The sequence below is a fragment of the Hyphomicrobium sp. genome (genome assembly GCF_036833075.1).
Taxonomy (GTDB): domain Bacteria; phylum Pseudomonadota; class Alphaproteobacteria; order Rhizobiales; family Hyphomicrobiaceae; genus Hyphomicrobium_C.
On record NZ_DAITQL010000018.1, the window covers coordinates 1 to 57,387 of the forward strand.

Consider the following 57,387-nt stretch of genomic DNA (forward strand, 5'->3'; position numbering starts at 1 on the left):
GTCGGCACGGGCGGCAAGCAGGTGCTCTACAATGCGCTGCTCGCGACGCTCAATCCCGGCGACGAGGTCGTCATCCCGGCGCCGTGCTGGGTGTCGTACGCCGACATCGTGCTGCTCGGCGCCGGCAAGCCGGTGTTCGCCGCGACGCGGATCGAGGACGGCTTCCGCCTCAAGCCCGACGTGCTCGACCGGGCGATCACGCCTGCCACCAAGTGGCTGATCCTCAACTCGCCCTCCAACCCGACGGGGGCGGCCTATTCGCACGCCGATCTCAAGGCGCTGACCGACGTTCTGATGCAGCACAAGAACAGGCATGTCTGGGTGCTGACGGACGATATGTACGAGCACCTGATCTACGACGGGCTGACGTTCTACACGCCGGCGCAAGTGGAGCCGGGCCTCTACGACCGCACGCTGACCATGAACGGGCTCTCCAAGGCCTACTGCATGACGGGCTGGCGGCTCGGCTACGCGGCGGGGCCGGAGCCGCTGATCAAGGCGATGGGCAAGCTGCAGTCGCAGTCGACCTCCAACCCGAACTCAATCACGCAGTGGGCGGGCGTGGAGGCGCTCAACGGGCCGCAGGACTTCATCCAGCGCAATAATGACGTGTTCGTGCAGCGCCGCGATCTGGTGGTCGGTATGCTGAACCAGGCCAAGGGGCTCATGTGTCCGAAGCCGGAAGGCGCGTTCTATGTCTATCCGAGCTGCGCGGGGGCGATCGGCAAGACGACGCCCAAGGGCGTCACGATCAATACGGATGAGGATTTCGTGACGGCGCTGCTCGAGGACGAGGGCGTGGCGGTGGTACACGGCGCGGCCTTCGAGGGCTCGCCGGCGTTCCGCATCTCCTATGCCACCTCGACGGAAGCTCTGACGGAAGCCTGCACGCGCATCCAGCGCTTCTGCGGGAACCTGAAGTAAGGGCAGCCGCCCCTTCGCAACCGTCGTTCCGGGTGCCGCGTGCGCGCTCGCTCAGGCGAGGGTGAGGCGGCCGCCCAGGGCGAGGATGCCGCCGAGCACGATGGCGGCCGCCGCGGCGAGGCAGGCCAGCGCGCGGACAAGGCTGCCGGTGCGGGTGCGTGAGGGGGATGCGGCGTCAGCGGCGTCCGCATAGGGGGCGGCTGGTTTGCGGCCGGTCACCATGGCCTGGATCAGGGGCTCCTTCTTCCCGAACGCGTAGAGCACATTGGCCGCGACGTGCAGGACCACGAGCGGCAGCAGGACGAAATTGAACACGAACCCGTGCAGGCGGGCGGCGCGCACGTTCTGCGCCTCCTCGACCAGACGATAGAGCGGGCCGCCCACGAGATCGTTGTCGTCGGTTGCGAAAAGGCCGAACCCGGCCTGGACCGCAACCGTCGCCAGCAGCGCCAGCACCATGAGGGCGCCGAGGGGATTATGCCCGAGATAGCGCGCGGCCCGGCCCCCGACGAGCGCGCGGGCATAGGCGAGGGCCGTCGCCGGCGAGCGAACGAAGCTTGCAAAGCGCGCCGTCGGCGGACCCCAGATCCCCCACAGCAGACGCCAGACGATCAGGATGAGGACGGCGAGGCCGTTGGCGCGGTGCCAGACGAGCGTCGAGTCGCGGAGGTTCTCCGCGAACTCGTAGCTCACCCATGCGGACAGCACGAGCGCCGCGAGCGCCCAGTGGAAGAGCCGCGTCGGCAGATCCCAGACCTGGACGCTCGCTTGGCCGTGCGATCGCTCCGCCATGAGGCGCGCCTCAGGACTTCGGCTTCCGGAATTTCTTATGGCAGCCGCTGCAATTGCCCATCACCTCTTTCCAGGTGTCGGGGAAGGTCTCCTCGTCGGTGATGGAGGCCTCGGCGGCTTTGGCCGCCTCGCCGAGCTTCTTGAAGCGGGCCTCGAAGTCGGCCTTCTCCTGCCAGATGACGGGAAGAGCCTCGGTGTCTCCGCCCGTTTTCGTATCGTCCGGGAACAGCGTCGGCAGAATGGGGGCCTTCTCCTGCATCACTTTCAGAGCGGCCTGGACTTTGGTGAGATCGAAATCTGCCTCGCCCTTGAACATCGCACCGACGGGCTTTGCGGCGTCGCCCATCTTCTTGAAGTGATCCTGGCGCTCCTTGATGACAGGGACGTTCTGCGCGAACACCGCAGTGGCGCCAAGTGCAAGGGTGGCGACGACGGACGTTATGCGACGCATCAAGCTTTTCCTCCGATGGATTGATCGAGGGACAAGGCTTGCATCCGACCGGGGTCGAGTCAATCGGCGGGGTCTCGGCCCAAAACAAAACGGGCCGCGCGAGCAGCCCGTCATGGTGTTGTCAGAGGGAACTCTCAGCGGCTCGGAAGCAGCGGTCGGGGGGTGACGCGGATGTCCGAGAGCGAGAGCATATGAGAGATCCATTGCTCGAAACGAGCAAAGGGCAGTGACATTCTCCGGGCCGTCGTGGCAGCGGTGGCATGACCGTTGCGGAGCGCGACTTCTGGCTGAAGCAGCGTCCACTCGGTCAGATCCTCCTCACGCGAGGCCATGGCATAGCCTGCCGCGTCCGCCGCCTTGACGAGGAACTTGTTGAGCTTGTCTCTATGCATAACGCAACGTCCTTCTCTGAGCTTAAGCGCTCGATCCGGTAATTTCGTTCCGCCAATCCGGTCCGGTCGTTTCGCCTAGCCTCAGCCTCTCCAGGGATCGTTTCTTCTTATTGTCGGGGTCGCCGATACGTGTCGTCGAATCGTGTCCCATGACCATGTTTAACCCGTCATGCTGACACTTTAATGATGCGGCCGGTCCGGTCGTTCTTCAAGTAATTTTTGGAAACATTCTTCACGAACGTTACTTCCGCATCTGCGAATATTTGTTGCATCGCAGCGGGTTGGTGCACGTCCGTGTTCCGCCCCGCAGGATCTCGCTCCCGATGTTTGAGCGACAAAGATTAGGAGCCGATTAAGACGGAAGGCTCTTGCGTCTTTCATGCTGCGGGGCGACGATCATCTCGTCGCGCTCCTTGAGGAGGCGCGGGGGTGCGCGACGCGCACCCGACTGCGCCTCGTCAACGCTCAACCCGGAACCACAATCCGGGACGCGGGAAGGAGGACACCATGGGGCAATCCGACCGCCCGAGAGGCACACCCGATGCCGGCTCCGGGCACGCTTCGGGCCGCAGCACCCGCTGCATCGCACTGATCGGCCCGTTTCTCTCCGGCAAGACATCACTCCTGGAGGCAATTCTCGCCCGTGCGGGCGGGATCGTGCGGGCCGGCTCCGTCGCCGATCGATCGAGCGTGGGCGATGCGTCCCCTGAAGCCCGCGCCCATGGCATGAGCGTGCAGCTCAACGTCGCGGACGTGGAGTTCCTGGACGACGCCTTCACCTTCATCGACTGCCCCGGCTCCATCGAGTTCCAGCATGAGGGCGCGGAGGCCCTGACGGTGTGCGATGCAGCCGTCGTCGTGTCGGAACCCGACGCGAAACGCGTGCCGGCGCTGCAGGTGATCCTGAAGCAGCTCGAGGATCGCGGCATTCCCCACCTTCTCTTCCTCAACAAGATCGACGCCTGCGAGACGCCGATCCGCGAGATCGTGCCGGCCTTGCAGCCGGCGTCGACGAAGCCGCTCGTGCTGAGGCAGATCCCGATCTGGGAGAACGGCCAAGCCACGGGCTTCATCGACCTCGCGCTCGAGCGGGGCTTCCTATTCCGCAAGAACGCGCCGTCCGAGATGGTCGAGATCAAGGCGTCCGATCTCGAGCGCGAGAAGCAGGCGCGGTTCCACATGCTGGAACAGCTCGCCGATTACGACGACGCCCTGATGGAGCAGCTCCTCTCCGACCTCGCGCCCGAAAACGGGACGGTGTTCGCCGATCTCTCGCGGGAGTTCGAGGACGGGCTCATCTGTCCGGTGCTGCTCGGCTCGGCGCAGAACGGCAACGGCATCCTCAGGCTGTTGAAGGCGCTCCGGCACGAGGTGCCGTGTGTCGACGCCACCGCCCGGCGGCTCAAGATCGAGAACGCGAAAAGCTCGGCCTACGTGTTCAAGACGCTCTACACCGGCCATGGCGGCAAGCTTTCGATCGCGCGCGTGCTGACGGGCGACCTCGCGGACGGCGCCACCGTGTCCGGCGGGGAGGCGGTCGAGGAGCGCGTGGCCGGGCTCTTCTCGCTCAAAGGCGAGGAGACGCACAAGCGCGCTGGCGCGCGCGCGGGCGATACGGTGGCGCTGGGACGCCTCGATTCGGTGCGGACCGGCGATACGATCACGACCGAAAAGTCGGTGGTGCAGATCGCGGGCCCCAGGCCGCCCACGCCGGTCCTCGCGTCGGGGATCGGGCTCAAGGACCGCAAGGACGAAGTGAAGCTCTCCTCGGCGATGTCGAAGCTGATCGAGGAGGACCCCTCGCTCGTCATCGAGCACAACAAGGACACGCACCAGGTCCTGATCAAGGGCCAGGGCGAGATGCATCTCAGGGTCGCCTTCGAGCGGCTGCAGCGCAAATACGGCGTCGTGGTCGAGCGGCAGAAGCGGCAGGTGCCCTACAAGGAAACGATCCGCAAATCGACCGAGATCCGCGGCCGGCATAAGAAGCAGTCCGGCGGCCACGGTCAGTTCGGCGACGTGGTGCTGTCGATCTCTCCGCGGCCGCGGGGGGCGGGCTTCGCGTTCAGCGATACGATCACGGGCGGCGTGGTGCCGAAGCAGTTCATCCCGTCGGTGGAGATCGGCGTGGTCGACTACATGAAGCATGGCCCACTCGGGTTTCCGGTGGTCGATATCGCGGTCACGCTGACGGACGGCTCGTTCCACACCGTCGACAGCTCCGACATGGCGTTCCGGCAGGCGGGCCGGCTGGCGATGAGCGAAGGGCTGCCGAAGTGCCAGCCCGTGCTGCTCGAACCCGTGATGGCGGTCGAGATCTCGGTTCCATCCGAGGCGACGGCGCGCGTCAACGGCATGATCCCGCAGCGGCGCGGGCAGATCCTCGGCTTCGACGCGCGCGAGGGGTGGCCCGGGTGGGACGTGGTCTCGGCGCATATCCCGGAAGCCGAGATCGAGGATCTCATCGTGGAGTTGCGCTCGGCGACGTCCGGCGTCGGAACGTACACGGCGACGTTCGATCACCTCGCGGAGCTGACCGGCCGGCTCGCCGACCAGGTGCTCGTCAGCCATGGCGAGGCGGCTGAGTGACGCTAACGCGTGAGGCCGAGGAGGCAAGGCGTGCGCCCCGTGCGGACGCCTGCTTCCCGGCCTTGCGGCGCGCGCCCGTGACTGAGGTCGTGACGCTTCAGGTCAAGACGGGCACGGGACGCGCGATCGTAATCTCCGTCGGCGACAGGTCGCAGGCGTAGGCGATGGCCTCGACGCCGGCGGCGCGGGCCGCCTCGAACGCCGCCGCGTAGCGGGGGTCGATGTCGGCCGCGAGCGAGAACGCCTCGGCGTCGGCGCGCTGGATCAGGTACAGCATGACGGCGCGGTGTCCGGCCGCGACCATGGCGCTGAGCTCGGCGAGGTGCTTGGCGCCGCGCTCGGTTACCGAGTCCGGGAACTCGGCAAGGCCCGCCCGGCGCGAGAGATGGACGTTCTTGATCTCGACGTAGCAAAGCCCCTTGCCCGGGTCCTCGAGCAGGATGTCGATGCGGCTCGAGAGGCCGTATTTCACCTCGCGCCGCAACGTCGCGTAGCCCGAGACCTCGGGAATGGCGCCGCATGCGACGGCGTCCGACACGAGCCGGTTGGGGTGGCTCGTGTTGATGCCGACGAGCGTCGGGCCGTTGCCTGCGTCGGCCTCGACCAGCTCCCACGTGTGGGGGTATTTGCGGGTCGGGCTCGCGCTGACGGAGAGCCAGACCACCGCGCCCGGCACGGCAAGGCCCATCATGGAGCCCGTGTTCGGACAGGTGGCCGTCACCAGCTCGCCGGTGTCCAGGCTGACGTCGGCGAGGAAGCGCTTGTAGCGCTTGATCAGGCGCCCGCGCACGAGGGGGGTGGGGAATTTCATGGCGGCCGAGCATTAAAGTGCTTCCGGAAAAGTGGGAACCGGTTTTTCCGACAAGGAGCGCGTTTATCCAGAGTGCGCTGGCGCCCTCCGCAATGCTATTTGCGAGGCGGCCCGCTCCCGTTGCGGAGCCCGCAACAGGGTGGATGCTCACATGATTGAGGAAACGCACGTGTCCGAGGGCGACATCGTCACGGCGGCGGTGCTCGTCATCGGCGACGAGATCCTCTCGGGGCGGACGCATGACCGCAACATCGGCGCCATCGCCGAGCACCTGACCGCGATCGGCATTGTGTTGCGCGAGGTGCGCGTGGTCGGCGACGTGCGGGACGACATCGTCGCGGCGGTGAACGCGCTGCGTGTCCGCTACACCTATGTGTTCACGACCGGCGGCATCGGTCCGACGCACGACGACATCACCGCCGACAGCATCGGTGCTGCGTTCGGCGTTCCGGTCGACATCGATCCCAGGGCCGTGGCGGTGATGGCGCCCCAGTATGCGGCGCGCGGAATCTCGCTCACGCCGGCCCGACTGCGCATGGCGCGCATGCCGGAGGGCGCCGAGCTGGTCGCCAACGACGTATCGGCGGCCCCGGGCTTCCGAATTGGCAACGTGATCGTGATGGCGGGGGTGCCCGACATCATGAAATCGATGCTCGCCGCTGCGACACAGCGGCTCAGGACCGGGCCGAAAGTGAACGCTGTCTCGATTGTCGTCCACAGGGCCGAAGGGGACCTCGCGGATCTCTTTGCGCGCCATCAGACGGCTTATCCGGACGTCGCCATGGGCAGCTATCCCTCTTTTGCCGACGGGGTTTATAGGACCGAGCTTGTGCTCCGCAGTGCGGATCCGGAGAGGCTCGAGGAGGCCCGCGCGGCGCTCGTTCGCCTGCTCTCGGAGCGGGAGCTTATCTAGGAACGCAACTTAATCGAGATGGCGGTGTTGTCCGCATGCGGCGACGTTGCCGCTCCCCTGCCATTGTTGCAGGTGCTCTGTTGCGCCCGCTAACCATTAACGGCCCAAGGGGGAGCCGCGGGCCGTCTCAAAGTCAAAACAGAAATGGAGCTGATCGATGAGAACCCCTTCGAGCAGTGCTGAAGGTTTGGGCGTTCATAAGATCGCACGGGCGGGCTTCAAGTCTCTCGCGCCGGCCCTCGGCGCGGCGTTGCTGGCAACGGGACTGGGAGGAGGGGCGGCAGAGGCCAAGACCCCCGGCAAGACCTATTGCTTCTACGGCAAGTGCCACCGCGTGAAGACCATTGCCGAGACGGCGGCGCTGGTCGGCACGGAGGAGACCGTGCGGGCTTCCCACTACGATTCCTGCAAGCGCGACCGCCATAATCCGTGCGGCCTTACCTCCTCAGGCGAGGCGTTCAACTCCGAGGCTCCGGACAACGCCGCGAGCCCCGTCTACCCGGATGGGACGACGTTGCTCGTCTGGTCGCCGGCGACGCGCGTCTCGATCGTGCTGCGCATCAACAACGCGGGGCCCTTTTGGGGCAACCGCACGCTCGACGTGTCGCGCCGGGCGGCTGAAATCCTGGGGTTTGCCGGCCAGGGCGTGGCGACACTCAAGGTGCGCGTGATCGGTGCGCCGAGCCGCGAGGAGGCCACCTACAAGAGGAACCGCAAGTACGATCCGGTGCCTGGCTACATCGGGACGTACGCGAGCCTCGACGAGGCCGAGGCCGGTGCGGATCGCGCTTACCGGGTGGCGGGCCTCGCCTCGCCATTCCCGCAATCCGTTGCGCAGGCCGGCGCGCCTGTGCAGCTCGCGGGCGCGATGGGAACGCAGAGCGGCGCGGCACTCGCACCGCCGACCGTTCTCGCCGCCGCGGATCCCATGCCGCTTGAGCTTGCTCCGTCCCGCGGCGTACAGGCGCCGGCTCGGCCCGTGACGCCTCTCCGCGTCGTCGCCATGGTGGAAGCGGACGAGGCGGCCCTCGGCGCGACGCCGGTCGCGTTGCGTGACGATGACGCTGCGCCGGTCCGCAAGCGTAGCTCTGCCGAGCGGAGCGCCAAGCAGAACTCCCGGTCGTACCGCGTCGCGGCGGCCCGTCAGAAGCCGAAGCGTGAGGCGGAGGCGCCGGTTGCCGTGGCGGCTCTGCGGCGGCAGCCGGAGCGCGCGCGGCCGCTCACGCGGGACGGGACCAACGATATGTCGGTGTTCTCACGGCACGTCTATGCGGGGCAGGAGCGGTTCGCTACGCAGGAGCGGCAACTGCGCCGGCCGGCCTATACGAGCGCCGGGCGGTACGCGGCCGACGACGACGGCAACGGCTGACACGAGAGCGGCTGACCGCCGCTCCGGAGCGTTGGCATGGCAGCTTGAGCGCGGTCCTTCCCCCGAAGGGCCGCGCTTTTGCGTGCTGGAGCTTGTTCAGATCATACGGGCGCGGTCGGCGCGCTTGATCGTCCTTGTCCCTCCCCCCTTGTGGGGGAGGCTAGGAGGGGGGGATTGCAGACCATCAGCCGTGGGGCTCCCCCCACCCCTGACCCCTCCCCACAAGGGGGAGGGGAATGACCTTTCAGTCCATAAGATCTGAACACGCTCTAGGTCATGACCTAGACTGTCACGCCACTGGTTGGCGTGCGCGAGGCGAGCACCGCATTGCCGCCGCGCTGGGGCTGGTCGTAGAGCTCGTAATGGGTCTCGAGCGTATCGAGGAACATGGCGATCAGGTCGAGCAGGGGGCCAAGCTGCATCTTGCCGGCGACCAGGAACTGCTCGGTGACGGTCAGCCGCGCGGCTTCGAGCGGCGCGGGGGCGTCCTCGGCAATGAGGCCGCGCGTGCGCAGATACGATGTGACGCCGTCGCCGGCGTCGAACGCGTAGGTCGTCTCGTCGGTCAGTCCGCGCGCGGCGTCGGCCACGATCTCCGTTCCGCTCGTGTAGAGGCGGGTGATCAGCTTGAACTGGCTGTCCAGCTTCGCCAGCTCCTGTGCGGTTGCGCGCGACTTCAGCACGCGTGCGAGCAGCACCATCTCGAGCGTGCGCGCCGCGTCGATGGCGGCCCGCTCCTGGTGGCGCTGCGCGGCCAGGCCCTCGAGCGCGCGCGGATCGCCCGCGTTCCAGCGCAGCGTGCTCTTCAAGAGGTCCTCGCCCGCGGCGAGGGCGGAATCGAGATGGTCAGCCAGGAGATAGACGACGGCTGGGGCCGCGAGGCCGGCAGATGACATGGATTGCTCCGGTGTGCTTCGTGAAACGCAAGCGAAGGCCTCTCCTCTCGACGCGGGAGGCCCGTGACGGACACTGAACGCAACACGGGGAACGCAACATGACAGACTGGCGGCGATACTGAACTGATTCCAGTCAAGGCCGTGGCAGCAGAGACAGGAGCGTCACCAACGTGCGGTGCATATCCTGGCCCGTGGTCGCAAGGTACTGACCGAGCGTCGAGGCTTCCGCCGCGTGCCATCGCTCCCCGTGGGAGGGATGGCTCGCGATGGCCGTGAGGCTCGCCAGCAAGGCCGCGTCCGTGAACGCACGATCGATGGCCAAGCGCTTCCGGACCTGCGGCATGAGCCGGGCGAGACGCTCCACGTTGACTGGCGCCTCGCGCGTGCGCGGGGCGGTTGGCGTGGCGTCCTTCGGGCCCTTCTGCTTGCCCGCGCTGATGCGCGAAAGTCTCGGAATGAATTGAGGCATGCCACCTCGCTTTCGAAGGGCGACGCTGCAGGATCGACGCGCGAGCGCCTGGGATCGGGACGCGGTAGGCAAAAACGCAACATTGCCGTTATTGCGCTTTCGGTGCCGCGAGTCTGCGGCGGCGGCACCGAATCCACAAGTGTGAATCAACGGGGAATGCGGACTATTTGGGCGCAGATGCAACTTTAGCGCGGACGCAGCCAAGACGCGAAGGCCGCCAGCGGGGCGGAGGGATCCGGCGCAGGGGAGGCGCGCAGGATGGCGATCTCGGCGTCGTCGCGCGAGGCGTAGACGCCTACGGGGCAGGCGCCGGGGCCGTCCGGGAGAAGATCGCCCGCTTTGGGATCGAGCCTCGCGAAGGAGCCAGCGACCAGCGTCGCCTCCGTCGCGGCGGTACGGGCCACGCAGCAGCGTCCGTCGGGAAGCTCCAGGAGCTCGAAGGGGCTCGCGGGCGTCGGCGGGGAGGCGGGCATGGGAGGCTCCAGTCTGTCAGCGCGAGGTCGGGGCACAGGGCACGAACCGTTACGCAGGAGCACATTTCGTCGACGCGGCGGAAAAGGGCGGGATCTCGCAACCCCGCCCTCCGCTCTGTCAGCTGCAGCCGCTCGTCGAGCCGCAGGTGTCGCATTTGAGGCAGGTGCCGTTGCGCACCATGGTGAAGTTCTGGCACTCGGGGCACGAGACGCCCTCGTAGCCCCTGAGCCGCGCCTCCGCGATGCGATCGCTCGCCGAGCGCGATTTCACCAATTGCGTTTCCACCACCTGCGTCTCCGAGACCGTCGTGCGCTGGTACATGACCTCGGTGTCGGCCTTGAGGGCGGTGGCGCCGTCGCTGTAAAGGGCGGTCGCGCCTTCGGTCATGGGATAGGCCGCAAGATCGGAGCGCAGGGACGAGAGGCTCAGCGCCGAATCGGCTTCGATCTGATGGCTGCGTCCGCCGGCGTGGATGCGCAGATTTCCGCGCATGAAGCCCTTCGACACCACCTTCGTCACGCTCTCGGGAAGGTCGAGGGCGAGCTGCTCGTCGGTCTCCTCGTCGGAGGAGCCGAGCCCGGTCTCGCCGACGATCTCGCGCGGATCGACGTGCGCGAGGTCGTTGCGGCCGAGATAAGAGACGGCGAGCTCGCGGAAGATGTAGTCAAGGATCGAGGTGGCGTTCTTGATGGTCTCGTTGCCCTGCACGAGGCCCGCGGGCTCGAAGCGCGTGAAGGTGAAGGCTTCCACGTACTCCTCGAGCGGCACGCCGTACTGCAGGCCGAGCGAGATGGCGATGGCGAAGTTGTTCATCAGCGAGCGGAAGGCGGCGCCTTCCTTGTGCATGTCGATGAAGATCTCCCCGAGCGCGCCGTCGTCGTACTCGCCCGTGCGCAGGTACACCTTGTGGCCGCCGACGGACGCCTTCTGCGTGTAGCCCTTGCGCCGGCCCGGCATCTTGGCGCGCTGGCGGGTGGCTGAGCGCTCTGAGGCGTTCTTGAGCTGGGCCTCGAGCTCGGTGACGCGGCGGGCGAGCTTCTCGGCTGCGGCCAGGATGCGCTGGACCTGCGGCTTGTCCGCCGTCATCTGCTCGGCCGCCTCGTCCTGCTCGTCGACGTCGTCGCCGAGCACCTGCGCGTTCAGGGGCTGCGAGAGCTTGGAGCCGTCGCGGTAGAGCGCGTTGGCCTTGAGGGCGAGGCGCCAGGAGAGCCTGTAGCTCTGCTTGCAGTCGTCGACGGTCGCCTCGTTCGGCATGTTGATGGTCTTCGAGATGGCCCCCGAGATGAACGGCTGCGACGCCGCCATCATGTGGATGTGGCTCTCGACCGAGAGGTAGCGCTTGCCCTTGCGACCGCAGGGCGAGGCGCAGTCGAACACGGGCAGGTGCTCAGGCTTCATGTGCGGGGCGCCTTCGAGGGTCATGGCGCCGCAGACGTGCTCGTTGGCGGCCTCGATGTCCCTCTTCGAGAAGCCCAGGTGCGCGAGCAGGTCGAAGCCCGGCTCGTCGAACTTTGCGGCCGGGATGCCAAGCGTGCCGGTCAGGAACGCATCGCCCAGCGTCCAGCGGTTGAACACGAACTTGATGTCGAAAGCGGTGCCGAGGCCGGCCTCGACCTTCTGGATCATCTCGGGCGTGAAGCCGCGCGCGATCAGGGTGGCGTGGTTGATGGCCGGAGCCTGAGCGAGCGAGCCGTGGCCTACGGCGTAGGCTTCGATCTCGGCGATCTCGCTCTCGCGGTAGCCGAGGACGCGCAGCGCCTCCGGCACCGAGCGGTTGATGATCTTGAAGTAGCCGCCGCCCGCGAGCTTCTTGAATTTCACGAGCGCGAAGTCCGGCTCGATGCCCGTCGTGTCGCAGTCCATGACGAGGCCAATGGTGCCGGTGGGCGCGATGACGGTCGACTGCGCGTTGCGGTAGCCATGCCTCTCGCCGAGGTCGATGGCGAGATCCCAGGCCGCCTGGGCCGCGGTGACGAGGTCCCGGTCCGGGCAGCTCGCGATGTCGAGCGGAACGGGCGCGATGGAGAGGCGCTCGTAGCCGCGGGTCTCGCCGTAGGCCGCGCGGCGATGGTTGCGCATCACGCGCAGCATGTCGGCGCGGTTCGGATCGTAGCCGGGGAACGGCCCGAGCTCGCTCGCCATCTCCGCCGACGTCGCATACGAGATGCCCGTCATCTGCGCGGAGATGGCGCCGCAGATGGCGCGGCCCTCGGCGGAGTCGTAGGGGATGCCCGATGCCATCAGCAGACCGCCGATGTTGGCGAAGCCGAGGCCGAGCGTGCGGTAGCGGTAGGAGAGCTCGGCGATCTGGCGCGAGGGGAACTGCGCCATCAGGACCGAGATCTCGAGCACGACCGTCCAGAGCCGGCAGGCATGCGCGAAGCTCTCGGTGTCGAAGCTCTTAGCCTCGCTCGCTCCTTGCGCGGCTCCGCCGCTTGTTCTTTGCGCGGCTTCGCCGCGACGGAAGGTGAGTAGGTTGAGAGAGGCGAGATTGCACGCCGTGTCGTCGAGGAACATGTACTCCGAGCACGGGTTCGAGGCGCGGATCGGCCCCGATTGCGGGCAGGTGTGCCAGTCGTTGATGGTGGTGTGGAACTGGATTCCCGGGTCGGCCGAGGCCCAGGCGGCGTGGCCGATCTGCTCCCACAGATCCTGGGCGCGCACGGTCTTCACCGTCTTCCCCGTGGTGCGCGAGGTCAGCGCCCAGACGCCGTCGGTCTCGACCGCGTTCAGGAACGCGTCGGTGACGCGCACCGAGTTGTTCGAGTTCTGGCCCGAGACGGTGAGGTAGGCCTCGCTGTCCCAATCGGTGTCGTAGGTCGCGAACTCGATGTCCTTGTAGCCCTGGCGCGCGAACTGGATGACGCGGTGCACGTAGTTCATCGGCACGTCGTCGTGGCGGGCGTCCTTGATGGCGCGCTTGAGCGCGGGGTTCTTGACCGGATCGAAGCACGAGTCCCCGTCGGCATCGCAGTTGATGCAGGCCTTCATCACCGCCTTGAGCCGCTTCTGGCAGATGCGCGAGCCGGTGACGAGGGCCGCCACCTTCTGCTCCTCGCGCACCTTCCAGCCGATGTACTCCTCGATGTCCGGATGATCGACGTCGACGACGACCATCTTGGCGGCGCGGCGTGTGGTGCCGCCCGACTTGATGGCGCCCGCCGCGCGGTCGCCGATCTTGAGGAAGCTCATGAGGCCCGACGAGCGGCCGCCGCCCGAAAGCTTTTCGTTCGCGCCACGCAAACTCGAGAAGTTGGAGCCCGTGCCCGAGCCGTACTTGAAGAGGCGGGCTTCCCGCACCCAGAGGTCCATGATGCCGTTCTCGTTGACGAGATCATCGTTCACGGACTGGATGAAGCAGGCGTGCGGCTGCGGGTGCTCGTAGGAGGAGGCCGAGACGGTGAGCTTGCCGGTCTCGTGGTCGACATAGAAGTGGCCTTGGCCGGGGCCGTCGATGCCGTAGGCCCAGAAGAGGCCGGTGTTGAACCACTGCGGCGAGTTGGGGGCCGCCATCTGCTTCGCGAGCATGTAGCGGTGCTCGTCGTAGAAGGCGCGGGCGTCGTCCTCGGTCGTGAAGTAGCCGCCTTTCCAGCCCCAGTAGGTCCAGGTGCCGGCCAGGCGGTCGAAGACCTGGCGCGCATCGGTCTCGCCGCCCAAGCGCTCGGCCTCGGGCAGGGCTGCAAGCGCGCGCTCATCGGCGACCGAGCGCCAAAGCCAGGAGGGGACCTGCGTCTCCTCGATCTTCTTCAGGTGGCGCGGCACGCCCGCTTTGCGGAAATACTTCTGAGCCAGGATGTCGGCTGCGACCTGGCTCCACTCCTCCGGTACCTCGAACCCCTCGAGACGGAACACGACGGAGCCGTCCGGATTCTTGATCTCCGAGGTGGCGCGGCGGAACGAGATGCTTTCGTAAGGAGACTTGCCAGCAGACGTGAAGCGCCGCGTGATCTTCATTAGGTCCCTCGTGCAGATTGAAATTCGGACGTGCGTGCGCAACGAGACACGAAATGGCGCCGCGGTTGTTTTCTGGACACACCCCACCCGTGGCCCGCCGCGACACGGCGTTCCGATCAGCGCTCAAAATGTCGGCTGACTCGGGTGGTTACTGCTGGCGTTCTGGATACTCAGGAGCGGATCGCGGCCACAGTCCCCCGACGCGGGCCGGCGATGAGTGGAACGTTATGCCGATTCGAGGCTGGAAGAAACGGGCCGAGCTAGATTTTGTGCGTCGTAACAGCAACCGCAGCTAAATCTAGTGGGTGTTGGTGAGCTGGGGATTGCCCGGCTGGAAGGCCCGCAGATCGGGGCTTTGCGGCCGATGCCCTTTGAGCCGGGGATGTGCAAAAGCCCGAAAAGCGGGCGGCACCCGCGGCCGACAGACGATAATGCGATTCCGGGACGGCGGGTATTGAGGCTGGTGTTGTAATTTGGCAGCAGGGAGGTCGGGTAGCGGGCAACAGGCAGGGGAGAGCAGCAGGCAACGGGCAGTAGGCAGTAGGCAGTAGGCAGTAGGCAGTAGGCAATGCGTAGTGGCGGCAGGCAGCGGGCAACAGGCAACAGGCAGGGTGAGGCAGAGGCTGTGGGTAGGGGTGGAGGAGGCAGTAGGCGGGGGTAAGCCGGGGCAGGGGTGAGGGGTGTGGGGCAGAGCCGGGTGTGGGAGAATGCGCACTGGCGCTTCGGCGGGGGACGCGTTAATCGGAAAAAAGAAAAGCGGTGCGGAGGCGAGCGGGTATGGGGATTTTCAGCGAGATCTTCAGTTGGTGGGGTGGCAATACCTGGGGCACGCGGCTCACCATCGCGCGGCAGGGCCGCTTCGTCGGCAAGGACTCGTTCGGCAACAGCTACTATGAGCAGATCAAAGGCGTCGGCCGCGAGGGGCCGCTCGGCCGGCCTCGCCGCTGGGTGACCTACACGGATCTCGCCGATCCCTCGAAAGTGCCGCCCGAGTGGCACGGATGGCTGCATTACACCGTCGATACGCCCCCGACCGAAGAAAAATACACGGCGAAGCCGTGGCAGAAGCCGCACCGGCCCAACATGACGGGAACGCCGGCAGCCTACCGTCCGGCGGGGTCGATCCTCGGCGCCGGCCAGCGTCCCAGGGCGACGGGTGACTATAAGCCCTGGCAGCCGGAATAGACGCCGGCCCGCACGCGTCCGTCTTGGCCGTGCCATCGTTGAGGCGCAGATGGGCGCTCGCAAGGGGCCTCCACGGCCCATCCCGACAGGAACGCGCGCGCGCATGAGCGGCCAAAGGTCAGATCCGGTGACGATTGCGACGAGGACCTTGGCGCTGGCGGCGCCTCTGCTTCTTCTCGCGCCCGTTGCCGAAGCGGATGCGCGTTACGACAACCGCGTCGCCGTGTTCTCGGCGCTCGACAAGGTGACAGCGACCATCAAGACGCTCGAGGTGCCGATCAACGAGACGGTGCAGTTCGGCGCGCTCAAGGTGACGCCGCGCGCCTGCTATTCGCGCCCGCCGACGGAGCAGCCGAAGACCACGTCGTTCGTCGAGGTAGACGAGGTCGGACTCGACGGGAGCCAGAAGCGCATCTTCACAGGGTGGATGTTCGCGGAGAGCCCGGGGCTCAACGCGGTCGAGCATCCGGTGTTCGACGTCTGGCTGACCGATTGCCAGAAACCGCGCAACGCGGTCGCCCAGCAGCAGCCGTCCGTGAGGCCCGACGACGGCGAGGCCGGGTCCGACGGGCAGGATTTCGAGCCGCCGGCGGACGCGCCGCTCGACATGCAGCGCCGGCGCGTGCGGCGCTGAGGCCGAGGCGGTAGCCTCGGGCCGTCACACGCCGTCATCTGTGTCGGCATGGACTCACACCGCCGGCGAAGTGCCCCAGCCGGGAGCGGATCCGGCGATTTTCCGCTATCGCGAATCCCGCTTCTCCCGCATTCTTTCATCAGTACATCGCAAGGCGCGCGCGTCCTGGCCGTTTGTTCCTCGTGGAACCGACGGCGACGCAAGGGTTTCTCAGGATGCGCCATTCGCCTTCGTCAGCCGAGATGATCGGAGACTCCGATGAACGATCCACGCTCCATCGCCTACGATGCGACATTCATGATCCTCTATATCGGCCTCAGCGCCGCCATGGCGGTGCTGTCGGTCATGCTGCTTGCTCTGTTCGTGCTCGAGATCGAGTTCGGTCCGCTGCAGGTCGGCGCCGCTCTGGCCAATCTCGTGGGCTGGACCGTGCTGCCGCTTGCGCCGCGTCTCTATCGCCGGCTCGTAGGGCAGCCGTTCTCCTGGCGCACCAACAACGCCCTCGGCGGCGAGCTCTGACGCTGGTCTGAGGCCCGCGTCCCGTCGCGGCCGCTTCGCAGTGGTAATGGAGCGAGGAGTGCCGGCAGCTTCGACCGGCGCCAGTCAGGTGATGAGCTTGGCCGCGTGCGGGGCGAAATAGGTGAAGACGCCCGCAGCCCCGGCCCGCTTGAACGCCAGCAGGCTCTCGACGATGGCCTTGTCCGCATCGAGCCAGCCTCTCTCGGCGGCAGCCATGATCATCGCGTACTCGCCCGACACCTGATAGGCGAACGTCGGCACCTTGTAGGCGTCCGACACGCGGCGCACGATATCGAGATAGGGCAGGCCGGGCTTCACCATCACCATGTCGGCACCCTCGGCGAGATCGAGCGCCACCTCGCGCAACGCTTCGTCGCCGTTGGCCGGGTCCATCTGGTAGGAGCGCTTGTCGCCCTTGAGGAGGCCGCCCGAGCCCACCGCATCGCGGAACGGCCCATAGAAGGCGCTGGCGTATTTCGCAGCGTAGGACATGATCTGCGTGCCGGCGTGCCCGTTCTCCTCGAGCGCGCGGCGGATGGCGCCGATGCGCCCGTCCATCATGTCGGACGGCGCCAGGATGTCGGCCCCGGCCTCCGCCTGAACCAGCGACTGGCGCACGAGCGCGTCGACCGTGGCGTCGTTGGCGATCTCGCCGTCGATCAGGAGGCCGTCGTGGCCGTGGCTCGTGTAGGGATCGAGTGCCACATCGAGGATGACGCCGATGTCGATCCCGGCCTCCTTGACGGCGCGCGTGGCGCGGCAGACCAGGTTGTCGGGGTTCAATGCTTCGCCGCCGTCGTCGCTGCGTAGCTTGGGGTCGGTGTTCGGAAAGAGGGCGATCGCCGGGATGCCGAGCTGCTCGGCCGCCCGCGCCGCCTCGACGACGAGATCGATGCTGCGGCGCTCGACGCCGGGCATGGAGGCGACGGCCTCGTGCTCTCCCTTCCCCTCGATGACGAACAGCGGCCAGATGAGGTCGTCGACCGCGAGCCCGGTTTCGGCGACCAGCCGGCGCGACCAGGGCGCGCGGCGGTTGCGCCGCAGACGGACGGCCGGATAGCTGCCGGCGGATGGCGAAGGTGCGGTCGGAAGGGAGGTGGAGGAAGGCGTGCGCAGGATCACGGGGGGTCTCAGCCTTGGCAAATAAGGGTCGCGGACGGTCGCCCGGCGTGATGGAACCATCCCGCCACCGGGCGCCCGATGCAACTCCTTCAGCCGGGCAGGGTCAATCGCAGATCTTCTTGTATTTCCGCTCGGCCATATCGACGTGCAGGTGGTTGCGATGGGCCTCGTTCGCCTCCGGGCCGAGGGTGGTGCCGAAAATCTGGCAGCCCGACCCGTGGATCTCCCGCAGGAAGCGCGCTTTGGGCGTTTTTGGGGGCGGCGGCGTGATCCCGTCCGTTGCGGCTCCGGGGAGAGCGGCGACGGTCTCGTCGTGGCGGGTCTTTTTCAGACCGGCGTCCTTGTTCAGGCTCGCGTCCTTGCGCTTCTTGGCCTCGTTCCCCGTCTTGCCGGCGTCTGCCGCGCCGGGGCGCAGGCGCGCCCTGGATTCGTCCTCCGTCACCGAGGCGGGGAGGGTGAGATTGTCTTTTTTCGGAGGGAGACCCTCGGTGAGCGTCTTGCGCGGCAGCTTGCTGCCGGTCGGCTCCGACTTCTCCGTGGCGTCGGCCGCCTCTCGGCGTGCGGCACTTTCCGTCCCCGCCGCGGCGCGGGCGTCGGCCGCCTTGGTCGCTGCCGCTTTTGCGGCCGCGATCTCTTTGGCGATATCGCGCCTGTTGCGACCCCAATCGGTCAGCACGACGGCCTGCTGGCCCTTGCGGGTGGTGAAGCCGCGAATGTCGAGCGCGTTGGCCTTGCCGTGCTCGGAGAGCTTGTTGCCGATGCGGCCGTAGGCCATGCGGCAGGAATAATCGCTCATCGATTCGATGCGGATCACCTCGGAGCCGAGGTGCTTTTTCGCGGCAGGCTGAACCTCGTCCTTCACCCATCGGGTGAGGCCGACGATGAGGTCGCAGGAGACGACGGGCGGCGGCGAGAACGAGACCTCGGGGTTCTTGCCGATGGAAATCAGGCGCATGGGCGCCATGGCCCCGCAATCACCCTTCCGGAACGGCGGCTCAGGGATCGCCACGGCGTCGACCCCCTTGAGCAGTTGCGTGCAGCGCGCTTTCGCCAGCTCGACCTCCACGGCCGGCCATTCGGCCACCGATCCCGCGGGCTTTGCGGCTTCGACGGTTCCGGTTTTCGGATCGCTGTCGCCGGCGTTGCCCGCTGCCTTGGCCGGCTCGGCGGGTGCGGCTTTTTCGTTCGCGGCCGCGTCGGCCTTCGGCTTCGACTTGCCGGTGGCGAGTGCGTCCTTTGCGGCCGACTTGGCCTTCGACGCGGCCTTGGTGGTATCGATGACGATGGTCTCGAATGCGCCGATCACCGCGCCCGTCAGCGACTGGTCCGCCGCATGCGCCACGGAACTCTCCGCCCCGACGAAGGCCAAGGCGACGGCGGCGCACGTGCGTGCCAGAGGGGTGGTCGTGAGGCTCATCCTGATCCCTGGACTCTCTGATCCATGGTGTCCTGCTCTTCCACGGTCTCGGAGGGGCTGACGGTCCGGCCGGATGTTCGTTGCCGCTACGGGGCGCGGCGCGCCCGGCGGGGCGAATCAGACAGGCAGTTTCATCCCGTCACGAGAGATTGTATAGCCGCCAAATGTGGCCCCAAAAGGCGCCTGTCCCCACTCCTCACATTGGTGGCGCGGCGACGAATTTCCACCCCATCGGAGAGACGCATGACCGAGACGGCCGACGAGACGCTGAAAGTCGAGATGCAGGGGACGCTCGCGCTCGTCACGCTCAACCGACCGAAGGCGCTCAACGCGCTCACGCAGCACATGCGCGCCGCGCTCGCCCGATGCCTGTGGTCCGCCGCGCGTGATCCCCAGGTCTATGCCGTCGCTCTCCAGTCGGAGAGCCCGCGTGCGTTCTCCGCGGGCTCCGACGTGCGCGAGGTGATCGGGCTCGTGCGGACAGGGCTTGCCGCAGGCGCGAAGGCGTTCGCCGACGAATACGCACTCAACTGGCAGTGCGAGTGCTTCTCCAAGCCGACGGTGCCGCTGATCAACGGCATGGTCATGGGTGGTGGCGTCGGCATTACGCAGTTCGGCACGCACCGCGTGGCGGGGGAAGGCTACGCCTTCGCGATGCCCGAGACGCTGATCGGGCTCTTTCCCGACGTCGGCATCTGCCATGTGCTCGCGCGGCTTCCGGACCACGTGGGCATGTACCTCGGGCTCACCGGGCGTCGCATCGGCCGCGCCGAGGCTTATGCGCTGGGGCTCGTCACGCACTGCATCGATTCGACGGACTTCGGTGCGATCAAGGCAGCGCTCGCGGACACCTGGCCCGTCGATACGGTGCTCGACGAGCGGCATCGGGAGCCGGAGGCGGGCGAGCTCGCGCCCTATCGCGAAGCGATCGACCGCTGCTTCTCGGCCGTGCGCGTCGAGGACATCGTGGCGCGGCTCGAGGCGCTCGAGGGGGAGCATCGAGACTGGGCGCAGCGCGTCGCCGCCGATCTCAAGCGGTGCTCCCCGCTCTCGCTCAAGATCACGCACCGGCACATCCGCGAGGCGCAGGCTCTCGATCTCAGGCAGACGCTGCAGGTCGACTACCGGCTCGCGGTTCGCATCCTCGAAGGCGACGGCGCGGGAGGCGGCGACTTCTACGAGGGCGTGCGGGCCGCGCTCATCGACAAGGACGGCGCGCCGCGCTGGGCGCCTCAGCGTCTCGAGGACGTCTCGGATGCTATGCTGGACGCTTATTTCGCGCCGCTCGGCGCCGGCGAGCTGGTGTTGCCGACGCGCGAGGAGATGCAGGCGGCGCGGGCGTGAGGGTGGGCGCCGCCGACGCTCCGGGCGATGGCTGCCGCTTCCGGCTCGCCGCGCCTCTGTACGAGGCGGGGACTGTGATTTACCCGCGGTTTACCGAACAGATTGAGCTAATTTTTATGTGTCTCCCGTAGTCTGACGACAGAACCGAAAAATCGGTCGCGTCAAACAGGTTGTCGAGTGAGGCAGGGTATGAGTACCGCTATCAAAGCGGCGCGCGATCGCGCGCCCGAAAACCAGGATCCCCATCTCCGTTCGGAGTACGTCCAGAGCCTTCATCTGATCGAGCGTCTGCACCGGCTGCTGCTCGATGTGGTCAAGGACGAGTTCGACCGTACCGGCAGCTCGGACCTCAACGCCGTGCAGGCGCTCTTGCTTTATAACATGGGCGACAACGAGCTGACGGCGGGCGAGCTCAAGAGCCGCGGGCTCTACATGGGCTCGAACGTCTCCTACAATCTCAAAAAGCTCGTCGAGATGGGCTACGTCGATTACGAGCGTAGCGAGACCGACAAGCGCAGCGTGCGCGTCTCGCTCTCGGCCAAGGGCCGGCAGGCCGCGGAGGTCGTGCAGCGCCTCTACCAGCGCCAGCTCGGCTCGGTCGAGGCCGTGGCGCAGGTGACGGGCGAGGAGCTCAAGGGGCTCAACAAGGCGCTGGCGCGCCTCGAGCGCTTCTGGACGGACCAGATCCGCTATCGTCTCTGAGAGACACGGAGAGGTTCAACGAACAAGGGGCGCGTGCATCGCGCCCCTTTTTTGCGCCGCGACAGACGAATCAGCCCCGCTGGATCGGCTGCCCGCGGCCTCTGCCGATGCCTTGTGGCGGGCCGGCACCACCTCCGCGTCCGGCCGCCGGCGAGGGCTTTTTGTCAAAGCTGGAACATGCCATGCTTCCCGGGTCATGGCTCTGCGGGCGTTGCTCTGGGTTTGCGGGATGGGCACGCGAGCGGAGATCAACGCGATCCGGCGGGGGAACTCCATGGGGGCTTCGTTCATCACCGGCCGTCGCAGGCTGTGCCGGAAGCTCGGCGCGGCGGCGGCCGTGCTCGTGCTGTCTCACAGTGCAGCGTGCGCCTTGGACGACCTCTGGACCCTGCAGTTCGGCCCCACGGGTCGTGGTGCCGGCGACGCGACGACGGAGCGCGAGCAGCTCAAGGCGTTCGAGCGCAATCCGCCACCGGGCTTCCCCACGCTCTCCTCGGCCAATATCGCCGCGACCAAGGCGGCGATCGCGCGCTATGAGGACATCGTTGCCGCCGGCGGCTGGAAATCGGTGCCGTCCGCGCGCGTGAAGCCGGGCGAGGATCACTTCGCGATCGTCGAGCTTCGCGACCGCCTCATCGTCTCGGGCGAGCTGCCGGCGAGCGCGGCGGGCGGGACGACGCTCGACGGCACGCTGGTCGAGGCGCTCAAGGCTTATCAGACCACCAACGGTTTGACGCCGAACGGCAGGCTCGACGAGACGACCGTCGCAGCGCTCAACGTGACGGCCGAGGACCGGCTGAAGCAGCTCAAGACCAACCTCAGGCGGCTGACGGAGATGGCCGCCGTGGTGAAGCCGCAGCGCAAGTACGTGATCGTCAATATTCCCGCCGCCCAGGTCGAGGCGGTGGCCCTCAACAAGGTGATCTCGCGCCATACGGGGGTCGTCGGCAAGGTCGACCGGCCGACGCCGCTGCTCCGCTCGACGATCACGGAGATGAACTTCAACCCCGTCTGGCGGCTGCCGCCGACGGTCATCCAGAAGGACCTCATCCCCCAAGGCCGCGAGATGCAGGCCAAGGGCGAGAACGTGCTGGTCAAGACCGGCATCGAGGCTTACAGCGACGGCAGGAAGGTCGATCCGGAGAAGGTCGACTGGAATTCGTCCACGGTGAAGTCCTACTCATACCGGCAGCCGCCCGGAAAAGACAATCCGCTCGGCTTCGTGAAGATCAACTTCGCCTCAGGCGAGTCCGTCTACATGCACGACAGCCCGTCCGAGGGGCTGTTCGGGCGCAATTTCCGAGCCGCCAGCTCGGGGTGCATCCGCGTGCACAACATCGAGCGGCTGGCCTACTGGCTCTTGGGGCAGAACGACGGCTGGACTCCGGAGAAGGTCGAGAAAATGAAGGCCACCGGTGAGCGCAAGGACGTGCGACTCGCGACGCCCGTGCCTCTGCATTTCGTCTACATCACAGCCTGGGCGACCGAGGACGGTACCATCCAGTTCCGCCGGGACCTCTACAATCGCGACGGCGTGGCGGAGATCGCGACCTCGTACTGAGGTGGCGTGCCCACCGGATTGACTTAGGTCAATACGCGCAGGATCCCGTGCTGCAATATCGCAAAGACTGGACTCCCGTTGGGATGACGTTCAGGTTCGCTCCGGTAACAGGGTGGGCCGCCGCGACATAACACCCGTTGCACTGTAATACTGTTCGATAGATGCTGGCGTTATGGGGCCTCTGCCGCTAGAACCAGCGGCAAATCAAAAAGACCGAAGCTCGAGGAAACACGTCGATGGTTGACTACGCGCGGCAGTTGAAAGCCTCCTTGGATGCAATCCGCCAGGAGGGCCGTTACCGCGTTTTCGCCGACGTGAAGCGCCATCGCGGAGCATTCCCGGCCGCCGTCCACGTCACACCGGCAGGAACCAAGCCGATCGTCGTCTGGTGCTCGAACGACTACCTCGGCATGGGGCAGCATCCCAAGGTCGTCGCGGCCATGCACGAGGCGATCGACAGCGTGGGTGCGGGCTCGGGCGGGACGCGCAACATCTCCGGGACGACGCACTACCATGTCGAGCTCGAGCGCGAGCTTGCGGGCCTCCACGACAAGGAGCAGGCGCTGCTCTTCACATCGGCCTTCGTCGCCAACGAGGCGGCGCTCTCGACGCTCGCGAAGCTGTTTCCCGGCTGCATCATCTTCTCGGATGAGAAGAACCATGCCTCGATGATCGAGGGCATCCGGCACGGCGGCTCCGAGAAGCGCATCTTCCGTCACAACGATATCGCCGATCTCGAGGCCAAGCTGAAGCAGGTGCCGCTCGATACGCCGAAGATCATCGCCTTCGAGAGCGTGTACTCGATGGACGGCCATATCGCTCCTATCGGAACGATCTGCGACCTTGCCGAGAAGTACGGCGCGCTGACCTATCTCGACGAGGTGCACGCGGTCGGCATGTACGGTCCGCACGGCGGCGGCATCGCCGAGCGCGACGGCGTGATGGGGCGCGTCGACGTGATCAACGGCACGCTGGCCAAGGGCTTCGGCGTCATGGGCGGTTACATCGCCGGCACGCGCGACCTCTGCGATGCGATCCGCTCGTTTGCGCCGGGGTTCATCTTCACGACGTCGCTGGCGCCCGCGATCGCGGCCGGCGCGTTGGCCAGCATCCGCCATCTCAGGGGCAGCTCGCTCGAGCGGGCGCGCCACCAGGAACGGGTGCGCGCCCTCAAGACGCGCCTCGTGAACGCCGGGCTGCCGGTGTTCCCGAACCAGAGCCACATCGTGCCGGTCCTGATCGGCGATCCGGTCCACTGCAAAGAAGTGACCGACCGCCTGCTCGATCGGCATGGCATCTACGTGCAGCCCATCAACTACCCGACCGTGCCGCGGGGTACGGAGCGCATCCGGCTGACGCCGGGGCCGTATCACACGGACGCGCAGATGGACGCCTTGACGGTGGCGCTGAGCGAGCTTTGGGCTGCCTGCCCGGCCGCCGTCCGCCGCACCGGCAAGCTTGCTGCCGAATAGCAGCCGTCCCGCCGTTCCTCCTACCCATATATTGCGGCGCACACCCACCCAGATGGGTGCGACGCGGCCTTCCCTGTTGCTGCTCTCTGGCGCATGGTAAGTGGCGTGCGAAAGCAGGGACCCTGAGCCGCAGCCTTTTCCAGAAGGGATTTGCGCGCGCCGCAGCCTCTTCTTTCGCCGATACGCCTCCATCTGTTCTTTTCCCATTCATTTCCACAAAGCCGACGCAGAGGAAACGTCATGTCAAAGAGCCCGACCGCCCGCTTTTTCAAAACGCCGCTCGCTGAGACGGATTCGGAGGTCGCGTCGGCGATCGACAAGGAGCTTGGCCGCCAGCAGTACGAGATCGAGCTCATCGCCTCCGAGAACATCGTTTCGCGCGCAGTGCTCGATGCGGCCGGCAGCGTGCTCACCAACAAGTATGCCGAGGGCTATCCGGGCAAGCGCTACTACGGCGGCTGCCAGTACGTGGACATCGTCGAGACCCTCGCCATCGACCGCGCCAAGAAGATCTTCGGCTGCGGCTTCGCCAACGTGCAGCCGAACTCGGGCTCGCAGGCCAACCAGGGCGTGTTCAACGCGCTTGCCAAGCCGGGCGATACCATCCTCGGCCTCAATCTCGCTCACGGCGGCCACCTCACGCACGGCGCGACGGTGAACCAGTCCGGCAAGTGGTTCCGCGCGGTGCACTACCAGGTCGAGCCCGACACGCATCGCGTCGACATGAACAAGGTGCGCGAGATCGCAAAGGCCGAGAAGCCGCGCATCATCATTGCCGGCGGCTCCGCCTATCCGCGCCAGTTCGATTTTGCGGCGTTCCGCTCGATTGCCGATGAGGTCGGCGCGCACCTGATGGTCGACATGGCCCACTTCGCCGGCCTCGTCGCCGCCGGCGAGCATCCCTCGCCGTTCCCGCACGCGCACGTGGTCACCACGACCACGCACAAGACGCTGCGCGGCCCGCGCGGCGGCATGATCCTCACCAACGACGAGGACATCGCCAAGAAGGTCAACTCGGCGATCTTCCCGGGCATCCAGGGCGGCCCGCTGATGCATGTCATCGCCGGCAAGGCGGTGGCGTTCGGCGAGATCCTGACGCCGGAGTTCAAGCAGTATGCCAAGCAGGTCATCACCAACGCCAAGGCCATGGGCCAGGTGCTGGTGGATGCCGGCTTCGCGCTGGTCTCGGGCGGCACGGATACGCACCTCATCCTGGTCGACCTGCGTCCGAAGAAGCTCACGGGCAACATCTCGGAGAAGTCGCTCGGGCGTGCGCACATCACCTGCAACAAGAACGGCGTCCCGTTCGATCCGGAGAAGCCGATGGTCACGTCCGGCATTCGTCTCGGCGCGCCGGCCGGCACCACGCGCGGCTTCGGGGAAGCTGAGTTCCGCGACATCGGCCGCATGATCGCCGAGGTTCTGGAAGGGCTTGCCAAGAACGGGGAAGCGGGCAACGGCGCGGTCGAGGAGAAGGTCAAGGCCGAAGCGACCGAGCTCTGCAAGCGCTTCCCGATCTACTGAGGCCGGCCCCAGGCGGCGACGGCTGCGGTTGCGGCCCTGGATGGGCCCGGAGCCCGGCCGTTGCAGGACCCCCGCGTCGCTGGGCGCGACGGGCGCCGATGGGGAGAGGCGGCGGCCGGTCGTTTCATCGGCCGGCAACATGCACTAGAAGAAGGCGCCGGAGCGCTTCGCCCCGGCGCTTTTTCGTTTGGAGACGATCAGATGCGCTGCCCCTACTGTTCCTGCGAGGAGACGCAGGTGAAGGACAGCCGCCCCACCGAGGAGAACGCGGCCATCCGCCGGCGCAGGGTCTGTCCTGACTGCGGCGGGCGCTTCACGACATTCGAGCGCGTGCAGCTCCGCGAGCTCGTCGTCGTCAAGCGGAGCGGGCGCAAGGTGCCGTTCGATCGCGACAAGCTGCAGAAGTCGGTCGAGGTGGCGCTGCGCAAGCGTCCGATCGAGACCGAGCGCGTGGACCGCATGGTGTCCGGTATCGTGCGCCAGCTCGAGAGCTCGGGAGAGACCGAGGTGCCGTCCTCCACCATCGGCGCCTATGTAATGGAAGGTCTGCGCGCGCTCGATCCGGTGGCCTACGTGCGCTTCGCCTCCGTCTACCGCGATTTCCGTGAAGCGGCAGATTTCCAGGAGGTGCTCGGCGAGATCGCGGGCGACGACGGGATGGGCGACGTGCTCAGCGCGGCAAAGAAGCTTTGAGTGGGGCAGCAGGCAGCCGGCAAAGCGGGCAGGGAGCTGCGGCGTGCGGACGCGAGGAGGTCCTTCGCCTCGGTCTGTGAGGGGGAGGGAGACAGATAGGTAGCCATGACCTTTACGCCTTTCGACGAGCAGATGATGAGGATCGCACTCACGCTGGCGAGGCGTGGGCTCGGGACGGTTGCGCCCAACCCATCCGTGGGCGCCGTCGTCGCCGACGAGACGACAGGCGAGGTCATTGCGCGGGGCATGACGCAGCCCGGCGGGCGGCCGCATGCGGAGACGGAGGCGCTGCGCCGCGCCGGCGCGCGCGCGAAGGGCGCGACGCTCTATGTCACGCTCGAGCCCTGCGCCCATCACGGCCAGACGCCGCCGTGCGCGGATGCCGTGATCGCAGCCGGGCTCGCGCGCGTGGTGATCGGCGTCGAGGATCCGGACCCACGGACGGGCGGAGCCGGTAGCGCGCGGCTGCGCGACGCCGGCATTCGGGTCGACGTCGGATGCCGCGGCAAGGAGGCGCGCTGGGTGACGCTCGGCCACATCCTGCGGGTCGGCGCGCGCCGCCCGTTCGTCGCGCTCAAGATGGCGCTCGCGCACGACGGGGCGCTGCCGCGCGGCGAGGCGGGGCAGGCGCTCTTCGTCACTGGCGTCGAGGCGCGGGCGCTGGCGCACCGGTTCAGGGCGGAGAGCGATGCCATTCTGATCGGCGCCGGGACGGCGCGGGACGACGACCCGGAGCTCACCTGCCGCCTGCCCGGGCTTGCAGGCCGCACGCCGGTGCGGATCGTTCTGTCGCGGACGCTCGATCTTTCCCCGGACCTCAAGCTCCTGCGGACGGCGCGGGAGGTGCCGGTATGGATCTTCACGGGCGAAACGCCCGACGCGGACAAGGTGCGCGTGCTCGAGGCGCGGGGCGCACGCATCCTCAGCGTGCCGTCCGCGGGCGGAGTGCTGCGCACCGGACGGGTGCTCCGCACGCTCGCCGACGAGGGCGTGACGCGGCTCCTGGTCGAAGGGGGCGAAGCCATCTGGCGCTCCTTCGCGGCGGAGCGGCTGGTGGACGAGGTCGTGCTGTTCCAGGCGCTCGGCGGCGGGAAAGGCGACCTTTCGTCCTCGGCGCTTGCCGTTCGTTACGCTCCGGGGCTAGATCTCGCGCTGACCATGCAGCGGCGTGTCGGTGCCGATGCGGTTTCAACCTACCGGGTCGTCGATCTTCCGCGCCCCGGTGTCGGCCGGAGCGCGTGAGGCGCGAGCGGGCGGGGCGGGCGAGGTTATTCCGATCCGAGCGGGGCATCATTCGTGTTCACAGGCATCATTACGGACGTGGGTGAGGTGATCGGCCGCGAAGGCGGACGGTTCGCGATCCGCTCGGGCTACGACGCGGAGGGCATCGCGCTCGGTGCGTCGATCGCGTGCGACGGCTGCTGTCTTTCCGTCGTGGCGCTGCGCCCCGACGGGCATGGCTCGGTCTTCACCGTCGATGTCTCGAACGAGACGCTCTCGAAAACCACCCTGGACTCCTGGCAGGCCGGCCGGCCGGTCAACCTCGAGCGCGCGCTCAAGGCGGGCGACGAGCTCGGCGGGCACATCGTCTCCGGCCACGTGGACGGCGTCGCGCAGATCGTCGACATGCGGCCCGATGGCGAGAGCGTGCGCGTGCGCCTGGAATTGCCGCGGCATCTCGCCCCCTATGTCGCCGCCAAGGGCTCGGTGGCGCTTGACGGCACGTCGCTCACCGTTAACGAGGTCGCAGGCTTGCGTTTCGGCATCAATCTCATTCCGGTGACCTTGACCCAGACGACGTGGGGGCGCAAAAAGCCGGGCGACGAGGTGAACGTCGAGATCGACCTCTTCGCGCGCTACGTGGCGCGCATCATGGAGTTTCGGGTGTGAGCATCGGGCTCGAGAATATCGCGCATTCGGAAGGCGCCAGTTTCCTTTCGTCGACGGCCGAGATCGTGGACGACATGCGCAACGGGCGCATGGTCGTGCTGGTCGATGCCGAAAACCGCGAGAACGAGGGCGACCTCGTCATTCCGGCGCAGATGGCGACGCCGGATGCGATCAATTTCATGGCCAAGCATGGGCGCGGGCTCATCTGCTTGGCGCTGATGCAATCGCGCGCCCAGGAGCTCAGCCTCGAGTTCATGGTGCGCACGCAGGCGGCGCGCGAGCGCACGGCGTTCACGCAGTCGATCGAGGCGCGGGAAGGCGTGTCGACGGGCATCTCCGCCCATGACCGGGCGCGCACGATCGCGACGGCCATCGACCCCACCAAGGGAGCGAACGACATCGTCTCCCCGGGGCATGTGTTCCCGCTCGTCGCACGCGAGGGCGGCGTGCTGATCCGGGCCGGGCATACGGAAGCCTCCGTCGATCTGGCGCGGCTCGCAGGGCTCTATCCTGCGGCCGTCATCTGCGAGATCATGAACGAGGACGGCACCATGTCGCGGGTGCCGGATCTGGTGCCGTTCGCCCAGCGGCACGGCCTCAAGATCGGCACCATCGAAGACCTCATCGCCTATCGCCTCAAGCACGACCGGCTCGTGAGGCAAGTGGCGCAGACGCGGGTGGAGAGCTCCTACGGCGGCCTCTTCGATCTCCACGTCTTCACGACGACGGTGGAGCCGGTCGAGCACTTGGCGCTCGTCAAGGGTGATCTCTCGGCGCCAGGGCCGGTCCTCGTGCGCGTGCATGCGATCAACGCGCCTGCCGACATCCTCGGCATCGGGGGAGCGGGCGACACGGTCTCGCGCTCCATGCGTGCGATCGAGCGGGAAGGGCGCGGGATCGTCGTGCTCATCCGCGATCTCGGGCCGAAAAGCGTTTCGGACTGGGTCAACCAGCGCACGCAGCCGCAGCCGAACGGGCGTGCGGCGCACGGACGCCGGCAGCTCGAGATCGGCGTCGGCTCGCAGATCCTCCGAGCGCTCGGGGTGTCCGACATGGTGCTGCTGACCAATGCGCCCGACGACGTGTACGTCGGCCTCGATGCCTATGGGCTGCGCATCGTCGGCACGCGGGCGATCGAGTAGGGCGGCCGAGTCTTCAGCCATGGTCAGGACAGAAACGTCTTCGCGCCCCGAGATGGACCTGCATTCCGGTCCGTCCGCGCGCATCCTCATCATCGAGTCGCCGTACTACAAGGAGATCACCGACGCGCTCGCGCAGGGCGCCGTGGCCGTTCTCGATGCGGCGGACACCGCCTATGACCGGATCGCCGTGCCGGGCGCGCTGGAAATTCCCCAGGCGTTCGCGCAGGCGGTCGCGGCCGGGCTGTTCGGCGGCGGTGAAGGCGGCCGCTACGCGGGCGTCATCGTGCTCGGCTGCGTCATCCGCGGCGAGACCTCGCACTACGACATCGTCTGCAACAACACGAACCACTGGCTGATGGAAACGGCGATCCGGCACAATATTCCGGTCGGAAACGCGGTGCTGACCGTGGATACGGAAGCCCAGGCGCGCGCCCGCGCGGAGGGCGGCGCCGATGGCAAGGGCGGGGATGCGGCGCGGGCCTGCCTCAGGCTGATCCGCATCGCCGAGCGTCTCGGGCGGCGCGTGCCATGAGCCTTCCCCGACGAAAGAAGACGGCCGGCGACGCGCCGAAGCCGCGCACGGTTTCGCGCATGGCGGCCGTGCAGGCGCTCTATCAGATGGATCTCGCGGGAACGGACGCCGGCGAGGTTATCGACCAGTTCATGGCGGCCAGGCCCGAAGCGGACAAGGACGAGGCGGATGCAGAGGGTGAGGCGCTGACCTCCCTCGAGGGAGGCGATGCCACGTTCTTCGCCGATGTCGTGAAGGGCGTCGTGCGGTGCCAGCGGGAGATCGATCCGCTCGTGGACCAGCAGCTCCGCACGGGCTGGCGGCTGGTGCGGGTCGATTCCATCCTGCGGGCCATCCTGCGCGGCGGCGTGTTCGAGCTTCTCGAGCGCAGCGACGTGCCCGCGCGCGTTACCATCAACGAGTACATCAACATCGCCAAGGCCTTCTTCGAGGCGGACGAGCCCAAGGTGGTGAACGGCGTGCTCGACCGCATCGCGCACAAGGTGCGGGCCAAGGAGTTCGAGACGCCCGGCGAAGGAACGTAATCCATGGCCAGCCAGGAGGCGGGGGGCGAGGACGAACTGATCCAAACCACCTTCGCGCCTTTGGCTTCGGGCTTCGCGGGCGCGTTGGGCCTCAAGGACGACTGCGCGTTTCTCACGCCTCCGCCCGGCGCCGATCTGGTGCTGACCACCGATGCGGTGGCCGAGGGGGTCCATTTCTTCTCTGAAGATGCGCCGGCCGACATCGCCTGGAAGGCGCTCGCGGTCAACGTGTCGGACCTTGCCGCGAAAGGCGCTGAGCCGGTCGCCTACCTGATGTCGCTCTCCTTTCCCGCGCGGCCTGAGGCGGCGTGGCTCGCAGCCTTCGCCGCCGGGCTCGGCGCCGCGCAGACGGCGTTCGGCCTCGCGCTCGCGGGTGGCGATACGGACCGCCGGCCGGGCCCGCTCTCCGTCACCATCACCGCCATCGGCCGCGTACCCCAGGGACACATGGTTCGCCGTGCGACGGCGCGGGCGGGGGACCTTTTGTTCCTGTCGGGCACGCTTGGCGATAGCGCGCTCGGTCTCCGGCTGCGGCAGGATCCGGCGTGCGCGGCCGCGATGGGCCTCGACGACGCGAGCGTGCAGGCGCTGCTCGGCCGCTATCTGAGACCCGAGCCGCGCCTTGCGCTTGCGCCGCATCTCCTCTCTTACGCGAGGGCAGCGATGGACGTCTCGGACGGCCTCGTCAAGGACTGCGGGCGGCTCGCGCGCGCCTCGGGGCTCGGGGCGGCGCTCGAGGCGGCGCGGCTGCCGCTGTCGGACCCGGCCCGCACGGCGCTCCGCCACGATCCGGAGCTTATCCAGGCGGTGCTGACGGGGGGCGACGACTACGAGGTGCTGGCGGCCGTCGCGCCGGCCGATGCCGCGGCGTTCCGCGAGGCCGCCATGGCGAGCGGCGTCGCGGTGTCCGCCATCGGCCGGCTCGCCCCGGGGGACGGCGTGGCCGTCACCGGCTTCGACGGGCGGCCGCTGGCGATCCGCGGCGGGGGATGGGATCATTTCCCGTCCTGATGCGTCTGGCCGCGGGGGCTGCCGCACGCGCGGCAATAGGTGCTTCTTTTTCAAGCGGTTTTTTTGGCGGGCGACTTGCGGGCGGGTCTTTGTTTGGCCATATCGGTTGCGTCTAAGAGCCTTCTTTGCGGCGAACAGGATTGGATTTCCGGTGATTTTGTCGACGACGGTTCTCCGCGGCCTCGGCTTCGCTCTGCTCGCAGTGGCGATGGCTTGGTCCGGGACATCGGCTGGCGCACAGGACGGCAACTGGTGGGAAGGCATCACGTCGTTCGGCGCGCCGGACTATTCGGGCAAGCGGGCGTCGCTCGAGCGGAGCCAGCCGCGCAAGGACGACCTCAACGATCTCAGGCCGAACGACGTGCCGTGGCGCAGCGACGAGATGCTCGCGGCCATGGAGAGTGCCATTGCCCGCTACGAGCAGATCGTGAACAAGGGCGGCTGGCCGACGATCCCCGGCAACCGCATGCTGCGCCCCGGCGATAGCGACGAGCGCGTGAGCTATCTTCGGCGGAGGCTGATGGTGACGGGCGAGCTGCCGCGCTCGTCGAGCTACAACGACTACGAATACGATTCGGCCGTGGAGCAGGCGGTCGCGCGCTACCAGGAGAACAACGGGCTGCGCACGAACGGGCGCGTGGACCAGCCGACGCTGGCTGCGCTCAACGTCACGGCGCAGGAGCGCCTCGCGCAGCTCAAGCTCAATCACGGCCGCATTCTCGAGCTCGTGCAGCAGCCGACCGAAGAGCGTTACGTGCTCGTCAACATTCCGGCCTTTCAGCTCGAGGCGGTGGAGCGTTACCAGACCATGCTGCGCCATCGCGTGATCGTGGGACGCAACGGCCGCGAGACGCCGACGCTCAGGGCCACGATCCGGAACCTCAATTTCTTCCCGTACTGGCGCGTGCCCGACAGCGTGGCCCAGCTCGACGTGTTTCCGCGGCTGGTCACCGAGCCCGACTACCTTTCGAACGAGCATATCCGCGTGCTCACCGGCGATTTCAACGGGCCGGAGATCGATCCGAGCGCGATCGACTGGTCGCAGGCGGATGCCAAGCGGATCAAGCTCAAGCAGGATCCGGGTCCGCAGAACGCGCTCGGCCTCGTGCGCATCGACATGCAGAACGAGCACGGCGTCTACATGCACGACACGCCGATGAAGCCGCTGTTCCAGCAGCGCGCGCGCGCGTTCAGCGCCGGCTGCGTGCGCGTTCAGGACGTGTTCCGGCTGGTGGAATGGCTCGCCAGGTACGAGCCCGGCTGGGAGAACCCGGGGCAGGTGCAGGCGGTGCTCGATGCGGGGCAGGCGCTCGACGTGCAGCTCACCCGGCCGATCCCGGTCTATTTCGCCTACATCACGGCCTGGGCCGAGCCCGACGGGCGCATCTCGTTCCGGCCGGATATCTACCGGCGCGACGGGTCCGCGGCGATGGCGGAGGTGTTCGATCCGGACGCGCCGCCGCCTCCTGCGCAAGGGCTCGCGCCTTAACGGTTCGGGCGAGGCCGCGCGGGGCTTGTCTCGGCGGCGAAGCGGTGGAACTCTCCGCGGCGTCATGCTGCAGTCCCTCACCCGGCTTGGGAACCAGTCGCTTCAGGCGCTTCGGCGCTGGTGGCTGCCCGCGCTCGGGCTGGCGCTCGCGGGCGGCTGGGTCGCGTTCGCGTTCTGGCTCTCGGATATCCAGGGCCGCATGGACCTGCCGCGCGCCTATTCCGTTCGCATGACGTGCGAGGACGATCCCGAGGCGGCCCTGTGGCGCGGCGGCTGCGAGCGGATCGAGGGCGACATCGCAAAGGCCGGCCGGCCGTCGTTCTCCGATCTCTACAATGCGTTCGTGCTCGTCCATCACGCGCCGAGCCCGCGCGAGGCGAACGCTGCCAGGTTCGCCAATACGCCCCCGGAGCCGGGGTTCGACATCCGCACGGCGCTCGCCGGGCAGCGCTACGGGCTGGCGCTGGTCACGCCCGAGTTCGAGGGCGTCGCGAGCCGTACCCATGCCGAGGCGGTCAAGGATGCGATCGACGCGCGGGATCGGGCGCTGCTGGTCATCGGGCGGGCGGGCCTCGGCCACGATGCCCTGCTCGCGGGCGGGCTCGCCAATCTCGCGCATCCCGGTGCGATGATCGATGGCGCGCGCCAGTCGATCGGCATCCTGATGGGGACCGCCAAGGAGAGCGACATCGCGACCGGCCTCTCCGAGCGGCGGTGACATGAGTCTCGCGCGGGTAAGGCCGGAGCCCGCTCGGCGGCGCTGGCGCGGGAGGAGCAGGGATCTCAGGCTTTGATGCGGTAGCCCGTCCTGAAGATCCACCAGATGATGGCGAGGCAGAGGGCGAGGAATGCCAGCGTCATGCCGACGGCAATGCCGATTCCGATGTCGGAGATCTCGTAGAAGCTCCAGCGGAAGCCGCTGATCAGATAGACGATCGGATTGAAGAGCGTCACGTTCTGCCAGAATTCCGGTAGCATCTTGATGGAGTAGAAGGTGCCGCCGAGGAACGTCAGCGGCATCAGCACCAGCATCGGGATGACCTGCAGCTTCTCGAAGCCGTCCGCCCAGATGCCGATGATGAACCCCAACAGCGAGAACGCGACGGCCGTCAGAATGAGGAAGCCCACCATCCAGAGCGGGTGGGCGATGCGGATCGGCACGAAGAGGCTCGCGGTGGCAAGGATGATAAGGCCCAGGATGACGGATTTCGTCGCGGCGGCGCCCACGTAGCCGAGAACGATCTCGAAGGGGGAAACGGGGGCGGACAGGATCTCGTAGATGGTTCCCGCGAAACGCGGGAAATAGATGCCGAACGCCGCATTGGATGTGCTCTCGGTGAGCAGCATCATCATGACCAGGCCCGGCACGATGAAGGCGCCGTAGGGGATCCCGTCGATCTCGGCGATGCGCGAGCCGATGGCGGTGCCGAAGACGACGAAATAGAGCGAGGTCGAAAGCACCGGAGAGACGATGCTCTGCAGGAGGGTGCGCCCCCAGCGGGCCATCTCGAAGCCGTAGATGGCGCGCACTGCTTCAAAGTTCATCCGGATTTCCTCACGAGATCGACGAAGATGTCCTCGAGCGAGCTCTGGCTCGTTGCAAGGTCCTTGAAGCCGATGCCCGCTTCCCGCATGTCGTTCAGGAGCGCCGTGATGCCGGTGCGCTCGGCCTGCGTGTCGTAGGTGAAGATCAGCGCGCTGCCGTCCGGGGCAAGCTCCAGGGTGTGGGCGGCGAGTGCGGGCGGAATTTCCGCGAGCGGCTTCTGCAGGTCGAGCGTGAGCTGCTTCCTGCCGAGCTTGCGCATCAGCTCGGCCTTCTCCTGCACGAGGATCAGCTCGCCCTTGGCAATGACGCCGACGCGGTCGGCCATCTCCTCGGCCTCCTCGATGTAGTGCGTGGTCAGGATGACGGTGACGCCGCCCTCGCGCAGGCTACGCACCGCCGCCCACATATCCTTTCTGAGCGCGACGTCGACGCCGGCCGTCGGCTCGTCGAGAAACAGGATGCGCGGCTCGTGCGCGAGCGCCTTGGCGATCAGGACGCGCCGCTTCATGCCGCCCGACAGCGTCATGATGCGGGCGTCCTTCTTGTCCCAGAGCGAGAGATCGCGCAGGACCTTCTCGACGTAGGCCGGGTTCTTCCTCTTTCCGAACAGGCCGCGGCTGAAGGAGACCGTGGCCCAGACGGTCTCGAACATCTCGGTCGACAGCTCCTGCGGGACGAGGCCGATGATCGCGCGGGCGCGACGATAGTCGCGCACGATGTCGTGTCCGTCGACCGTGATCGTGCCGCCGCTGGCATTGACGATGCCGCAGATGATGCTGATCAACGTTGTCTTGCCGGCGCCGTTGGGGCCAAGCAAGGCGAAGATCTCGCGCTCGCGGATGTCGAGATCGACGGACTTCAGGGCAACCTGACCCGAAGCATACGTCTTGGTGACGCCCTTGACCGAAATGATGGGGGGCATGCGCGCTCGGGTCCCGTGGGTCTTTGGTTCACATAAGGGTATCGGAGGAGCGCCGCAACCCGGCGTGCACGGATCGCGCCGCGAAGGGCTCAGTGCAGCGGAACCGGCTTGATCCAGCATCCCGTCAACCCGGCTTTGCGAAGCGTGCTGCACAGCGCTTTCGCATCCTCGTGCGTTTGCGGGGGAATGAGCGAGAGACGATACCAGGTCTGTTTGTCCAGGCCCTGAACGCGGTCGACGCGTGCCTTGGCGTTGCCGAGGAGATCGGGGTAGGAGCCCTTGAACGAACGGTAGTCCTGCTGCAACTCCTCCGTGCTGCGCCGTGTCGCGAGCACCACGAGGTAGGGCTGCGCGACGGCCGGCGCGGCGACGGTGATGGGCGCGGCTATGGCCGGGGGCGGGTACGATCGCGGCGGTCTCGGTCGGTAACGGCGCGGCGTGCTCGGGCGGCATCAGCTTCTGGACCGCGACGACGAGGCCGGCTCCGACCGCGAGCGCGGCGAGGGCCACCGGGACCGGCTTCGCCAGCGTCGCGCGGAGGGCGGCGACGTTTACGGCGGCTGCGGCCCGGCCTGCGCCGGCGCTCGGCCTCGACGGGGCGCGCGGGGCGCCGACGGGGCCGGGCGGTGGTCGTGCGGTGGCAGCGGGGCGGCCCTGATCGCGTGAGGCGTAGGGTGCGGCCGCGTGGCTTTCGGTGGCATAGCGGCGGGCGTCATTCTCGATCTCGCGCGACACGGCGAGCAGTGCCTGATGCACGCGCTCGGAATCCCGCCGGTAGCCGCTGCGTCCGCCTTCGAGCTTTTCCTCTAGGATCTCGAGCAGGTCGAGCGCGTGGCGCTGGCCGCCCATGATGTGGGTGAGGATGGCGAAATCGAGGGCCTCGTCGGAGGGAAGCGCGCCCATGATCTGGTCGATGTCGCGCTGGATGCCGGTGATGACGCGCACGGTGGTGTCGACCTCGGGGCGCAACGCGGCTGGGATGTAATGGTTGCGGTCGAGGACCTGGTGCAGACGGCGCGCGACGTTGAGCGAGATCTCATGGATCTGCTTGCGCTCGATCGATGCGTCGCGGTCGAATGACATCACGTCCCGTGTCTTATCCCGGCTCAGGCCGTCAGCCGGCATGGCATTCGGGGAACATACCGTGCACAATCTCGGGGGAACAGCCGGGCGCCCCTTCGATGCACTGATAGTTGATGACGGGGGCGGATCCCTCGCTGGCGATCGAGATCTGGGTGCGGATCTTCTTGACGAAGCATCGCGCCTGAGAGCCGTCGCTGGCAAGCTCGATCGCGGCCATGATGCTCAGCTCCGGGCAGGCCGCGTTGGCGATCGTGTACGTTGCCGCGGAGGCCTGCGTGACTGCCAGGCAGTCCGGATCGACAGGCAACTCCGCCGCGGCGCCGCTCGCGGCATCTTCCTGGGCAGCTGGCGGCTTCGGCTGCGCCTCGCCCGCCCTGGCGGCCGCGAGGCCGGCTCCCATGAGCGCGGCTGCGGCCAGGGCGCGACAGAGCCTGTGGCGAGCGATAGTCGTTTGAGGCGGCGCTGGAGGCATGGGTCTGCGGGTTGGGGGCTTCTGAGGCTTCAGGACTTCCGGCCTCGCCCGCCGTTCGGCGGATCCGGCGATCCCGAGCTTTGGATCAACGGCATCGCGTAGGCGAATGAAATGGCCGATCTGTGGTCACGGGCCGTCGCGACCCTTCAGGGTGGGAATAAATCCTGACCGCGGCCGCGTGGTCCGTCTTTCGGCAGATAGAGGACCGTCATGCGCATCATTTACGGTTTCATTTGAATTGCCCGCCGTACCAGGATTTGAACCTTGCTTCCGATCGGGTTGCCTGCGGATATTCGCTCCGCGATTTGCAGAGCAGGTGCCGTCATGGACTCGAACGGTCGACATTCCGCGTTCACGAACGAGGAGCTGTCCGTCTTGAAGCGCGCGTTCGACCAAGCCTGCGCCGACCTGGGGCTCGCAAAGGGCCGTATGCTCGAGCGCGAGCACCTTGCCGTTCTCATATTCCAGATGGCGACGGGAGGCGCGAAGGATGGCGCGGAGCTTTGCCGGAAGAGCGTTGCACGCTTTCGATTGGGCACACCCTGGGAGCCGATCGAGCGCCGTTACACAAGTGCCGTTGCGCTCCTCGACGGCCGGGCCGACGACCTGAAGCAGGACCGGAACAGTAACTCCTGAGGCGAGGGCGGCGAGGACCTGGGGCACGCGTTGCCTGAGCGCCGGCAAGAGCACGAGGGCCGCCATCCCCCTTATCGCAGAGGCCGCACGCCGGGCGGCGCAGACGGGGGTAGGTCGCCCCGCCCGCGGGCCTGCCGGAGCAAGGTGCGGCGGGGCTCGGCCGCCGTTTCTGCGAGGCCCGGGCGCGATGGACACGTTTCGGCCATGACTTTCGTGACTTTTTACGGCGGATCGAGGGAAAAAACCGCCGGCGCCGGGGAGGCATAGGGACTTGCACGCGGGTCTATCGGGGGAGGATGTCCAAGGAGCGGGCCGCATCGGCTCCCGGCTCGAGGGGCTGCGTCAGCAGCTCCTGAGCTGTGGCGACGTGCTCGCCGGACTCGTCGAGCCGACCTCGCGCCCGCTCATCGCGGACGCCCTCCGCAACCTCCGGCAGCTCGAGTGCCGCATCGCGGTGGTCGGGCAGATCAAGTCCGGAAAGAGCTCTTTCATCAATGCGCTGATCCGCAATCCGCGCTTCCTGCCGACCAATGTCACGCCGTGGACGACCTCGGTCACCAACCTGCATTTCGGCCAGGCGTCCCCCGGCGGCTATGCGGCGGTCTTCACGTTCCTGCAGCGGACGGAGTGGGATCACCTCGCGGAAGGCGGCGGGAAGATCCGCGAGCTCACCGAGCGGCTCGTGCCGGACTTCGAGCCGCAACTCCTGCAGCGGCACGCGGAGATGCTGCGGGTGCGGGCGAAGGACCGCCTCGGTGACGAGTTCGAGACGCTGCTCGGCCAGGCGCATTTCTTCAAGAGCCTCGAGCCTGGAACGCTCGAGCACTACGTCTGCTCCGGCGATTTCACCGGATCGCCCACGATCGGCAAGTACTCCGATATCACCAAGTCCGCCGACATCTATTGCCAGCAGGGTCCGTTCGAGTTTCCGTGCACGGTCGTCGACACGCCGGGCACCAACGATCCCTTCCTCATCCGTGACGAGATCACGCGCCGCTGCCTCGGGATGGCGGACGTCTACATCGTCGTCCTCACGGCTCGCCAGCCGCTGTCGGACAACGATGTGGCGCTGCTGCGCATCATGCGCGGCCTCAACAAGGATCGCATCGTCGTTCTCATCAACCGGATCGACGACCTCTCCGATCTCGATAGCGAGCTGCCGCAGGTCGTGTCCTTTGTGCGCGACAAGCTGGCGGCGGAGTTTCCGGGCTCCAGCATCCCCGTCGTCTACGGCAGCGCCTGGTGGGCGAACCAGGCCCTTTCCTTCGACGAGCAAGCGGCGGCCCGCATTCTCCGGCGCAAATCCTCCGGATACTTGCTGCGGGCAGGGCTCCTCAAGCCGAACGAGCTCGGCGCGGCGGCGCTCGCCACCGAGGACGCTCGCGACCGCATGCGCCAGTCGCTCTACGCCATGTCGGGGCTTCCGGCCGTCAACCGGGCCATCGACACGCTGATGGGCATGTCGCATCCCACCTACACTTTGCGCCAGATCACGCGCAGCTTCGCGGAGATGGCGCGGGCGTGCGAAAGTGCGGCGCGCAGCGAGCTGCAGATCCTACTCGCGTCGCAGAACGAGCGCGCCGCCGCGCCGCCCACGGAGCAGCAGCTCGCCATCTACGCGCAGGAGCGCGAGCTCCTGGTGCGTGTTGCCGCAAACATCGAGGCTTCGGCGTCGGGGATCGAGGCGCAACTCGCCAGGATCATCCAGGAGGAGAAGGACCGGCTCAGCGCCAGTCTTAAAGGGGCCATCGATACGCATGCGAAGCGCGAGCGCGACGTGCTGATCGATACGCTTTCGCGCGGCCGCTCGCCGCGTGTCTGGACGCATGAAGGCGTGGAGCTCAGGCGCGTGCTCGCGAGCGAGTTCCGCGTCGGGTTCGAGAAGGCCGCCCATCGCCTGACGTCGTTCCATGCGCGCGTCGTGCCGGAGCTGCACCGCCTCATGAACACGCTCGTGCCGGAGCCGGACCTCGTCGATCCCCGCGGAGAGACGCTGGCCATCCCGACGCCCACCATCGCGCCGCTCGGCCGTGTGCTCGTGCTCGATCTCAAATCGGCGAGCTGGTGGCGGGCGCTGTGGAGCCGGCAGCGCTCGCCGGAGGCGTCGGGGGCGGAGATCGAGAAGCTGATCAAGGCCGAGTTCGCGCCCATTGCCGACGAGCTCGTCCAGCTCGCCGGCCACGAGTTCCATCAGTTCAGCACGACGACCATCCGCTGGTCGTTCGGAGCCTGCCGCAATATCCAGCATGCGCTCAAGCGGCGCGTCGAGGTTCTGATCGCCGACTACGGCGGCGCTCAGCCGCCGGCGGCCGACGCGGGGGCGCCCGGTCGGGACGACAGGATCCGCACGCAGGCGCAGCGCCTCAAGGATACCGAAACCCTGACCCAGCATCTCGAGAACCTTGCGCAATACATCGACACGGTCCTGAAGACCGACGCTCCGGGCACCCAATGAGACGAGTCACCCACCAGTATCCAGAGCGGTTGCGGGCGGTCCGGGAACGGCTGATCGCGACCAATATCGACGACCCGGCGATCGGCCACTGCATCACCGGGCTGCAGCGCCTCGAGGCGGTGCTGCGCCGCCCGTTGCGGGTGGTCGTGCTCGGCGAGAGCAACGCCGGGAAGACCTCGGTTACCGATCTCATCATCGGGCGGGGGCTGCTTCCGACCGGCGTGGTGTCCCATACGCGCGTGCCCGTGCTCGTCACGCATGCCCCGGAGCCGGCGATCCACGGCGTGGACGACACCGAGATCCGCGTCCGCAACGGCGTCGGGGCGCTCGCCGGCGTCGCCTATCGTGCCGTTCGGGTGGCGCTGCCGATCGAGGCGCTCAAAGGTTATCAGGTGCTCGATACGCCGCCGTCGGCGCGGCCGGCGGCGTTCGTCGCCGATGCGGATATCGTGATCTGGTGCACGGTCGCGACGCGGGCGTGGACGGAGAGCGAGCGCGCCTGCTGGGCGGCGCTTCCACGGCGCTGCGCCCGGAATGCCCTGCTCGTCGCCACCCACAAAGATGGCCTGGATACGGACGAGGATGTGGCGCACGTCAAGGAGCGGCTCAGGAATCTCACGCGGGGATTGTTCCGCAACGTGGTGCTCGTCGATGCCGGGGGCATTGAGGACGACGGGGCGGCCGTCGCGCCGGACGACGACCCGTGGAACGGGGCGCGCGAGCTCAGGGAGAGCATCGGCCGTCTCGCGGACGGCATCGTCGAGCAACGGACGCGGAAGGCGGATAAGATCATCCGTCGGCTGGGGAGGCTTGCGTTTCATCGGTTCGGCAGCGACGAGGTGCGGCCGGATACGGCTGACCTGCTTTCGCGCTGGCAGGGGCACGCCGGCCAGCTTCTCGAGATGCTCCGGCAAGGGCGGCAGACGGTTCCGGAGGCCATCAAGGCGCTTCTGGTCGCCTATGCCTTCTACGCGGAGAAATTGCGGCCGGGCGTGGTGCGCGGCGACGATACGGTGTCCGGCTCCGTGACCCATGCGCTGGCGACGCCGATCCGCTGGCCGCAGCAGACGACGGCTGCGACCCGTCTCGTGCAGACGCTCGCCTCCGACCTCACCGGGCTCTTGCGCATGCTGGCCGGACATTCGGCAAGCCGGGATCCGGCGGTGGGGGAGGAATATCAGGCGGCGCGTGCCATCATGCTCACGCTGGCGGATCTCGACGGCGCCTTCGATGCGCTGGGCCGCATGCTCGGCTCGGCGCCGGTCTCCGAGCTGCACACGGCTTAGGCTCCGTACTGCTCACCTTGTCCCTCGCGCGTCCTGTCCGGGCTGAGCCTGCTCTCCGCCGTGGCGAGGAGGCGGCTGTTGCTTTGCCAGGCATTTCGGAGGCTCGCTGCGCGCTTTCGCACGGCCCGGGTATAAGGTTCCTTTACCCTACGGTAACGCCTCACGGGCTATTGGTTGGTTAGGCCCGCCGCAGCATGTGTGCGGCGGTGCCTGGGCTTCCAGCTCGTTGGCGGGGCGGGATTTTTCCGGCCTAACGATCGGGCGGACCGTGTTCCTGCCACACTCCTGGTGGAGGAAGGAAGCTCATCCGTCGCGTCGTGTAGCGTCAGGGTTCTTCCTTGTTCAGGCCGTTCCTCGTCATAAGCTTTGTGTCAGCGGCGACCGGCGCACTCGCGGATCCGGTTCCCCTGACGAACGACGACCTGAAGCGGACCGTAGCCGGCTCTACCGTCGCCATCGATACGCCGCTCGGCACCACCGTTCCCATGCGCTTCGGCACCGACGGGTTCGTTTCGGCCGAGGCCGGCGTGCTCGCGCCCGTCCTGGGATCCGCCAAGGATCGCGGGCGCTGGTGGATCGACGGCGACAAGCTCTGCACGAAATGGTTCCGCTGGTTCGATGCCGGCGTGCGCTGCCTGACGCTCGCGCGCGATGGCCAGCGCATCCACTGGCGCAAGACCGACGATGGCGAGACGGGAACCGGAACGCTCGTCGATTGGACGCCGCCCGCGGAGAAGCCCACGGTCGTGGCGAAAGCTCAAGCCCTCGCGAAGACGCCCGAGCCTCAAGCCGAGAAGCGCGCGACGCGGCTGGCCGTGCCGCCGCGCGAGGTTCCCACGCCGACGCCCCCCGTACCGGCCGAGCGTGCTCAGCCCGCGTCCGCGAGCCCGCCGACCATCGTCGCGCGCGCCGAGCCGGACCCGGAGCCGGCTCCCGAGCTGAACGGCGGGCCGGCGATGCGTTTCGGCGGCGCCGGTCTTCTCGGTTCCTCCGCGCTGGCCGCTCCCGCGCCCGAGACGGCGGCAGATGACGCGCCGATGACAAAGGCTCGCGACGTAACGCCTGGGCAGCAGTCTCCCGGTCCGCCGAAGCCTGAGACCAAACTGCCGGCCAAGGACTCCACCAAGGACGCCGCTGCCCGAAAGGCGCCGCAGACCCCCGCCGTCCATCGACAGGCGGCGCTCTCGGCCGCCGCGCCCGCCAAGACCATTGCGCCGCCCCCGCGTGGGCCGTCCGCGACCGAATGGGAGGGCGTCAACGTCGCGACGTCGAGCGAGGTCGCGCTCTACAGGGTGCGGGGCGTTGCCGATTACGATGTCTTGAATGTGAGGCGGGGCCCCTCGGAGCAGCACGCACCGATTGCCTCCATTCCGCCGACCGGCCGCCGCGTCGAGATCACCGGACAGTGCCGCGCGGACTGGTGCCCGATCCGCTATCGCGGCGTGACGGGTTGGGTCAACCGCTACTATCTCGCCGAGGACAGAGCCGGCCTCGGGTCCGCGAGCCCGGTCTATCGCCGCCGTTGAGGCGCATCCGGCGTCGTGCCGGAGTGCGGCCGGCAATCGCCCTCAGCGGTCGCGCGCGATCTCGGCACCTTTCAGCTTGTTACCGAACAGCAGGATCGCCGCCAGCGGTACGACGAGCCCGATGGCCATCACGACGCCGAGCAACAGGGGCAGGTTGTCATAGGCTCCGCGGTCGATAATGAAGATCTGGTTCAGGTACTTCGTCTGCAGGGCGGCGGCGACCAGCGCCAGGTTCATCAGCGACCCCATGAGCGCGAACCACGTGGCCCGGCGCTGCTCGGGCGCATAGATGGCGCAAAGGGTCAGAAGCGGGATCATGCTGAGCTGCAGGAAGGGCGATGAGGCCGCCGTGTCGATGATGGCGATGGTGCGTGCCCCGAACCCGAAGGCGGTTTCGGTCCACTCGCTGATGCCGAGGGTGAGGGCAAGGCTCGGCAGCGAGAGGACGGTCGCGATGAGGGTGAGCCAGAACAGCACCACGGGAATGGGCCGTCCGGTAATAGAATCGGAGAAGATCCAGGTGCCGACCAGCGCCAGCAGGGCGCCGATCTGATTCAGCGTTCCCTGGAAACTTTCGTCGAAGCCGAGCACGTCGATCGTGAACCACGTGTAGCCCTGGCCGACGAGCGGCGTCGCGCGGAACGCGAAGATGATGATGGCGGCGTAAAAGATCGTCCTCTGGGTCTGGCGGTCGAGGTCGCCGACGACGCGCCGGAGCATGGCGGAAACAACGACCATCGACACCACGAAGACGATCTCCTGGGCATAGGGCACGCCTGTCACCGCCATGGCCATAACAGCAGCGCCGAAGGCCAGTCCGCCGCCGAGGATGCGCCAGTCGACGGGGCGCGTCTCCGAGCTCTTTATTTCGATCAGAAGGGCGCCCGATACGGAGATGAGCGGGATCGCGAGCCCGCACAGGAACACGGCTTCGTAGGAGAAGAGGCTTGCGAGCCATCCGCCGAGGCCGGCCACGACGACGAGGCCGAGGGACAGCGCGAGGCGGCCCAGCACCTGCACCATGCCGAGGTCGCGATTGACGTCCTCAGGGTTGCGCGGGGTTCCGTCCGGGTTCTCGCGGTCGACGACCTCGGTGCTCATGGCGTCGGCCGCGACGTCCTGCAGGACGACGCCGACGACGCTCAGGAATGAGCCGAGGCGATACAAGTCGGCGGCAGGGGCGAACGCGAGCCAGCCGCCCGCCGCTCCGGCCAGCGTCAGGAGCCCCAGAGCGACCAGCGCGCCGCCGATCACGACATAGGCGCGGCGCTGGGAGCCGAACACGGGCACGGCGTCGACAAGCTCTCCGAACACCATCTTGATGGTCCAGGGCAGCGTGAGCCAGACGCTCAAGGCCGCGAGCTCGGAGGGCGTGAGCGTCAGCGAGGATTTGATCCAGAAACTTTCGGCGATGGTGATGAGGCCGAGCGCGCCGTAGGCGAAGTAGACCATCAGAAGCGGGAGATAGCGCAGGCGGAAGGCGCGGACCGGCGTGAGAAGCGCCGTTTCGAGTCTTTGCCGAAGCCGATGCCCGGCCGGCAGCGTCGCGTCCGTCATGTGTGCTGTTCCCCGATCCCCTTGGGCCGAAGATATAGCCGGCGGGGGGCGGGCGCGAGGCAAGAAAGTGAGGTGCTGCGGCCCGGAAGACAATCGCATCCACGCTTCTGTCGGTCGGCAGTTCCGTGTCACTCCGTTTGCCGAGACGAAACGCAAAATGCCGCCACATTTGCTTGGTCTTGAGGGGCGGGCTCGATCGGGGGATGGGGGTGGACGTGCGCACGGCATGGGCTGCGATTTTCTCGGTGTTTCTGATGCTCGATGCGGGCCACATGGCTGAGGCCGGCTCGCTCGAAAGGGCGCTCCTCAAGCTCAGTCCGGAGGAGCGCGCGCATCAGGCGTGCGTCGTCAGAGGTCTCGAGGCGGTGCGCCGCGGCGACAAGCGGTTGCGCGAAGCGGACCGGCTGATGCCGGACACGTTCAAGCGCGCAGAGTTCGACGGCAGCGTGGTGTCGGCCAAGGGTGCGGCCGTGCGTGCGAGAGATCACTGGTATGCGCTCTCGTTCGTGTGCACCGTGTCGGATGACCAGATGAAGGCGCTCGCCTTCACCTACAAGGTCGGTGCCGAGGTTCCCCGCGAGAATTGGGACGACTTAGGCCTCTGGCGCTAGAGCGTGATCATTTTTGATTGAATCGGGATCACGGTCTATTTCTTTGATGAGACCGATGATTCACACTTCAGGCTGATAGGGCCTGAAGTGATCATGGTCTAGCTCTCTGGATCAGAGCCCGTCGCGGGCGGCGCTGGCCAGGAGATCGCGCAGCATCTGCACGGCCCTCAGCGCCGGTCCGCGGCCGCCGCATTGGATCGAGATGCGCGCGCCCTCGAAGAGCAGGAACACCTCGTCAGCCAACGTTTCGGGGTTGCGGTAGCGGGACGCCTCGAACAGCGCCACGAGTTGGTCGCGCTTGCGGCCCTTGTAGTCCTCGATGACGGCGCGGGCCGGATGGCCCGGCTGAAGCTCCACGGCGGCATTGGCCAGCGCGCAGCCCCGCTCGAAGCGGCTGGTCAGCACCTCCTCGACGTAATCCACCCAGGCCGCAAGGCGCTTTTCGGGATCGTCGGGATAGGTCTCGGCGAGCCGCACCCACACTGCGTCGCCCTCCGCGGCCAGCTCGCGGACGTAGGCCACGACAAGCTCGTCCTTCGACTTGAAGTGGCGGTAGAGCGTCATTTTATTAGTCTGAGCCGTTTCCGCGATCAGCTCGACGCCCACGGTATGGAGGCCGTGCCGGTAGAACAGCTCGCGCGCCACGGCCAGAATCCGCTCCCGCGGAGGTGGCAGGGCCTTCTCGCCCGCGTCAGTTTTTCGCCGGGTTTGAACCAAGGTCTGGCCTGCTGCCCCTTGACTGCTAAATGGGTGCCGATTACCAACGGGGTGTTACCGGTCAGTATCGTTTCTATATGTAAGGCAACTTTCGCGTCGGATCAATCTCACCCGAAAGGTTCGTCGCCTCAATTCCCGGATTTCCGGTCTGTGCGCAATCCTCTTTTGCCGTGCCGATCCGAAAAGCTGCGGAGACGTGTTTTTTCAGTTCCTGCGCTGGAGGGTTCATGCAACCTCGTCGCTCCCATCTCGCTTTCGCGGCCGCCCTGGTGCTGGCGCTGCCGCTTGCCGCGTGCGGGGAGCAGCAGGCCGCAAAGCCCGCCGATACCGCTCCTCCCCCGCCCAAGGTCACGGTGGCCAAGCCGGTGCAGAAGCTCGTGTCGGACTACGACGAATACGTCGGCCGTTTCGTGGCTTACGACTTCGTGGAGGTCCGTGCGCGCGTGTCGGGATACCTTGAGCGGATCCATTTCACCGACGGCCAGCTCGTGAAGCAGGGAGACGCCCTCTTCACCATCGACCGGCGCCCGTTCGAAGCCTCGCTCGACCAGGCCAAGGCGGCGCTCGAGCAGGCCAAGGCCAACCTGGCTTACGCGGAAGCCGACCTCAAGCGCGGCACCAATCTGGTGCCTGGGACGTCGATCACGCAGCAGACCCTGGACCAAAGGACGCAGGCTAAGCGCGTCGCCGAGGCATCAGTCATGGCGCAGGAAGCGGCCGTGCGGCAGGCGGAGCTCGACCTCGCGTTTACCGAGCTCAAGGCGCCCGTGTCCGGCCGCATCGGCGACCGGCGCGTGTCGGTCGGCAACCTCGTCACCGGCGGGACGACCGGCAACACGACTCTGCTCGCGACGGTGGCGACGGTCGATCCGATCCGCTTCGAGTTCACGATGGATGAGGCGTCCTATCTGCGCAACCTGGCGGCCGTGTCGGGCCAGGCCGCGGCGGGGGCCGATCGCGGAATGTCGCTGCCGGTCAAGCTCAAGCTGATCGACGAGGACGGGTTCAAGCACGAGGGCAGGATCGATTTCGTCGACAACGTCATCGACCGCTCGACGGGCACCATCCGCGGCCGGGCCGAATTCAAGAACCCGGACGGCAAGCTGACGCCCGGCATGTTCGGCCGTATCCAGATCACCACGTCCAAGCCCGAGACGGCGCTGCTCGTTCCCGATGCGGCGATCGCGACCGAGCAGGTGCGCAAGTTTGTCTACGCCGTCTCGGACGACGGTGTTGCCAGTCCCAAGTACGTCACGCTCGGCCCCGTGGTCGACGGCCTGCGCGTTATCGCGTCCGGGCTCGATGCGCACGATACCATCGTGGTCAACGGATTGATGAGGATCCGCCCCGGCATCAAGGTCGAGCCGGAGCATGCGACGGCCGCGAGCGAGTCCAAGGATACGATCGTGGGCACGAACTGACGGCCACGGCGGTTCTCCCACGCCGCGCGCGGGAGGATCCGGCGGAACCGATCGGGCGCGGCTCTTCTCATTCGAACGGAGCCGCGCTGCAACTTTTTGACGAGACCCATGAGGGACGCTTCGGACGACAGGGTCCGAAGCGCTCACGGTCCAGGTCATGACCTAAGACGACAGGCGGATCCATGCGCATCTCGCACTTCTTCATCGATCGGCCGATCTTCGCCGCCGTCATCTCGATCGTCTTCGTGATCGTGGGCGGCGTGGCGCTCGGCCGCCTGCCGATCGCCCAGTATCCCGATATCGCGCCGCCGGTCGTCAACGTGACGGGCCAATACCCCGGCGCCAGCGCAGAGGTGGTCGCCTCGACCGTTGTGGCGCCGCTCGAGCAGCAGATCAACGGCGTCGAGCGCATGCTGTTCATCTCCTCGAACTCGACGGGAGACGGGCGCTTCTCGATCTCGGTGACGTTCGATCTCGGCACCGATCTCGACACGGCGCAGGTGCAGGTGCAGAACCGCGTGTCGGTCGCGCTGCCGAGGCTGCCGGCGGATGTGCGCAACATCGGCGTCACGGTGGCGAAAGCCTCGCCCGACCTGATGATGGTCGTGCATCTGCTCTCTCCCGATCAATCCCGCGACACGCTGTTCATCTCGAACTACGCCAGCGTCAATGTCGTCGACGTCCTGAGCCGCATCGAGGGCATCGGGTCGATCACGGTGTTCGGCAGCCGCGACTACTCGATGCGCGTGTGGCTCGATCCCGACCGGCTGCAGTCGCTGTCGCTCACCGCCAACGATGTCGTGACGGCGCTCCAGCGCCAGAACGTGCAGGTGGCGGCGGGCATTCTCAACCAGCCTCCGGTGGCACAGCCGGGAGCGTTCCAGATTTCGGTGCAGACGCAGGGCCGGCTCGCCAATGCGGACGAGTTCGGGGAGATCGTCGTCAAGCAAAGCGGCGACGCGGTGGTGCGGCTCAAGGACGTGGCGCGGGTTGAGCTCGCGGCGCTCGACTACGGCGTCAACTCCTACCTCGACAAGAACCCGGCGATCGGTCTCGGCGTCTTCCAGCTTCCGGGATCGAACGCCATCGCCACGGCCACCAAGATCAAGACGACGATGGAGGAGCTCTCGAAGAGCTTTCCGGCGGGCTTGAAGTACGACATCATCTACAACCCGACGGATTTCATCCAGCAGTCCGTCGATGCGGTGATCAGTACCATCCTGGAAGCCGTCGTGCTCGTCGTGCTGGTCGTCATCCTGTTCCTGCAGACCTGGCGCGCGGCCATCATTCCGATCGTCGCCATTCCTGTGTCGCTGATTGGCACCTTCTTCCTGCTCGCGGCATTCGGATTCTCGCTCAACAACCTGTCGCTGTTCGGGCTCGTGCTCGCCATCGGCATCGTGGTCGACGACGCCATCGTCGTGGTCGAGAACGTGGAGCGCAACATGGCGCTCGGCATGAACCCGCGCGAGGCGTCGTACCGCACGATGGAGGAGGTGGGCGCGGCGCTGATCGCGATCGCGCTCGTGCTCTCGGCGGTGTTCGTGCCGTCGGCCTTCATCACCGGCATCTCCGGCCAGTTCTACCGGCAGTTCGCGCTCACGATCGCGGGCGCGACGGGCATCTCGCTCATCGTGTCGCTGACGCTCTCGCCGGCGCTCTGCGCGCTCCTGCTCAAGCCGCACGAGCACGGGGCCCCTCAGCGCGGGAACATCCTGATGGCGCCCGTGCGTGCTTTCTTCCGGCTGTTCAACTGGAGCTTCGACAAGTTGAGCGTGGGCTATGCCTGGTTCGTCGGCAAAACCGTCCGGCTCGCCGTCGTCATGCTCGTCGTTTACGTCGGCATCATCGCGTTTGGCATGAACGAGTTCCGCAAGACGCCGGTGGGGTTCATTCCCGCGGTCGACGGCGGCTATCTGATCACGGTTACGCAGTTGCCGCCTGCCGCCTCGCTCGCGCGTACGGATGCGGTCAACAGGCGCGCCGTGGAGATGGCGCTGGAGACGCCGGGCGTGGCGCATGCGGTCAACATCGTCGGCTTCTCGGGTGCGACGCGAACGAACGCGCCGAATGCGGGTGCGATTTTCGTCGTGCTGAAGCCGTTCGAGGAGCGGGCGCGCGATCCCAACCAGTCGGCGCTGGCGATCCAGAAGGCGCTGCTCGAGAAGTTCTCGACGATCCAGGACGCGATGGTGCTCGTGGTCTCGCCGCCGCCCGTGCGTGGCATCGGCAGCGCCGGCGGTTTTCGCATGATGGTCCAGGACCGCGGCGGCGCGGGCTCCGGCGCGTTGCAGCAGGCCGTGATGGCGATGATGGCGAAGGCCAACCAGACGCCCGGCCTGATGCAGGTGTTCTCGCTGTTCGAGAACGCGACGCCGCAGCTTTTTCTCGACATCGACCGGGTCAAGGCGCAGATGCTCGGCATCAACGTGGCCGACGTGTTCGCGGCGTTGCAGACCTATCTCGGCTCGTCCTACGTCAACGACTTCAACCTGCTCGGGCGCACGTTCCGGGTCACGGCCCAGGCGGACAGCGACTTCCGCAGCAATGCCAAGGATGTGCTGCAACTCCGCGTCCGCAACGCGGGGGGCGATGCGGTGCCGCTCGGCACGTTCACGACCGTGCGCGACGTGTCGGCTCCGGCGCGCGTGCCGCGCTACAACCTCTATCCTGCAGCGGAGCTCGACGGCTCGGCCGCGCCCGGCTACTCGCAGGGCCAGGCGATCGACCTGATGCAGAAGATTGCGGCGGAGACGCTGCCGCAGGGGTTCAGCTACGAATGGACGGATCTCGCCTTCCAGCAGATCCGCGCCGGAAATACGGCGGCGTTCGCATTCGCGCTCGGCGTCGTGTTCGTGTTCCTCGTGCTCGCCGCGCAATTCGAAAGCCTGACGCTGCCGCTCGCGGTGATCCTGATCGTGCCGATGAGCCTCATCGCGTCGATTACGGGCGTCATCCTGCGCGGCATGGACAACAACATCCTGACGCAGGTCGGCTTCATTGTGCTGATCGGCCTTGCGGCCAAGAACGCCATTCTGATCGTCGAGTTCGCGGCGCAGGTCGAGCAGCAGGGCAAGAGCAGGTTCGAGGCGGCCAAGGAAGCCGCGCGCCTCAGGATGCGGCCCATTCTCATGACGTCGCTGGCGTTCATCCTCGGCGTCGTGCCGCTGGTGTGGGCGGTCGGGGCCGGCGCCGAGCTTCGCCAGGCCCTCGGCACGGCGGTGTTCGCCGGCATGATCGGCGTGACCCTCTTCGGGCTCATCTTCACGCCGGTGTTCTACGTGGTCTGCCGCTGGCTCGGCGGGCTCTTCACACGGCGGCGGCCCGCACCGCAAGACGAAGCGTCGGCTCCGGCCGAGTGAGCCTCGCTCTCCTGCGCCACGCTGGCGTGCGGGCCAGGAAGCACGGTGCAAAAATGCACCGAAGCGACGGCTTTCCATACCAGCGCGGCGTGTCTCTGGACCCCGCGCTTTCATTCCTCATGTTTGCGATGTGCGCTCAAACGTCCAGCTTAATCCGTGGTGCCGGCTGATGTTTTTGTAATTGAAATTCCGCCCCACACTGGCGGCTTTCTACTTTCAATCCATTCTTTGCCGTCTTTCAAATCCAGGTGCCGGTTCTTGTGTTTCAAGGCGACTCACGTCTTCCTTTTTCATATGCGAAAACAATCGCTTCGAACATTCATAGGTTGTTATCCATCTTATAATCTTCGACGGTTGTTGTGCGCCGGATGTTTTCCCTAAAACCGATAAATCCATTTTTGTGGACCAGAGATTCGCGATGACCCATAACGCATCCATTTCCGCACGCCTGTCATTCAATCAGATCGACGAGGAAACGCGGAGGCTGCTCCGGGAGAACAAGGATTTCATTGCCGGCGAGCTTCCGGGGATCCTCGATGCGTTCTACGATCACATCATGCGGTATCCGGAGACGGCGGCTTTCTTCAAATCCCGCGATGTGATGATGGGTGCCAGGAACGCGCAACTCCGGCACTGGCTGACCATGCTGGACGCGACTTTCGACGGCCCCTACGAAGCCTCGATCAAGCGCATCGGCGAAACGCACCATCGTATCGGCCTCGATCCCAGGTGGCACATCGGGGGATACAACACGATGCTTGCCGGGATCATCCAGGCCATCGCGCTCAGACTGCCGTCGCGTCCCGCGGCGTCGTCGGCGTTCGGGAAAGGCATTGTCCTCGACCGCAAGGCGGCGCTGCAATGCGCCGTGGTCAAGGTTGCTTTGCTCGACATGGACCTGGCGATCTCCGTCTATCTCGACGCCGGGCGCCGCGATCTCGACAAGCTCGCCGGTCTCGTCGTCTCGATGGCCGGCGCAGTGGCCCATACGGCCGTCGAGCTCGAAAGCGCGGCGGAATCCGTCGCCGGATCCGCGCGCTCCGCGACGGACCAGACGGCGGCCGTCGCAGCGGCTGCCGAAGAGGCGTCGGCCAACGTGCGGACGGTCGCGTCCGCCGCCGACCAGTTGTCGGCCTCCGTCAGGGAGATCTCACGTCAGGTCGCCGGCTCGACGGAGATTGCCGGACGGGCCGTCACCACGGCCGACGAGGCCTCCGGCAAGGTGCGCAACCTCTCGCAAGCCTCGCAGAAGATCGGCGACGTCGTCGAGCTGATCAGCAACATCGCGCGGCAGACGAACCTGCTCGCGCTCAACGCAACGATCGAGGCGGCGCGCGCGGGCGAGGCGGGCAAGGGGTTTGCGGTGGTCGCGCAGGAGGTGAAGTCGCTCGCCAACCAGACGGCCAAGGCGACCGCCGAGATCGGGGCGCAGATCACCGCGATCCAGGGCTCCACGGCGGATGCGGTGGGCTCGATCGGATGCATCGGCGACATCATCAAATCCATCGATCAGATCGCCACCACCATCGCGGCGGCGGTCGAGGAGCAGGGTGCGGCCACGATGGAGATCGCGCGGAACGTGCAGGAAGCCGCGCGGGGGACCGCGGACGTGGCTTCCAATGCCGTGGGGCTTTCCAATTCGGCGGTCTCGACGGGGAGCGCTGCGGCCCAGATGCTGGCAGCCGCCAAGAAGCTCGGAATGCAGGCCGAGGAGCTGAGAAAGACGGCGGAAGGCGTGTCGAGCAAGGCGGCTTAGGTCATGACCTAGGCCGGATCACGATCGCCTCGGACCCGATCCGCCCGAAGCGTCACGCCTCCCTCACGCGGGCCAGGAGGGGTCAGCCGTCAGGCTTTCTCCGATCTCGCGCCGAAGGATGGTCACTGCCGTCTCGAGCGTGTACTCGCGCGTGCGCCCGGCGTCGATGGTGGGCCAGGTCAGGGGGCCGAGGTCGCGCTCCGCTTGGCAGCGGACGACGGCGGCATCTGAATCCGACGCGTCGCCGCGGCGGGCTTCGACGCGCGCGATCTGCGTTTCAAGCGATGCTTCGAGCCACAGGCCGCAGAAAAGCGCGCCGTTGTTTTGCGCGATGGCGGCGATCCGCTCGCGCTCCGCGGGCTTCGCCGATACGCCGTCGAAAATCACGCCATGCCCGGCGGCGAGGGCCCGCTCGGCCTTCTCGTAAAGCACGGCGTAGACCTGATCGGAGACGTGCTCGGTATAGTGCTCCGGCGAGAGGCGTTCGGTTTCAGCGACGGCGAACATGCGCTTGCGCTCGACGTCTGTGCGCAGGATCAGCGCGCCGGGGGCGGGGCCGACCAAGGGAGCGAGACCCGCGGCCAGTGTCGATTTTCCGGTGCCGGAGAGGCCGGCGACGGCGACCAGGACCGGCTTTGCGGCCGTCAGGTAGCCGTTCGCGGCCTTCAGGTAGGAGACAGCGCGGAGGGTGTCCGTGCTCTCCTCTTCCGCCCCTCTCTGAAGCGCGCTCTCGCAGGCGACGAGCGCACGCACGGCGGCGCGCGTCGCCAGGAACAGCGGCAGACTCGCCAGACCTTCGATCTCGCCGCTGGCGGGCTCGGCGCCGACGTAGGCGTTGAGCACGGCGTTGGCGGCCTTGCGGTCGCCCCGCACGTCGAGATCCATCAGGAGGAATGCGAGATCGTACAACACGTCGATGGTGGCGAGGCTTTCGTCGAATTCGAGCGCATCGAAGGGGACGGCGCGTCCGTCCTGCATGACGATGTTTCCGAGGTGGAGATCGCCGTGGCAGCGGCGCACGCAGCCGGCGCGGCCGCGCGCTTCGAGAAGCGGGCTGCAGCGCTTCACCTCGCCGGCGCTGCGGCGGGCGAACTCCTCGGCGAGCGGTCTCACGGACGCGGGGGCGTCGGCCACCAGGTTTGCCGCGAGCGCGGCGACCGTGTCGCGCATGATGGCCGAGCCGGAGAGGCCCGCCACGGGCGGCAGCGCGCGATGGTAACGCACGGCCATGTCCGCGAGCTCCCTTGCCGTGTCCAAGGCCAGCGGTCCCTTGCCGGCGATGCGCGCGAGAAGCTGGTCCTGGTCGAAGCGCGTCATCAGAAGCGCGACGTCGAGGGGGTCGCCCTCGTCGAAGGCCAGCGTCCCATCGGGTCTGCGGCCGATCGCGACGAGGCGCCGGTAGATTTGCGGCGCGTGCGCGCGGTTGAGCTCGAGCTCGCGTTCGAGGGCGGCGCGCCGCCGGGCCAGCGTCGTGAAGTCGAGGAACGGAAGCTTGACCCGCTTCTTGATCTTGAGAGCCGTGCATCCCGCGAGCACGATGCACGCGGCGTGCGTTTCGATGGTCTCGATACGGCCCACGGGCTCGTCGTAGGACGCCGGGCTCGTGAGGAAGGCGATCAGCTCGTGCGCGTCGCGGTCCTCAGCTGAGAGATCGGAGGGGCGGCGTTCGCTCGTCATCTTGTCGTTCTCGGCCGATGGCGGGGATCCGGACGACGTAACGGGCCCGTTGCGCCCGGTCAATCCGTTGCTCCCCGCGGTCCTCGAGCCCCGGGGCGCGTGTTGCGGGCTCTCGCTTCCGCCTCCGAGGCACGCTAGTGTCCCGATTCCGAAGTTCGCTTGAGTTTGCGGCTAGGTCCCATGGCGAACTTCGGAATCATGAGGGACACTAGAAATATGGACTTGCTAGTGTGATTCAGATCGAGAAATTCGCTCGGGAGCAGGCTGCTTGATATGGCGAATTTCTCGATCATCACACTAGAACCCGGGAGGGTCGAAGGCAGAGGGCCTTCCGTCACCATGGCGGCGGTGCGATGAAAGGCAAACAGAAAGAGGCGGTGAAGCCCGGCCGGCGAAAGATGCTGGCGGACGAGGGGCCGCTGTCGCGTGCGGCGTTGCGGCTTCGGATCATTTTTCCCGGCGACCGGCAAATCGGCCCCGGCAAGGCTGATCTTCTGGAGGCCATCGGGCGGACCGGATCGATCTCGTCGGCGGCGCGGGAGCTCGGCATGTCCTACCGACGCGCGTGGCTCCTGGTCGACGAGACCGGCAAGCTCTTCAAGCGGCCGATCGTGACGACGGCCGCGGGCGGGGTGCGCGGCGGCGGGGCCGAGCTCACCGATTTCGGCCGCGCGCTCGTCACGGCCTATCGGCGCATCGAGGATCGGGCCGCGGAGGCATCGCGGGCCGAGCTGATCGCGTTCGAATCGGATCTTGCCGACGTCTGACGCATGAAAGCCGGCCGTCGGGAGCGGCTGGCCTACTCCTTCAGGACCGTGAAGCCCTCGGCCTCGAATACCCTAGTGGCGGCAGGAGACGACAAGACCGCGAGGAACGCCTTGGCGTCCGGATTGGCGGAGGAGGCCGTCAGCGCAACCGGGTAGACGATGGGCGGATGGCTGTCGGCCGGAAACGTGTCGACCACCCGCACGTTGGGCTCGCTCCTGGCGTCGGTCTCGTAGACGATGCCGAAGGGCGTCTCGCCGCGCGCGACATAGGCGAGGGCGACGCGCACGTTCTCGGCGCCGGCGACCTTGCCGGAGACCTGATCCCAGACGCCGAGGCTGGTGAGCGCCGCCTTGCCGTAGACGCCGGCCGGCACGGAGCTCGGCTCGCCCATGGCGATGCGCTCGCCGCCGAGCGCGTCCGCGAGCTTGAGCCCCTTCTCGATCCTGAGGTCGGTCGTGCTGTCCTTCGGAGCGATCAGAACGAGGGTGTTGCCGAGCAGCCTCTTGCGTGAGCTTGTGTCGATCAGCTTGCGCTCGGCGAGCCAGTCCATCCATTTGAGGTCGGCGGAGAGGAAGAGGTCGGCGGGCGCACCGGATTCGATCTGCTTGGCGAGTGCGGAGGATGCAGCGAACGACAACGTCGCTTTCCGGCCGCTGCTCTGCTCCCAATCATTCGCGATGCGATCGAGCGCGTTCTTGAGGCTCGCGGCAGCGAAGACGACGACGGGCCTGGTTGCGGCGTCGGTCTGTCCCGACCGCTGCGTGTCCTGCGCGTGGGCGAGAGGATATCCGACGAACGCCAGCGCCAGCGTGCATGCCAGCAGTCGAGCCAATCTGATCATGGAAGAGATCCTGCGTGGAGCTGTATTTTTGAGAATATAGCGATCTACGGACACCGGCGCTCTGTCAAGCGCGCGCAAGCGCGCGGCGCCCCCTCGGCGCCATCCTCGATACTGCTCGCTTAAGGGCAAGGACGGAGTGGTGGGGTGGGTGTGGTGCCGGCGGCAACGATCGGGAGGGATTTGCCTGCCGGCACCACGAGCATGACGCCACCCGTGCTCTAGGGTCGGGGAGGGGGTGCGAGCGGCGCCAGCTATGCGAACTCGTCTTTGAGGCTCGCTGGTCGCCCTGTAACGCGTGTCTCGGGCGGGGGTTCCTGCCCGTCCGCCTGCGACACATGTGCTCCTCCATGCACGATCCCCGAAATTTTTGTGGAACCAAATGCGCGGATGGCACGTTGCCCTGCTCAACGTGCGTGCGTCGCTTACGGGGGTATGTTGCTGAAAATTCTTCGGTAATTTTGGTTAATCCTGCGCTGTGCGGCGTAGGCAGGATGCGGGCTCAAGCTTGGCCGGCGTAAACGTTCGTCGATCTCGGGTCTGTCTGGGCGTCCGAAAAAGTGGTCATTTCAAGATATGGGCCGGTCAAAGCGTGTGGCGACCGGTGGCGTTGGGAGGAGAGGTTCCGAGGGACCGCATGATATGAGCACACCGAAATCCGTTCAGCCGGCTCAGACCGTAGACTCCGGGGAAGCCTTGAGCATGGATCCGCCTGCAAGCCTCGACGAGGCAATCCAGTCCGCTATCGGACGCAAGCTGCGCGAAAGCTGGCAAGAGGTCGTCAACGAGAAGGTGCCCGACAAGTTTCGAGATCTTCTCGACCAGTTGAAGAGATCCGAAGGCCCGGATCAAGAGAATGGGGGGCGTGAAAACTGAGATGGTAGCGCCGGACTTCGAGCAATCCCTCGTGGGGGCGATCCCGCATCTGCGCGCCTTTGCCCGATCGTTTGCAAACGATCCCGCGCGCGCCGACGACCTCGTGCAGGAGACGCTCGTCAAGGCGTGGAACAGCCGCGAGTCCTTCACTCCCGGCACCAATTTCCGAGCCTGGCTCTTCACGATCCTGCGCAACGTCTATTTCTCGCAGCATCGCAAGCTCAGGCGCGAGGTGGACGATCCGGACGAGCAGTACCAGAACTCGCTCGCCGTTCCGCCCGAGCAGTACGGCTATCTCGATCTCGCCGACTTTCGTACCGCGCTCGCCCGGCTGCCTCCGGACCAGCGGGAGGCGCTGGTGCTGGTCGGGGCGGAAGGGTTCTCCTACGAGGAGGCCGCGGAGATCTGCGGCTGTGCGGTCGGCACCATCAAGAGCCGCGTCAATCGCGCCCGCACCAGGCTGGTCGAGGTGCTCGGCGATCCCGAGCTCAAGCCCGGAGCCCATGCGAGCCCGGCGGTTCGGGGCGGCCAGTTGCTCAAGGCACGCGGATGAGACCGGATGGTTCTACGTTACCGAATTGATATTCTTATGAATGTCCGCTCTTGGAACCATCTGCCGAGATGGAGCATTTAGACTGAGGGTCGCAGCCAACAGAGCGTCTGCCGTCGGTCTGCTGAGTAGGGAGAAAACCATGTCGCTTGCCGAAACGATCGCACCTCAACTTCCTTACCTGAGGCGCTTTGCGCGAGCGCTCACGGGCAGCCAGGAGAGCGGTGACGCCTATGTGGTGGCCGTGCTCGAGACCCTGATTGCGGATCCGCAGGGCTTTCCGGAGAGCCAGATGAAGCGGGTCGGGCTCTACAAATGCTTTTTGAAGGTCTGGAACTCCATCAGCCTCAACAGGGACGCCGTGGCGCCGAAGACCCAGGCCGACCGCAGCCTCGAAGCCATCACGCCGCGTCCGCGGCAGGCGTTCCTGCTCGCCTCCGTCGAAGGGTTCACGACGGAGCAGATCGCCGAGATCCTCGCATGCTCGCGCGAGGAGGTCGGCCGGCTCATCGAGGAAGCCGGCGAGCAGATCG

The 57,387-nt window shown here is 66.9% G+C and carries 50 protein-coding genes (1 of these 50 only partly in view); 33 read left to right on the forward strand and 17 right to left on the reverse strand.

Annotation, left to right across the window (positions count from 1 at the left end; translation table 11 throughout):
* On the forward strand, positions 1–924 hold a 924-nt coding region (locus V7082_RS07540; RefSeq protein ID WP_334147299.1), incomplete at its 5' end, for a pyridoxal phosphate-dependent aminotransferase.
* Between the two features lie 51 nt (positions 925–975).
* On the opposite strand, the gene V7082_RS07545 is transcribed toward V7082_RS07540, so the two are convergent.
* From V7082_RS07545 to V7082_RS07555, 3 genes are all read right to left on the reverse strand, one after another.
* Positions 976–1,716 carry a cytochrome b/b6 domain-containing protein gene (locus tag V7082_RS07545; RefSeq protein WP_334147301.1) on the reverse strand — a complete coding sequence of 247 codons (741 nt, stop codon included), beginning with the start codon at positions 1,714–1,716 and terminating at the stop codon, positions 976–978.
* Between the two features lie 10 nt (positions 1,717–1,726).
* Entirely contained in the window at positions 1,727–2,167 is a 441-nt protein-coding gene (locus V7082_RS07550) for a c-type cytochrome (protein WP_334147303.1), read from the reverse strand.
* A gap of 134 nt (positions 2,168–2,301) precedes the next feature.
* Entirely contained in the window at positions 2,302–2,559 is a 258-nt protein-coding gene (locus tag V7082_RS07555) for a hypothetical protein (protein ID WP_334147305.1), read from the reverse strand.
* 507 nt (positions 2,560–3,066) lie between these two features.
* On the opposite strand from V7082_RS07555, the gene V7082_RS07560 reads away from it, so the two are divergent.
* The gene (locus V7082_RS07560; RefSeq protein ID WP_334147307.1) at positions 3,067–5,148 is read left to right on the forward strand and encodes an elongation factor G; all 2,082 of its coding nucleotides are present in this window, start codon (positions 3,067–3,069) and stop codon (positions 5,146–5,148) included.
* A 97-nt stretch (positions 5,149–5,245) separates the two neighbouring features.
* Here V7082_RS07560 and sfsA read toward each other — a convergent pair whose 3' ends face one another.
* Entirely contained in the window at positions 5,246–5,959 is a 714-nt protein-coding gene (gene sfsA, locus V7082_RS07565) for a DNA/RNA nuclease SfsA (protein WP_334147310.1), read from the reverse strand.
* Positions 5,960–6,110: 151 nt separating this feature from the next.
* Here sfsA and V7082_RS07570 point away from each other — a divergent pair, with 151 nt between their 5' ends.
* Together V7082_RS07570 and V7082_RS07575 are read left to right on the forward strand one after the other, a co-directional pair.
* The gene (locus tag V7082_RS07570; protein WP_334147312.1) at positions 6,111–6,872 is read left to right on the forward strand and encodes a competence/damage-inducible protein A; all 762 of its coding nucleotides are present in this window, start codon (positions 6,111–6,113) and stop codon (positions 6,870–6,872) included.
* Positions 6,873–7,029: 157 nt separating this feature from the next.
* Positions 7,030–8,241 carry a septal ring lytic transglycosylase RlpA family protein gene (locus tag V7082_RS07575; RefSeq protein WP_334147314.1) on the forward strand — a complete coding sequence of 404 codons (1,212 nt, stop codon included), beginning with the start codon at positions 7,030–7,032 and terminating at the stop codon, positions 8,239–8,241.
* A 281-nt stretch (positions 8,242–8,522) separates the two neighbouring features.
* Here V7082_RS07575 and V7082_RS07580 read toward each other — a convergent pair whose 3' ends face one another.
* The 4 genes from V7082_RS07580 to V7082_RS07595 form a co-directional block, all read right to left on the reverse strand.
* On the reverse strand, positions 8,523–9,137 hold the full coding sequence (locus V7082_RS07580) for a hypothetical protein (protein WP_334147315.1): 615 nt from the start codon (positions 9,135–9,137) through the stop codon (positions 8,523–8,525).
* 133 nt (positions 9,138–9,270) lie between these two features.
* The gene (locus V7082_RS07585; protein WP_334147316.1) at positions 9,271–9,606 is read right to left on the reverse strand and encodes a hypothetical protein; all 336 of its coding nucleotides are present in this window, start codon (positions 9,604–9,606) and stop codon (positions 9,271–9,273) included.
* A gap of 185 nt (positions 9,607–9,791) precedes the next feature.
* The gene (locus V7082_RS07590) at positions 9,792–10,079 is read right to left on the reverse strand and encodes a hypothetical protein (RefSeq protein ID WP_334147318.1); all 288 of its coding nucleotides are present in this window, start codon (positions 10,077–10,079) and stop codon (positions 9,792–9,794) included.
* Positions 10,080–10,197: 118 nt separating this feature from the next.
* The gene (locus V7082_RS07595; RefSeq protein ID WP_334147319.1) at positions 10,198–14,034 is read right to left on the reverse strand and encodes a vitamin B12-dependent ribonucleotide reductase; all 3,837 of its coding nucleotides are present in this window, start codon (positions 14,032–14,034) and stop codon (positions 10,198–10,200) included.
* Between the two features lie 777 nt (positions 14,035–14,811).
* Here V7082_RS07595 and V7082_RS07600 point away from each other — a divergent pair.
* From V7082_RS07600 to V7082_RS07610, 3 genes are all read left to right on the forward strand, one after another.
* Positions 14,812–15,219 (forward strand): NADH:ubiquinone oxidoreductase subunit NDUFA12, encoded by a 408-nt coding sequence (locus V7082_RS07600; RefSeq protein WP_334147320.1) that lies wholly within the window; start codon positions 14,812–14,814, stop codon positions 15,217–15,219.
* A 103-nt stretch (positions 15,220–15,322) separates the two neighbouring features.
* Complete coding sequence (locus tag V7082_RS07605; protein WP_334147321.1) at positions 15,323–15,853, forward strand: DUF2155 domain-containing protein; 531 nt, start codon at positions 15,323–15,325, stop codon at positions 15,851–15,853.
* Between the two features lie 258 nt (positions 15,854–16,111).
* On the forward strand, positions 16,112–16,372 hold the full coding sequence (locus V7082_RS07610) for a hypothetical protein (RefSeq protein ID WP_334147323.1): 261 nt from the start codon (positions 16,112–16,114) through the stop codon (positions 16,370–16,372).
* An 84-nt stretch (positions 16,373–16,456) separates the two neighbouring features.
* On the opposite strand, the gene hemB is transcribed toward V7082_RS07610, so the two are convergent.
* Both hemB and V7082_RS07620 read right to left on the reverse strand, forming a co-directional pair.
* The gene (gene hemB / locus V7082_RS07615; RefSeq protein WP_334147325.1) at positions 16,457–17,494 is read right to left on the reverse strand and encodes a porphobilinogen synthase; all 1,038 of its coding nucleotides are present in this window, start codon (positions 17,492–17,494) and stop codon (positions 16,457–16,459) included.
* A 103-nt stretch (positions 17,495–17,597) separates the two neighbouring features.
* The gene (locus V7082_RS07620; protein WP_334147327.1) at positions 17,598–18,911 is read right to left on the reverse strand and encodes an extensin-like domain-containing protein; all 1,314 of its coding nucleotides are present in this window, start codon (positions 18,909–18,911) and stop codon (positions 17,598–17,600) included.
* Positions 18,912–19,154: 243 nt separating this feature from the next.
* Here V7082_RS07620 and V7082_RS07625 point away from each other — a divergent pair, with 243 nt between their 5' ends.
* The 14 genes from V7082_RS07625 (at position 19,155) to V7082_RS07690 (ending at position 33,513) form a co-directional block, all read left to right on the forward strand.
* Positions 19,155–20,255 (forward strand): enoyl-CoA hydratase/isomerase family protein, encoded by a 1,101-nt coding sequence (locus tag V7082_RS07625; protein ID WP_334147329.1) that lies wholly within the window; start codon positions 19,155–19,157, stop codon positions 20,253–20,255.
* Positions 20,256–20,444: 189 nt separating this feature from the next.
* Complete coding sequence (gene ldtR, locus V7082_RS07630) at positions 20,445–20,957, forward strand: transcriptional regulator LdtR (protein ID WP_334147331.1); 513 nt, start codon at positions 20,445–20,447, stop codon at positions 20,955–20,957.
* Positions 20,958–21,231: 274 nt separating this feature from the next.
* Positions 21,232–22,518 carry a L,D-transpeptidase family protein gene (locus V7082_RS07635; protein WP_334147332.1) on the forward strand — a complete coding sequence of 429 codons (1,287 nt, stop codon included), beginning with the start codon at positions 21,232–21,234 and terminating at the stop codon, positions 22,516–22,518.
* A gap of 236 nt (positions 22,519–22,754) precedes the next feature.
* Positions 22,755–23,990, forward strand: coding sequence for a 5-aminolevulinate synthase (gene hemA, locus V7082_RS07640; RefSeq protein WP_334147333.1), 1,236 nt, complete (start codon positions 22,755–22,757; stop codon positions 23,988–23,990).
* Positions 23,991–24,230: 240 nt separating this feature from the next.
* Positions 24,231–25,514: a serine hydroxymethyltransferase gene (glyA, locus tag V7082_RS07645; protein ID WP_334147335.1), complete on the forward strand. Its 1,284-nt coding sequence runs from the start codon at positions 24,231–24,233 to the stop codon at positions 25,512–25,514.
* Between the two features lie 201 nt (positions 25,515–25,715).
* Positions 25,716–26,207 (forward strand): transcriptional regulator NrdR, encoded by a 492-nt coding sequence (gene nrdR, locus V7082_RS07650; protein WP_334147337.1) that lies wholly within the window; start codon positions 25,716–25,718, stop codon positions 26,205–26,207.
* 105 nt (positions 26,208–26,312) lie between these two features.
* A complete protein-coding gene (ribD, locus tag V7082_RS07655; RefSeq protein WP_334147339.1) occupies positions 26,313–27,449 on the forward strand; it encodes a bifunctional diaminohydroxyphosphoribosylaminopyrimidine deaminase/5-amino-6-(5-phosphoribosylamino)uracil reductase RibD in 1,137 nt (378 codons plus the stop codon).
* Between the two features lie 54 nt (positions 27,450–27,503).
* Entirely contained in the window at positions 27,504–28,097 is a 594-nt protein-coding gene (locus V7082_RS07660) for a riboflavin synthase (RefSeq protein ID WP_334147341.1), read from the forward strand.
* Positions 28,094–29,239, forward strand: coding sequence for a 3,4-dihydroxy-2-butanone-4-phosphate synthase (gene ribB / locus V7082_RS07665; RefSeq protein ID WP_442909766.1), 1,146 nt, complete (start codon positions 28,094–28,096; stop codon positions 29,237–29,239). Before V7082_RS07660 ends, ribB begins: the two co-directional genes overlap by 4 nt.
* A gap of 19 nt (positions 29,240–29,258) precedes the next feature.
* The gene (ribH, locus tag V7082_RS07670; RefSeq protein WP_334147343.1) at positions 29,259–29,771 is read left to right on the forward strand and encodes a 6,7-dimethyl-8-ribityllumazine synthase; all 513 of its coding nucleotides are present in this window, start codon (positions 29,259–29,261) and stop codon (positions 29,769–29,771) included.
* Positions 29,768–30,295, forward strand: coding sequence for a transcription antitermination factor NusB (nusB, locus tag V7082_RS07675; RefSeq protein ID WP_334147345.1), 528 nt, complete (start codon positions 29,768–29,770; stop codon positions 30,293–30,295). Before ribH ends, nusB begins: the two co-directional genes overlap by 4 nt.
* A 3-nt stretch (positions 30,296–30,298) precedes the next feature.
* Entirely contained in the window at positions 30,299–31,306 is a 1,008-nt protein-coding gene (thiL, locus tag V7082_RS07680; RefSeq protein ID WP_334147347.1) for a thiamine-phosphate kinase, read from the forward strand.
* A gap of 151 nt (positions 31,307–31,457) precedes the next feature.
* Positions 31,458–32,795, forward strand: a complete 1,338-nt coding sequence (locus tag V7082_RS07685) for a L,D-transpeptidase family protein (RefSeq protein ID WP_334147349.1) — start codon at positions 31,458–31,460, stop codon at positions 32,793–32,795.
* 64 nt (positions 32,796–32,859) lie between these two features.
* Positions 32,860–33,513 carry a hypothetical protein gene (locus V7082_RS07690; protein WP_334147351.1) on the forward strand — a complete coding sequence of 218 codons (654 nt, stop codon included), beginning with the start codon at positions 32,860–32,862 and terminating at the stop codon, positions 33,511–33,513.
* A gap of 65 nt (positions 33,514–33,578) precedes the next feature.
* Here V7082_RS07690 and V7082_RS07695 read toward each other — a convergent pair whose 3' ends face one another.
* The 3 genes from V7082_RS07695 to V7082_RS07705 form a co-directional block, all read right to left on the reverse strand.
* Positions 33,579–34,340: an ABC transporter permease gene (locus tag V7082_RS07695; RefSeq protein ID WP_334147353.1), complete on the reverse strand. Its 762-nt coding sequence runs from the start codon at positions 34,338–34,340 to the stop codon at positions 33,579–33,581.
* Positions 34,337–35,263, reverse strand: a complete 927-nt coding sequence (locus tag V7082_RS07700; protein ID WP_334147399.1) for an ABC transporter ATP-binding protein — start codon at positions 35,261–35,263, stop codon at positions 34,337–34,339. Before V7082_RS07700 ends, V7082_RS07695 begins: the two co-directional genes overlap by 4 nt.
* 1,114 nt (positions 35,264–36,377) lie before the next feature.
* Positions 36,378–36,746 carry a hypothetical protein gene (locus tag V7082_RS07705; RefSeq protein ID WP_334147355.1) on the reverse strand — a complete coding sequence of 123 codons (369 nt, stop codon included), beginning with the start codon at positions 36,744–36,746 and terminating at the stop codon, positions 36,378–36,380.
* Between the two features lie 396 nt (positions 36,747–37,142).
* On the opposite strand from V7082_RS07705, the gene V7082_RS07710 reads away from it, so the two are divergent.
* The 4 genes from V7082_RS07710 to V7082_RS07725 all read left to right on the forward strand — a co-directional run bounded on the left by V7082_RS07710 (position 37,143) and on the right by V7082_RS07725 (position 42,721).
* A complete protein-coding gene (locus V7082_RS07710) occupies positions 37,143–37,454 on the forward strand; it encodes a hypothetical protein (protein ID WP_334147356.1) in 312 nt (103 codons plus the stop codon).
* A gap of 271 nt (positions 37,455–37,725) precedes the next feature.
* Positions 37,726–39,909 carry a dynamin family protein gene (locus V7082_RS07715; protein WP_334147358.1) on the forward strand — a complete coding sequence of 728 codons (2,184 nt, stop codon included), beginning with the start codon at positions 37,726–37,728 and terminating at the stop codon, positions 39,907–39,909.
* A complete protein-coding gene (locus V7082_RS07720; RefSeq protein WP_334147360.1) occupies positions 39,906–41,195 on the forward strand; it encodes a dynamin family protein in 1,290 nt (429 codons plus the stop codon). Before V7082_RS07715 ends, V7082_RS07720 begins: the two co-directional genes overlap by 4 nt.
* Positions 41,196–41,533: 338 nt before the next feature.
* Positions 41,534–42,721, forward strand: a complete 1,188-nt coding sequence (locus tag V7082_RS07725; protein WP_334147361.1) for an SH3 domain-containing protein — start codon at positions 41,534–41,536, stop codon at positions 42,719–42,721.
* 42 nt (positions 42,722–42,763) lie between these two features.
* Here the strand turns inward: V7082_RS07725 and V7082_RS07730 are convergent, their stop codons facing one another.
* Entirely contained in the window at positions 42,764–44,278 is a 1,515-nt protein-coding gene (locus V7082_RS07730; protein WP_334147363.1) for a hypothetical protein, read from the reverse strand.
* A gap of 215 nt (positions 44,279–44,493) precedes the next feature.
* Between V7082_RS07730 and V7082_RS07735 the strand changes: the two genes are divergently transcribed.
* Entirely contained in the window at positions 44,494–44,889 is a 396-nt protein-coding gene (locus V7082_RS07735; protein WP_334147364.1) for a DUF930 domain-containing protein, read from the forward strand.
* Positions 44,890–45,000: 111 nt separating this feature from the next.
* On the opposite strand, the gene V7082_RS07740 is transcribed toward V7082_RS07735, so the two are convergent.
* Complete coding sequence (locus V7082_RS07740) at positions 45,001–45,534, reverse strand: TetR/AcrR family transcriptional regulator (protein ID WP_334147366.1); 534 nt, start codon at positions 45,532–45,534, stop codon at positions 45,001–45,003.
* Between the two features lie 299 nt (positions 45,535–45,833).
* Here V7082_RS07740 and V7082_RS07745 point away from each other — a divergent pair, with 299 nt between their 5' ends.
* From V7082_RS07745 to V7082_RS07755, 3 genes are all read left to right on the forward strand, one after another.
* Complete coding sequence (locus V7082_RS07745; protein ID WP_334147368.1) at positions 45,834–47,027, forward strand: efflux RND transporter periplasmic adaptor subunit; 1,194 nt, start codon at positions 45,834–45,836, stop codon at positions 47,025–47,027.
* A 182-nt stretch (positions 47,028–47,209) separates the two neighbouring features.
* Positions 47,210–50,389, forward strand: a complete 3,180-nt coding sequence (locus V7082_RS07750) for an efflux RND transporter permease subunit (RefSeq protein WP_334147370.1) — start codon at positions 47,210–47,212, stop codon at positions 50,387–50,389.
* Positions 50,390–50,807: 418 nt separating this feature from the next.
* On the forward strand, positions 50,808–52,145 hold the full coding sequence (locus tag V7082_RS07755) for a globin-coupled sensor protein (RefSeq protein WP_334147373.1): 1,338 nt from the start codon (positions 50,808–50,810) through the stop codon (positions 52,143–52,145).
* 63 nt (positions 52,146–52,208) lie between these two features.
* On the opposite strand, the gene V7082_RS07760 is transcribed toward V7082_RS07755, so the two are convergent.
* Positions 52,209–53,822, reverse strand: coding sequence for a bifunctional aminoglycoside phosphotransferase/ATP-binding protein (locus V7082_RS07760; RefSeq protein WP_334147375.1), 1,614 nt, complete (start codon positions 53,820–53,822; stop codon positions 52,209–52,211).
* A gap of 353 nt (positions 53,823–54,175) precedes the next feature.
* On the opposite strand from V7082_RS07760, the gene V7082_RS07765 reads away from it, so the two are divergent.
* Entirely contained in the window at positions 54,176–54,589 is a 414-nt protein-coding gene (locus tag V7082_RS07765; protein WP_334147377.1) for a winged helix-turn-helix domain-containing protein, read from the forward strand.
* A gap of 32 nt (positions 54,590–54,621) precedes the next feature.
* On the opposite strand, the gene modA is transcribed toward V7082_RS07765, so the two are convergent.
* Positions 54,622–55,431, reverse strand: coding sequence for a molybdate ABC transporter substrate-binding protein (gene modA, locus V7082_RS07770; RefSeq protein ID WP_334147378.1), 810 nt, complete (start codon positions 55,429–55,431; stop codon positions 54,622–54,624).
* Between the two features lie 699 nt (positions 55,432–56,130).
* On the opposite strand from modA, the gene V7082_RS07775 reads away from it, so the two are divergent.
* The 3 genes from V7082_RS07775 to V7082_RS07785 all read left to right on the forward strand — a co-directional run.
* Complete coding sequence (locus V7082_RS07775) at positions 56,131–56,304, forward strand: NepR family anti-sigma factor (protein ID WP_334147380.1); 174 nt, start codon at positions 56,131–56,133, stop codon at positions 56,302–56,304.
* Position 56,305: 1 nt separating this feature from the next.
* Complete coding sequence (locus V7082_RS07780) at positions 56,306–56,857, forward strand: sigma-70 family RNA polymerase sigma factor (RefSeq protein ID WP_334147401.1); 552 nt, start codon at positions 56,306–56,308, stop codon at positions 56,855–56,857.
* 139 nt (positions 56,858–56,996) lie between these two features.
* Positions 56,997–57,387, forward strand: partial view of a response regulator gene (locus V7082_RS07785; protein WP_334147381.1) — the beginning only. It continues 452 nt past the right edge of the window; 391 of the gene's 843 nt are visible here — the first part of the coding sequence; the start codon lies at positions 56,997–56,999; its stop codon lies off the right edge, out of view.

Bases quoted from the DNA above. Each gene is read 5' to 3' on its own strand.
- V7082_RS07560 (WP_334147307.1), top strand. From the start codon at position 3,067: ATGGGGCAATCCGACCGCCCGAGAGGCACACCCGATGCCGGCTCCGGG.
- V7082_RS07605 (WP_334147321.1), top strand. From the start codon at position 15,323: ATGAGCGGCCAAAGGTCAGATCCGGTGACGATTGCGACGAGGACCTTG.
- V7082_RS07705 (WP_334147355.1), bottom strand. From the start codon at position 36,746: ATGGGAGCCGGCCTCGCGGCCGCCAGGGCGGGCGAGGCGCAGCCGAAG.
- V7082_RS07745 (WP_334147368.1), top strand. From the start codon at position 45,834: ATGCAACCTCGTCGCTCCCATCTCGCTTTCGCGGCCGCCCTGGTGCTG.
- V7082_RS07775 (WP_334147380.1), top strand. From the start codon at position 56,131: ATGGATCCGCCTGCAAGCCTCGACGAGGCAATCCAGTCCGCTATCGGA.
- hemA (WP_334147333.1), top strand. From the start codon at position 22,755: ATGGTTGACTACGCGCGGCAGTTGAAAGCCTCCTTGGATGCAATCCGC.
- V7082_RS07765 (WP_334147377.1), top strand. From the start codon at position 54,176: ATGAAAGGCAAACAGAAAGAGGCGGTGAAGCCCGGCCGGCGAAAGATG.
- V7082_RS07620 (WP_334147327.1), bottom strand. From the start codon at position 18,911: ATGAGCCTCACGACCACCCCTCTGGCACGCACGTGCGCCGCCGTCGCC.
- V7082_RS07580 (WP_334147315.1), bottom strand. From the start codon at position 9,137: ATGTCATCTGCCGGCCTCGCGGCCCCAGCCGTCGTCTATCTCCTGGCT.
- V7082_RS07690 (WP_334147351.1), top strand. From the start codon at position 32,860: ATGCTGCAGTCCCTCACCCGGCTTGGGAACCAGTCGCTTCAGGCGCTT.
- V7082_RS07710 (WP_334147356.1), top strand. From the start codon at position 37,143: ATGGACTCGAACGGTCGACATTCCGCGTTCACGAACGAGGAGCTGTCC.
- V7082_RS07585 (WP_334147316.1), bottom strand. From the start codon at position 9,606: ATGCCTCAATTCATTCCGAGACTTTCGCGCATCAGCGCGGGCAAGCAG.
- V7082_RS07695 (WP_334147353.1), bottom strand. From the start codon at position 34,340: ATGAACTTTGAAGCAGTGCGCGCCATCTACGGCTTCGAGATGGCCCGC.
- V7082_RS07750 (WP_334147370.1), top strand. From the start codon at position 47,210: ATGCGCATCTCGCACTTCTTCATCGATCGGCCGATCTTCGCCGCCGTC.
- ribD (WP_334147339.1), top strand. From the start codon at position 26,313: ATGACCTTTACGCCTTTCGACGAGCAGATGATGAGGATCGCACTCACG.
- V7082_RS07625 (WP_334147329.1), top strand. From the start codon at position 19,155: ATGACCGAGACGGCCGACGAGACGCTGAAAGTCGAGATGCAGGGGACG.
- V7082_RS07600 (WP_334147320.1), top strand. From the start codon at position 14,812: ATGGGGATTTTCAGCGAGATCTTCAGTTGGTGGGGTGGCAATACCTGG.
- V7082_RS07550 (WP_334147303.1), bottom strand. From the start codon at position 2,167: ATGCGTCGCATAACGTCCGTCGTCGCCACCCTTGCACTTGGCGCCACT.
- ldtR (WP_334147331.1), top strand. From the start codon at position 20,445: ATGAGTACCGCTATCAAAGCGGCGCGCGATCGCGCGCCCGAAAACCAG.
- nrdR (WP_334147337.1), top strand. From the start codon at position 25,716: ATGCGCTGCCCCTACTGTTCCTGCGAGGAGACGCAGGTGAAGGACAGC.
- V7082_RS07760 (WP_334147375.1), bottom strand. From the start codon at position 53,822: ATGACGAGCGAACGCCGCCCCTCCGATCTCTCAGCTGAGGACCGCGAC.
- V7082_RS07635 (WP_334147332.1), top strand. From the start codon at position 21,232: ATGGGGGCTTCGTTCATCACCGGCCGTCGCAGGCTGTGCCGGAAGCTC.
- V7082_RS07575 (WP_334147314.1), top strand. From the start codon at position 7,030: ATGAGAACCCCTTCGAGCAGTGCTGAAGGTTTGGGCGTTCATAAGATC.
- V7082_RS07755 (WP_334147373.1), top strand. From the start codon at position 50,808: ATGACCCATAACGCATCCATTTCCGCACGCCTGTCATTCAATCAGATC.
- glyA (WP_334147335.1), top strand. From the start codon at position 24,231: ATGTCAAAGAGCCCGACCGCCCGCTTTTTCAAAACGCCGCTCGCTGAG.
- V7082_RS07595 (WP_334147319.1), bottom strand. From the start codon at position 14,034: ATGAAGATCACGCGGCGCTTCACGTCTGCTGGCAAGTCTCCTTACGAA.
- V7082_RS07700 (WP_334147399.1), bottom strand. From the start codon at position 35,263: ATGCCCCCCATCATTTCGGTCAAGGGCGTCACCAAGACGTATGCTTCG.
- V7082_RS07610 (WP_334147323.1), top strand. From the start codon at position 16,112: ATGAACGATCCACGCTCCATCGCCTACGATGCGACATTCATGATCCTC.
- V7082_RS07720 (WP_334147360.1), top strand. From the start codon at position 39,906: ATGAGACGAGTCACCCACCAGTATCCAGAGCGGTTGCGGGCGGTCCGG.
- nusB (WP_334147345.1), top strand. From the start codon at position 29,768: ATGAGCCTTCCCCGACGAAAGAAGACGGCCGGCGACGCGCCGAAGCCG.
- V7082_RS07730 (WP_334147363.1), bottom strand. From the start codon at position 44,278: ATGACGGACGCGACGCTGCCGGCCGGGCATCGGCTTCGGCAAAGACTC.
- V7082_RS07545 (WP_334147301.1), bottom strand. From the start codon at position 1,716: ATGGCGGAGCGATCGCACGGCCAAGCGAGCGTCCAGGTCTGGGATCTG.
- sfsA (WP_334147310.1), bottom strand. From the start codon at position 5,959: ATGAAATTCCCCACCCCCCTCGTGCGCGGGCGCCTGATCAAGCGCTAC.
- V7082_RS07570 (WP_334147312.1), top strand. From the start codon at position 6,111: ATGATTGAGGAAACGCACGTGTCCGAGGGCGACATCGTCACGGCGGCG.
- V7082_RS07780 (WP_334147401.1), top strand. From the start codon at position 56,306: ATGGTAGCGCCGGACTTCGAGCAATCCCTCGTGGGGGCGATCCCGCAT.
- modA (WP_334147378.1), bottom strand. From the start codon at position 55,431: ATGATCAGATTGGCTCGACTGCTGGCATGCACGCTGGCGCTGGCGTTC.
- V7082_RS07590 (WP_334147318.1), bottom strand. From the start codon at position 10,079: ATGCCCGCCTCCCCGCCGACGCCCGCGAGCCCCTTCGAGCTCCTGGAG.
- V7082_RS07555 (WP_334147305.1), bottom strand. From the start codon at position 2,559: ATGCATAGAGACAAGCTCAACAAGTTCCTCGTCAAGGCGGCGGACGCG.
- ribH (WP_334147343.1), top strand. From the start codon at position 29,259: ATGGTCAGGACAGAAACGTCTTCGCGCCCCGAGATGGACCTGCATTCC.
- thiL (WP_334147347.1), top strand. From the start codon at position 30,299: ATGGCCAGCCAGGAGGCGGGGGGCGAGGACGAACTGATCCAAACCACC.